The following is a 51,371-nucleotide window of genomic DNA, read 5'->3' on the forward strand; positions in this document are numbered from 1 at the left end:
GACGAGTTTACTAATGAACTTTTTGGAGAAAACTTTGGTCAAAAGCTAAGAGTGATCCAGAAACTTTCATTAAAAGACCTGGATCTCGCACTTCCTGCTCTAAAGAAATTTTTAATAGAGGAAAAGCAACACCCTTATTTAAAAACTTCTATTTTGTATAAAATGGTAGAAAATCAAATAGAAGAAGAGATAGAAGTAGAGAAGTTTGGAAATACGATAAAAGTGATACCAGCATTTACAGGTCATAATGAGGAGCAATCCGATAAAATCATACATAAATTATCAAGCCAATTAGAACAAAATTATCCGGATATATTTAGTGCGATGGTCACTTACTGGAAAGAATTACAAATTAGCATTTTCCCATTCCCTCTATTAATGGATAAAGTAGAAATTTGGGCTGCCGTCTTAGAGAGAATTGGAAGAAAGCGTTTCGGATTGGCTATTGATGAAGAAGAACTTATGACAGCATACAATATCGAGTTAGAGGAATTTCATATCGCCTATCAATGGTTACTACGCATTGAAAGAGAAGGATATTTGCCCGTATAATTATGAAAAAGAATCGTTCAGTTATTGAAACGAGCATATTCTATGTTATAATGTAAGGGTTGCAAAAGGCAGAAATCTGCCTGTTTGTAAGAGAAGAGGAGTATAATTCTCTTACTTAATATGTTTCATATTAGTCTCGAACAAAATATACCGTAGTTGTCTTTTAGACAATTAGTAGATTGGAACATTATATCTGAAAGCTTTTGCTAGAGGGTTATTTGTACATTTGTTATTTCAAAAAAGAGATAATGAATATTTTAATCTATAGAGGTATGTGCATACATTATTATAGTTGGAGGGAAAGAATAAATGTCTACAAAATGGGAAAAATTAGAAGGTAACGTTGGCGTTTTAACAATCGAAGTTGATGCTAAAGAAGTAAACAACTCTATCGACGCTGCGTTCAAAAAAGTAGTAAAAACAATTAACGTACCAGGTTTCCGTAAAGGGAAAATGCCTCGTCCGTTATTCGAACAACGCTTTGGTATCGAATCTTTATACCAAGATGCTTTAGATATCATCTTACCAAAAGCATACGGTGAAGCAATCGATGAAGCTGGTATCTTCCCAGTTGCTCATCCTGAAATCGACATCGAGAAGTTCGAAAAAAATGCTAACCTTATCTTCACTGCAAAAGTTACAGTGAAACCTGAAGTTAAATTAGGTGAGTACAAAGGTTTAGCAGTAGAAAAAGTTGAAACAACTGTAACTGACGAAGATGTAGAGAACGAAGTAAAAGCTTTACAAGAGCGTCAAGCTGAACTAGTTGTTAAAGAAGAAGGAACTATTGAAAATGGTGATACAGCTGTAATCGACTTCGAAGGTTTCGTTGATGGCGAAGCATTTGAAGGCGGAAAAGGCGAAAACTATTCTCTTGCAATCGGTTCTGGCACTTTCATCCCAGGTTTCGAAGAGCAAGTAATTGGTCTTAAATCTGGTGATTCTAAAGACGTTGAAGTTTCATTCCCAGAAGAGTACCATGCTGCTGAATTAGCTGGCAAACCAGCAACATTCAAAGTAACAATTCACGAAATCAAAACAAAAGAACTTCCTGAGTTAAACGACGAGTTCGCTAAAGATGCTGACGAAGAAGTTGCAACTCTTGATGAATTAAAAACAAAACTTCGTACAAACTTAGAAGAAGGCAAAAAGCACGAAGCTGAGCACAAAGTACGTGACGAAGTAGTAGAATTAGCTGCTGCTAACGCTGAAATCGACATTCCAGAAGCTATGATCGACACTGAGTTAGATCGTATGGTTCGTGAATTCGAGCAACGTTTAAGCCAACAAGGTATGAACCTTGAGCTTTACTACCAATTCACAGGTACTGATGCTGACAAGTTAAAAGAGCAAATGAAAGAAGACGCTCAAAAACGCGTAAGAATCAACCTTGTTCTTGAAGCTATCATTGAAGCTGAAAACATTGAAGTTACTGAAGAAGAAGTAACTGCAGAAGTTGAAAAAATGGCTGAAATGTACGGTATGCCAGTAGACGCTATCAAGCAAGCTCTTGGAAGCGTAGACGCTTTATCTGAAGACCTTAAAGTGCGTAAAGCTGTAGACTTCTTAGTAGACAACGCTGCATAATAAAATAACAAGGCGCGATTTTAATCGTGCCTTGTTTTATAAATATAGAAATATATTTATAAAACTTTTCGATGAAGAAGGAAAAGTTTCTTCATAAGTCGAATATACATATTTCAAAAGTTTTAAAATTTTTTATTTGTACATAACTAGTCATATTATTTGTATTTCTCGCCACGTAGTGACATAATATGTATTTACATACGATACATTTATCGTGTACATACGAAGGCAAGAGGTTAGCACTTTGTAAGGGGTGTGAAAATATGGTTAAATTTAATGATGAAAAAGGTCAATTAAAATGTTCTTTCTGTGGTAAAACACAAACGCAAGTTCGAAAGTTAGTTGCAGGTCCAGGTGTTTACATTTGTGACGAGTGTATCGAGCTTTGTACTGAAATTGTACAAGAGGAGCTTGCGAAGGACGAAGAAGTAGAATTCAAAGATGTACCGAAACCGGTAGAAATTCGTGAAATCTTAGATGAGTATGTCATCGGACAAGATAACGCGAAAAAAGCACTAGCGGTAGCGGTATATAACCATTACAAACGCATTAATTCTAACAGCAAAATTGATGATGTAGAATTAGCGAAGAGTAATATTTCACTTATTGGGCCAACAGGTAGTGGTAAAACATTATTGGCACAAACATTAGCGCGTATTTTAAATGTTCCATTTGCAATCGCGGACGCAACATCTTTAACTGAAGCTGGATACGTTGGGGAAGATGTAGAAAACATCTTACTAAAATTAATCCAAGCGGCTGATTACGATGTAGAAAAAGCGGAAAAAGGAATTATTTATATTGATGAGATTGATAAAGTGGCACGTAAGTCCGAAAATCCATCAATTACACGTGATGTATCTGGTGAAGGTGTACAGCAGGCACTTCTGAAAATTTTAGAAGGTACTGTAGCAAGCGTTCCACCTCAAGGTGGTCGTAAGCATCCGCATCAAGAGTTTATTCAAATTGATACAACGAACATCTTATTCATTTGTGGTGGAGCGTTTGATGGCATCGAGCCAATTATTAAACGTCGCCTTGGTGAAAAAGTAATTGGATTTGGTGCTGAGAAGAAAAATGCTGATGTAAATGAGAAGCATGTTTTATCTCACGTTTTACCAGAGGACCTTTTAAGATTCGGTTTAATTCCGGAGTTTATCGGTCGTCTTCCAGTTATTGCGAACCTAGAGCCGCTTGATGAAGATGCTCTTGTAGATATTTTAACTAAACCGAAAAATGCACTTGTTAAGCAATTCCAAAAATTATTGGAGCTTGACGATGTTGAGTTAGAGTTTGAAGAAGGTGCACTAGTTGAGATTGCGAAAAAAGCAATTGAACGTAAAACAGGTGCTCGTGGACTTCGTTCTATTATTGAAGGCTTAATGCTTGATGTAATGTTCGAACTTCCATCTCGCAAAGATATCGAGAAGTGTATTCTTACAAAAGAAACAGTAGCTGATAATGCACCGCCAAAATTGGTGTTACAAGACGGTACTGTACTTGATACAAAAACATCTGCATAATTCGAAGAAGAAACAGCAATTTTTATAATTGCTGTTTTTCTTTATGTTTAGCACTATTCCTCCCAGGAAATACTAAAAGATAAAACATAGCGGGAGGAAATGAATTATGAGCTGGACAAATATATTTTTACTTGTTCAACTTGTTTTTGGTGTAATTGTCGGGTTGTACTTTTGGCATTTACTTCGAAATCAGCGAACACAAAAAGTTTCAATTGATCGAGAATCGAAAAAAGAATTAGAGCAGCTTCGTAAAATGCGTGAGGTTTCTTTAACAGAGCCACTTGCGGAAAAGGTGCGTCCTACATCCTTTTTAGACATTGTGGGGCAAGAAGACGGGATTAAGTCGTTAAAAGCGGCTCTTTGTGGTCCTAACCCGCAACATGTAATTATATATGGTCCGCCAGGTGTCGGAAAGACAGCGGCAGCACGCCTTGTATTAGAAGAAGCGAAACGAAATCCAAAATCTCCATTCCGTACGAATGCAACATTTATCGAACTTGATGCGACGACAGCTAGGTTTGATGAACGTGGTATTGCAGATCCTTTAATTGGTTCAGTCCATGATCCAATTTATCAAGGAGCGGGTGCAATGGGGCAAGCGGGTATCCCGCAGCCGAAAAAAGGGGCTGTAACAGATGCACATGGAGGCATTTTGTTTATTGATGAGATTGGTGAATTACATCCGATTCAAATGAACAAAATGTTAAAGGTGTTAGAAGATCGGAAAGTATTTTTGGAAAGTGCGTACTATAGTGAAGAAAATTCGATGATTCCAACGTATATACACGATATCTTTCAAAAAGGTTTACCAGCCGATTTTCGCTTAGTTGGTGCAACGACGCGTTCGCCAGAGGAAATTCCTCCTGCAATTCGGTCGCGGTGTTTAGAAGTGTTCTTCCGGGAGTTAGAAACAGAAGAGATTCAAAAAGTAGCGAAGAATGCAGCTGACAAAGTGGAAATGCAAATAGGTAAGAACGGTATTGAAATGATTGGAATGTATGCAAGAAATGGACGGGAAGCGATTAATCTCGTACAAATTTCTGCTGGTATGGCGATAAATGAAGAACGTCCTTTCATTAAAGATGAAGATATTGAGTGGGTTGTTCATTCGAGCCAACTTACACCAAGGTACGAAAAGCACATTTATCCAATTCCAAGGATTGGTCTTGTGAACGGGCTTGCTGTATATGGACCGAATACAGGCGCTTTATTAGAAATTGAGGTAACAGCTATTCCTGCGAAAGATAAAGGATCAGTAAATGTAACTGGTATTGTCGAAGAGGAAAGTATTGGGAGTCAAACGAAATCAATCCGCCGTAAAAGTATGGCGAAAGGTTCTGTTGATAACGTATTAACAGTACTCCGTTCTCTAGATGTACTTCCAGAAGGCTATGATATACATATTAACTTTCCGGGCGGTATCCCGATTGATGGTCCTTCGGCGGGGATTGCTATGGCAACGGGTGTTTATTCAGCGGTGCATCGTACATATGTGAATAATGAAGTAGCGATGACAGGTGAAATAAGTATCCACGGAGAAGTGAAGCCTATTGGTGGTGTGTACGCAAAAATAAAAGCTGCGAAAAAAGCAGGGGCTAAGAAAGTCATTATTCCGGCTGAAAACATGCAACCATTTTTGTATACAATAAAGGGAATTGAAATCATTCCTGTCCGCAAATTAAAAGAAGTATTTGAATTAACATTTATGCAGGAAAATATGCATCGTGAGATTGATGTACAGACTGCTTTGGACGAAACAGATGCACAATCAATGTAAGAATAAACGATAATAAAATTTGCCAGACTTCGTTTAAGTTTGTATGCTTAAGCGGAGTCTTTTTTCTTTTCATAAGGGAGAAAAAACAAGATATTAACAATTGCGGATAATCTCTGCAATTGCATCTAGATGTATTGTAATATAAAATAGTTGAACAGGAGTTTAATTTATTATGGAGGTGCTATGTCTAGTATGAATACGAACGAAAGAATTGTGCCCCTCCTACCATTAAGAGGCGTTCTCGTATATCCAACGATGGTTCTGCATCTTGATGTAGGACGTGATAAATCGATACAAGCACTAGAGCAGGCGGCAATGGATGAAAATATCATCTTTTTAGCAATGCAAAAAGAAATGAATATCGATGATCCGAAAGAAGATGACATATATAGTGTAGGTACAGTGGCGAAAGTGAAGCAGATGCTTAAATTGCCGAACGGTACGCTTCGTGTCCTTGTGGAAGGTTTACATAGAGCAGAAGTAGTAGAGTTTATCGAAGAAGAAAATGTAGTGCAAGTTTCTATTAAAACGGTAACTGATGAAGTAGAAGATGATTTAGAAGAGAAAGCTCTTATGCGTACGTTACTGGAGCATTTCGAACAATATATTAAAGTTTCGAAAAAAGTTTCAAATGAAACATTTGCAACGGTAGCTGATGTAGAAGAACCGGGAAGACTAGCTGATTTAATTGCTTCTCACTTGCCGATTAAAACGAAGCAGAAACAAGAGATTTTAGAGATTGTGTCTGTAAAAGAACGACTACATACACTTATTTCAATTATTCAAGATGAACAAGAGTTGCTTAGCCTAGAAAAGAAAATTGGACAAAAAGTGAAACGTTCAATGGAGCGCACACAAAAAGAATATTTCTTACGTGAGCAAATGAAGGCGATTCAAACAGAACTTGGTGATAAAGAAGGTAAGGGCGGGGAAGTTGAAGAACTTCGTGAGAAAATTGAACAGTCAGGAATGCCTGAAGAAACAATGAAGGCTGCGCTGAAAGAATTAGATCGTTATGAAAAGTTACCAGCAAGTTCTGCGGAGAGCGGTGTTATTCGCAATTATATTGACTGGTTATTAGCCCTTCCGTGGACAGAAGCGACAGAGGATATGATTGATCTTGTTCATTCTGAAGAGATTTTAAATAAAGATCATTACGGCCTTGAAAAAGTAAAAGAGCGAGTGCTTGAATATTTAGCTGTACAAAAATTGACTAACTCATTAAAAGGCCCTATTCTTTGTTTAGTAGGACCTCCTGGGGTCGGAAAAACTTCGTTAGCTCGTTCTATCGCAACATCATTGAATCGTAACTTTGTCCGTGTATCCCTTGGCGGTGTACGTGATGAGTCTGAAATTCGTGGTCACCGCCGTACGTATGTTGGAGCAATGCCAGGACGCATTATTCAAGGTATGAAAAAGGCGAAAACAGTTAATCCAGTCTTCTTATTAGATGAGATTGATAAAATGTCTAACGATTTCCGTGGAGATCCATCAGCAGCATTACTTGAAGTGTTAGATCCAGAACAAAACCATAACTTTAGTGATCATTACATTGAAGAGCCATATGATCTATCGAAAGTTATGTTTGTAGCAACTGCTAATACACTTTCAAGTATTCCAGGTCCGTTGCTTGACCGTATGGAAATTATTTCGATTGCTGGCTATACAGAACTTGAAAAGGTGCACATTGCTCGTGAACATTTACTGCCGAAACAATTAAAAGAGCATGGCTTACGAAAAGGTAATTTACAAGTACGTGATGAAGCGCTTCTTGAAATTATTCGTTATTATACACGTGAGGCTGGTGTTCGTACACTAGAGCGTCAAATTGCAAAAGTTTGTCGTAAAGCAGCAAAAATCATTGTTACAGCAGAACGCAAGCGCATTGTTGTAACGGAGAAAAATGTTGTTGATTTACTTGGTAAGCACATATTCCGTTACGGACAAGCTGAGAAGACAGACCAAGTTGGTATGGCGACTGGTTTAGCTTACACAGCAGCTGGTGGTGATACACTTGCTATTGAAGTGTCTGTAGCGCCAGGTAAAGGGAAATTAATTTTAACAGGGAAACTTGGGGATGTTATGAAAGAATCAGCACAAGCAGCGTTTAGCTATATTCGTTCTCGTGCAGAAGAGCTGCAGATCGATCCGAATTTCCATGAGAAAAATGATATTCATATTCATGTTCCAGAAGGAGCAGTTCCAAAAGATGGACCGTCAGCAGGTATTACGATGGCAACGGCACTTATTTCGGCACTAACAGGTATTCCTGTAAGTAAAGAAGTAGGTATGACAGGTGAAATTACACTTCGTGGTCGTGTATTACCAATTGGTGGTTTAAAAGAAAAAACATTAAGTGCTCACCGCGCAGGCTTAACAAAAATTATTTTGCCAGCAGAAAACGAGAAAGATTTAGATGATATTCCAGAGAGCGTAAAAGAAAACCTTACGTTTGTGCTTGCATCTCATTTAGACGAAGTATTGGAGCACGCATTAGTAGGAGTGAAACAATGAAAGTAACAAAAGCAGATATTGTAATTAGTGCGGTTAAACCAGAACAATATCCAGACAGTGATTTACCAGAAATTGCATTAGCAGGTCGTTCAAATGTCGGGAAGTCTTCCTTCATTAATAAAATTTTAAATCGTAAAAAGTTAGTACGTATTTCTTCTAAACCAGGAAAAACGCAAACGCTGAACTTTTTCTTAATCAATGAAATGATGCATTTTGTTGACGTTCCAGGTTATGGATATGCGAAAGTATCTAAAACGGAGCGCGCGGCATGGGGCAAGATGATTGAAACGTACTTTACAACACGTGAGCAATTAGACGCAGCTGTATTAGTAGTTGATTTACGTCACCAACCAACAAAAGATGACGTGATGATGTATGATTTCTTAAAGCATTATGAAATCCCAACAATTATTATTGCAACGAAAGCTGATAAAATTCCGAAAGGGAAATGGCAAAAGCATTTAAAAGTTGTAAAAGAAACGCTTGCTGTTGAAATTGGCGATGAAATCGTTCTATTCTCTTCTGAAACAGGACTTGGAAAAGAAGAGGCATGGAAAGCGATTCATAAAATGACAAAAACAAAAAACGCGTGACGAATGTCGCGCGTTTTTTTTTATTTACTAAATTTTTAGCGTACGTTTAATGTTACTTCAATATTCCCTCGTGTTGCTTTAGAGTACGGACACACCCCGTGAGCAGCTTCTACAAGTTCTTGTGCTTCTGCATGAGAAACGCCAGCGACATGTACATCAAGTACAGCAGATAGACCGAAACCACCATCTGTATCTTTTCCGATAGAAACGTGAGCAGTTACGTCTGTACTTTCCACCTTCACACGTTTTGTACGAATGACAAGTTGTAATGCACTATCAAAGCAAGCTGCATAACCAGCAGCAAATAGTTGTTCTGGATTTGTTGCCTCTCCGCCTGCGCCACCTAGTGCTTTCGGCATTTTTACATCAAGATTTAATATGCCATCATTTGAAACTACCTTACCGTTTCTTCCACCTGTTGCTGTTACTGAAGCAGTATATAATTTATCCATGTTTATTCCCCTTTTCTATCATTTAGTGTTTTCATTGTTTCAATTAATTTATTTAATTGGATTAATAAAGAACGATATTCTTGCTCTGTAATTCCTAAATTTGTAGCCATCGTTGTCGGTAATGAACAAGCCTTTTCTTTTAAATCTTTACCTTGTTCTGTTAATTCAATACAAACTTTTCGCTCGTCTTCTTTTGAGCGAACACGTTTTACAAGTTTTAATGATTCCATTCGTTTTAACATAGGTGTTAACGTACCGGAATCTAAAAATAGACGTTCTCCAATTTCTTTCACTGTTAGTCCATCTTGCTCCCATAGTACGAGTAAAGTAATGTACTGGGGATACGTAATACCCATCTCTTCTAAATATGGTCGATAAAAGCGGGTAACTTCTTTAGAACAGGCGTAAATAGAAAAACAAAGTTGGTTATCTAGATGTAAAGAATTTTCTGTCATACATAACTCCCTTCTAATTAAGTTGTGCGCAATTTAATTTTGTAAAATCAATATAACCAAAAAGAAATACAATGTCAAATGCATTGCATTGAGAAAGTGAGAACTATATTTTGGAACAATCATACATATTTTCCTTCATGATGAAAGAAGATAGAAAAGATGATGTTATAATTAATATGGAATAGTTTCCATCACTTGATTATGAGGACTTTTTTTGGTAACGTACAAATAGAGTTGTTATTTTATAATCATTATAAAGTAGAGAGTTCTTTATTAATTTTACTGAAGCTCCTTTATTACATATGGAGAATAAATAAAAAATAATCAGTTGTTCACACGATTGTCAGATTCATAAGAGGAAAGTTGTATTATGATAGTAGATAAAGTGATAAAACGGGTGAAGGGGGACATGCTGCGTGCATATTCTTGTTGTTAGTGTAAATTATCGAACAGCCCCTGTAGAATTTCGTGAGAAACTCACATTTCAGGCAGCAGAGCTAGAGCAAGCAATGACTACATTACAAAACCAAAAGAGCGTGTTAGAAAATGTCATTGTATCAACTTGTAATCGCACTGAAATTTACGCTGTTGTCGATCAATTACACACGGGACGGTATTACATTAAGAAGTTTTTAGCTGATTGGTTTCAGCTTGAAATAGAAGAAGTCGCACCATACTTGTCTATTTTTGAACAAGATGGCGCAATAGATCATTTATTCCGCGTAACGTGCGGTTTAGATTCTATGGTTGTTGGAGAGACGCAAATTTTAGGTCAAATAAAAGATAGCTTTTTAGAAGCACAACAAGTAAAAGCGACAGGTACAATTTTTAATGAGTTGTTTAAGCAAGTGGTTACGTTAGCAAAACGTGCGCACTCAGAAACAACGATTGGTGGAAGTGCGATGTCTGTTAGTTATGCTGCTGTTGAGCTCGGAAAGAAAATATTTGGCGATTTAACAGATTGCCATGTACTTATTCTTGGTGCTGGTAAGATGGGTGAACTTGCACTGCAAAACTTATACGGAAGCGGTGCTCGTAAAGTAACAGTTATGAATAGGACGCTTACGAAAGCGGAAGTAATGGCTGAGAAATATATGGGACATGCAAAGCCTTTAAGTGAATTGCAATGTGCATTATTAGAAGCAGATATTTTAATTAGTTCAACGGGTGCATCAGAATATGTCATTACGAAAGAAATGATGACGAAAGTAGAGAGAATGCGCTCTGGTCGTCCGTTATTTATGGTTGATATTGCAGTGCCACGTGATATTGATCCTGCGATTGACGAATTAGAAGGCTCTTTCTTATATGATATCGACGATCTGCAAGGTGTAGTTGAAGCAAACCGTGCTGAACGTTTAAAAGAAGCAGAGAAAATTCAATTTATGATTGAAGAGGAAATGGTTTTATTTAAAACGTGGTTAAGTACGCTTGGTGTTGTGCCGTTAATATCGGCTCTTCGTGATAAAGCGCTAGCAATTCAAAGTGATACGATGGAAAGCCTTGAGCGAAAAATACCAAACCTAAGTGATCGTGAGAAAAAGGTAATTAGTAAGCATACGAAAAGTATTATTAACCAATTATTAAAAGACCCAATTTTAGTAGCAAAAGAAATAGCTGCAGAAGAGGGAGCGCCGGAAAAACTAGCTTTATTTGCGAAGATTTTTGATTTAGAAGTGGAAGAAGTAGAGAGTCGTGCGGAAGAAGTAGAACATAAAAGAGTGTGGACACCATCCGTTCCATCTTTATAATTTGGAAGGATGATCGGATGAGTTTTTTAAATAACAGTATTATTTATCATATTGCAATTATTTTATATGCTTGTAGCATTAGTTTATATTTTATAGATTATTTCCAAAGTAACCGAAAGGCGAACCGATTTGCTTTTTGGTTACTTTCGATTGTATGGGTATTGCAGTCTATTTTTATGTTGCTTAGGGCGACAGATTCAGAAACGAATCCCATTTTAACTTTATTATCAGGGATTTATTTTTATGTTTGGTTATTGATTACGATGTCGTTAGTAATAAATCGATTTATGCGCGTTGACTTTTTAGTCTTTTTTACAAATGTTGTTGCATTTGGCGTAAGCGCTTTTTCGATTTTTACACCGCTCGGAAAGATGTCGCCAGTACTTGCAGAGCAATTGGTTTCAGAACTTGTATACGTGCATGTCGGAATGGCGATTATTTCTTATGCAACGTTTACTGTATCGTTTATTTTTTCTATTATGTATTTACTGCAATATCGCCTATTAAAAAAGAAAAAGTGGAATGCGAGATTAAGAAGGTTAGGGAATTTGCCGAAGCTTGAATCTACGTCTTTCGGATTAAATTTATTTTCTGTTCCATTCTTCTTACTAGCAATTTTATTAGGATGTATATGGGGATATACAAAATTGGACAATTTCCATTGGTATGATACGAAAGTAATTGGTTCGTTTGTTGTTCTATTTGTATATTGTGCGGGCTTGTATTTACGAGCGGCAGATGTGCTGCAAGGGAAGAAAATTGTACTGTGGAATGTAGGGGCATTTCTCGTAATGCTAGTTAACATTTTTCTATTAAGTAGTTTATCTAATTTCCACTTTTGGTATTTATAATGAGGAGAGAGAATTATGCGCAAAATTATTGTAGGTTCACGAAAGAGTAAACTAGCATTAACACAAACAAACTGGTTTATTGATCAGTTAAAAGCACTTGGTTTACCATATGAATTTGAAGTGAAAGAAATTGTCACTAAAGGTGATGTGATTTTAGATGTTACTCTTTCAAAAGTAGGCGGAAAAGGTTTGTTCGTTAAAGAAATTGAACATGCGTTACTTACGAAAGAAATCGATATGGCTGTACATAGTATGAAAGATATGCCAGCCGTACTTCCAGAAGGATTAATGATTGGTTGTACACCAAAGCGTGTTGACCCTCGTGATGCTTTTATTTCTAAAAGCGGAGAATCGTTTAAAGATTTAGCGGAAGGTGCGATTTTAGGAACGAGTAGTTTAAGACGTAGTGCACAATTATTAGCTGCGAGACCAGATTTACAAGTGAAATGGATTCGCGGAAATATTGATACACGCTTACGTAAGTTAAAAGATGAAGATTACGATGCAATTATTTTAGCGACGGCTGGATTACAAAGAATGGGCTGGGACGATGAAGTTATTACAGAACATTTAGATGAAACGTTATGTGTACCAGCTGTAGGACAAGGTGCATTAGCGATTGAATGTCGTGAGGACGATAAGGATTTACTTCAGTTGTTAGCACATATGAATGATGCAGTAACAGAAAGAACAGTGGCTGCTGAACGAGTATTTCTTCATAAACTTGAAGGTGGATGCCAAGTTCCAATCGCTGGATATGCAACTCTTAAAGAAGACGATGCAATCGAATTAACAGCGCTTGTCGGTTCTATGGACGGTTCTGTTTTGTTGAAAGAGACAGTAGTAGGCACTGATCCGAAGCAAGTTGGATTAGAGGCTGCGGACCGTTTAATTAAACAAGGAGCAAAAGAGCTCATCCTTGCTGCAAATAAGGAGCAACAATAAATATGAACGCTCTCGCTGGCAAAACAGTATTGATTACACGTGCCCAGCACCAAGCGAAACAAATGAGTGTAGCAGTGAAAGAAAGGAGCGGAATTCCATTGGAAATTCCGCTTTTGCGTATGGAAGGTATGTCTCATCGGCAAATTCAACATATAGCAGGGCAGCTACATTCGTATGACTGGGTTATTTTTACGAGTAAAAATGGGGTAGCTTTTTTTCTAGATAGTTTGAGAAAGAAGCTCCCCGGAACGATTAAAATTGCTGCAGTAGGCGTGAAAACAAAGTTAGAGCTAGAAAAGCGAGGCTATCAAGTAGATTTTGTTCCCACTGCATTTGTTGCAGAAGTATTTGCAGAAGAGTTTGTAAAAAAACTAAGTGGAAACGAATGTATTTTATTTCCGAAAGGGAATTTAGCAAGAGATGTAATTCCAGTTACACTTCGGGAAAGAGGTGTTTCTCTAGAGGAGCTAATCGTATACGGTACGAAAGTAAATGTAGAGAAAAAGCAAGAGCTTATAGCAGCGTTGAAGTTAGGGAAAGTAGACATTATTACATTTACGAGCCCTTCAACTGTCACTAGTTTTGTTCGTTTACTTGAGGGTACAAACTGGAGAGAATGGACAAAAAAATGTACAATTGCCTGTATAGGGCCTATTACGGAAAAAGAGGCGAGCCTTTATTTTTCGCATGTTATTGTGCCAAAAGAGTACACCGTAGAAGCATTGCTGCAATGCATTTGTGAATCTATAAAGTGAAACTTTAATTAGTGGGGTCTTACTGCCCGCAAATAGCGGGATAAAATAAAAGAATGGGGATAGAAATCTATGAATTCTTTACAATTTAATCGTCATCGTCGCTTAAGACAAAGCGGGGGCATGCGTGCGCTTGTGCGTGAAACGTTTTTACATACGGAAGATTTTATTTACCCTATTTTTGTATTAGAAGGTGAAAATGTTCGTAATGAAGTTCCTTCTATGCCAGGCGTATATCAAATGTCTTTAGATTTATTGCAAGCTGAAATGCAAGAGGTTGTTGACTTGGGTATTCGTTCTGTTATTGTATTTGGTTTACCTGCTGAAAAGGATGAAGTTGGGTCATCAGCATATTGTGATCATGGAATTGTACAACGTGCAATTAAGCAAATTAAAGGTGATTTCCCTGAGCTAGTAGTAGTTGCGGATACATGTTTATGTCAATTCACAAGCCATGGTCATTGCGGTGTGATTGAAGATGGTATTATTTTAAATGACGAGTCTCTTGCAGTTCTTGCGAAAACAGCTGTAAGCCAAGCGAAAGCAGGGGCGGACATTATTGCACCATCAAACATGATGGACGGATTCGTAACAGCAATTCGCCATGCATTAGATGAAAATGGTTTTGGTCATGTGCCAGTTATGTCGTACGCTGTGAAATATTCATCAGCATTTTACGGACCATTCCGTGATGCGGCTCACGGTGCACCACAATTTGGTGATCGCAAAACATATCAGATGGATCCAGCGAACCGTATGGAAGCGTTCCGTGAAGCAGAATCAGATGTAATGGAAGGGGCAGATTTCTTAATTGTAAAGCCAGCTCTTTCTTACTTAGATATCATTCGTGATGTGAAAAATAACTTTAATTTACCAATCGTTGCTTACAACGTAAGTGGTGAATATTCAATGATTAAAGCGGCAGCGCAAAATGGTTGGATTAATGAAAAAGAAGTTGTGCTTGAAAAATTAATTAGCATGAAACGTGCAGGAGCAGATTTAATTATTACGTATCATGCAAAAGATGCAGCAAGATGGTTACAAGAAGGAGGCGCTAAATAATGAAAAAGTTTGATAAGTCGATTGCGGCGTTTGAAGAGGCACAAGACTTAATGCCTGGTGGCGTAAATAGCCCTGTTCGTGCCTTTAAATCTGTCGGTATGAATCCGTTGTTTATGGAGCGTGGAAAAGGTTCTAAAGTATATGATATCGATGGAAATGAATACATCGATTACGTATTATCGTGGGGTCCTTTAATTCATGGTCATGCAAATGATCGTGTTGTGGAAGCTCTAAAAGCTGTTGCTGAAAGAGGTACAAGCTTCGGTGCACCAACAGAAATTGAAAATAAATTAGCAAAACTTGTTATTGAGCGCGTACCATCAATTGAGATTGTACGTATGGTTAACTCTGGAACAGAAGCGACAATGAGTGCACTACGTTTAGCTCGTGGTTATACAGGCCGTAACAAAATTTTGAAATTCATTGGTTGTTACCATGGTCATGGCGATTCGTTATTAATTAAAGCAGGCTCTGGTGTGGCGACGCTAGGTTTACCAGATAGCCCTGGTGTACCAGAAGGTGTAGCGAAAAATACGATTACAGTAGCTTATAACGATTTAGAAAGTGTGAAATACGCTTTTGAACAATTCGGTGATGATATTGCTTGTGTAATTGTAGAGCCAGTAGCGGGCAATATGGGTGTTGTTCCTCCGCAACCTGGATTTTTAGAAGGCCTTCGTGAAGTAACAGAGCAAAACGGTTCATTGCTTATTTTTGATGAAGTAATGACAGGATTCCGAGTTGCTTATAATTGTGGACAAGGTTATTACGGCGTAACACCTGATTTAACTTGTTTAGGTAAAGTAATCGGTGGTGGCTTACCAGTAGGAGCATACGGTGGTAAAGCAGAAATTATGCGCCAAGTTGCGCCAAGCGGACCGATTTACCAAGCTGGTACTTTATCAGGTAACCCGCTTGCGATGGCAGCAGGTTATGAAACGTTAGTACAATTAACGCCAGAATCATATGTAGAATTTGAGCGTAAAGCTGAAATGTTAGAAGCTGGCTTACGTAAAGCGGCTGAAAAACATGGCATTCCGCATTGTATTAACCGTGCTGGTTCTATGATTGGTATTTTCTTCACAGATGAGCAGGTTATTAATTACGATGCAGCAAAATCTTCAAACTTAGAATTCTTTGCGGCTTACTATCGTGAAATGGTAGAACAAGGTGTATTCTTACCACCATCTCAATTCGAAGGTTTATTCTTATCGACAGCACATAGTGATGCAGATATTGAAGCGACAATTGCAGCGGCTGAAATTGCAATGTCGAAATTAAAAGCTTAATTTATGAAAGAAAATCGCTCTCCATAAGGGGAGCGATTTTTTTTATTCATAAAGTAGGCTTTCCATACATAAATCTGTAATGACATATAGTTTGGGAGGGGGAAAAGAAGTGGCAACAGATCATTCATTACGATTTTCATTAAAAGAATCTGTTTGGTTCCAAAAAGGACAGGAAGTCGAAGAACTTTTGTCAATTTCGTTAGATCCAGACGTTGAGATAGAAGAGCTTGATCATGAAGTTATCGTGAGAGGGCAGTTAGATTTAACGGGAGAGTATGTTGCAAGGCAAGATGATTCAGCTTATTCATTAAGAGAGCTATCACCAGCAAAGGCAATTGATTATGTAGAAACAAGGGCAGACGGGGTTAATGAGCTTGTCCATTCCTTTCCGCTTGAAATATCAATTCCAAGAAATCGAGTGAAAGTCATTGAAGAATTATATGTATCAATTGAGGAATTTGATTATGAATTAAAGGAAAATGGTTGCTTACAATTGTTAGCGGATATATCTATTACCGGTTTATGTGACGAGGAAAGAATTGAGGAAGAGGAAGAAGAGGACGACACGACATATGCTGAGTTAGAAGATGATTCAGAACAAGAGGATGAAAATAGACCCGTACCATATGTAGAAGAACCATCTTATAAGGAATCAGATGAGTGGGAAGATTACGCATTTGAACCGTTTCAACTAGAGGAAAGAAAAGAGCAGGAAGTAGAGGAAGAGGAAATAGAAGAACATGAATTTGTGGAGCGTGAAGAGGAGAAAGAAACAACGCCACAATTTGAATTGTTCGGACGAAAAGATTTCAAGAAAGAAAAAGCAAAAAAACAAGAAGAGCAAGAAGAAGAAGCGTACTCACAGCGAGATGAAAATGCGCTTTATTTAACGAAATTATTTACGAAAGAACCGGAAGAAGAATTTACAAAGTTAAGAATGTATTTCGTGCAAGAAGGGGATACAATTGAATCTGTTGCAGATCGTTATGAAACGTCTGTACAAAACTTATACCGTGTAAATCAATCAGAAGATATATATTTGACTACAGGGCAAATTATATATATTCCTGTTTCAAAAGCAAAGGCAAAATAAGTGAGTGAGTTTTTTCACTCACCTCTTTTCTTTTCCTAGAAGCTATGTTTTGAACAAGAAAGGGTCATTCGTATGGATATGGAATTACGAAATCGCTATGAACCCATTGTCAGGCAATATAGATTGGATACGCAGCATATGGAAGAGCACGGAAGTGTAATGAAAATTTATACGAATCAAGGTCCGTATGCGTTAAAGAAAATACAAGATAGAAAATTAGAGCGGAATAATTTTTTGCATCACATTCAATACTTGAAAGAGAAAGGTTTTTCGAATTATGTACCTATTTATCATGCGACGGACGGAAATTATGTCTTAAGTGATGGGACATATAGTTATTATTTAATGCCTTGGTTAGAGCGTGCGGAAGGAAATGGTGAGGATAACGATCAATATCACAAAATGTTTCAGACGCTCGGAACGTTACATCAAAAAACGGTGAAAGAGGAGACGTATACAGAAGAAGAGTTAGAGAAACATTATACAAATATATCTGACCGTTGGGAAAATGATGGTGAGATGTTAGAAGAGTTTCTTGTAGAATCTGAAGCGAAGTGGTATATGTCTCCGTTTGAATTACAATATTGTACGTATTATCACCATGTTATGAGAGCTCGCGAGTTCGCAACAAAGCAATTAAATGAATGGCATGATGCGATGAAAGAAAAGGAAACAACACGTACTACTTTCGTTCATGGGAATGTATCGCTTAATCATTTTTTATTTGATTATGAGCGAAACGGCTATTTTATTAGTTTAGAAAAATCGCAGTTTGCAACGCCTGTGCAAGATATAGTAGGTTTTTATTCTCGGTCTTTAAACACATATCCAATTGCACGGAGTGACCGCTTTGAATGGTATCAAATGTATCAAAAAAATTTCCCGTTTACGAAAGAGGAGCAGCTTCTTATGTTTGCATATATGACGTATCCGTCGCATTTTATTCGGCAAATTCAGTCGTATACGAAAAGAAGAGAGAGTCGTAATGAAGAAAATGAGCTCCACGGGGTGAAAAGTTTGCAGCAATCGCATTGGCTCGTTAGCAATACGGAATATTTCCTTTCGCAATTACAAGTTGCCCAGCAAGGGAACGGATGAAGAAGATAAGTAGGGAGAACCCTGCTTATCTTTTTTTTATTAGTTTCATAAAGAGATAAAAGCCGTAGTTTCAAATTTATCTTGACGAATAAGGTTTCGTTTTTTACACTATTGTATATAATAATTAACAATCATATAAATGCATTGAAGGGGAAGAGTATGACATGAAACGTCTTCAGAGAGGAGAATCATTAGCTGGGAGATTCTCTAGATAGTTATGTTAGAAGGTAGCCCTGGAGCATCTTTTCTGAACGGAATAGTTCTCATTAGGAAAAGACGGATTTGTCCGTTATCAAATTAAGAGTATAAGCAAATTCTGAATTTGTTTGTAAATAAAGGTGGTACCGCGATGTCCCTCGTCCTTTTTTGGATGAGGGGCATTTTTTATTTTAAGGAGGGAAAATAATGTCAAACACGGAAAAGAATTTACCAACTAAATATGATCATATGTCCGTTGAAGAAGGCCTTTACCAATGGTGGCTTGAAGGCAAATATTTCGAAGCAACAGGAGACGAGAAGAAACAACCGTATACAATTGTAATTCCACCTCCGAACGTAACTGGTAAGTTACACTTAGGTCATGCTTGGGATACAACTCTTCAAGATATTTTAACTCGTACGAAGCGTATGCAAGGTTACGATGTACTGTGGCTTCCAGGAATGGACCATGCTGGTATCGCAACACAAGCGAAAGTAGAAGGGAAACTTCGTGAAGAAGGTATTTCACGTTACGATCTTGGCCGTGAGAAATTCCTTGAAAAAGCTTGGGAATGGAAAGAAGAGTACGCTTCTCACATTCGTCAACAATGGGGGAAAGTTGGTTTAGGACTAGACTATTCTCGTGAACGTTTCACATTAGATGAAGGTTTATCTGATGCGGTTAATAAAGTATTCGTTCAATTATACGAAAAAGGCTTAATTTACCGCGGTGAATATATTATCAACTGGGATCCAGCAACACGCACGGCTCTTTCTGATATTGAAGTAATTCATAAAGAAGTTCAAGGTGCATTCTACCATATGAACTATCCGTTAACAGACGGTTCAGGGCATATTCGTCTTGCAACTACTCGTCCAGAAACGATGCTTGGTGATACAGCAGTAGCAGTTCATCCAGAAGATGATCGTTACAAACACTTAATCGGTAAAACAGTTACACTTCCAATCGTAGGCCGTGAGATTCCGATTATCGCTGATGAGTACGTAGAAAAAGATTTCGGAACAGGCGTTGTAAAAATTACACCAGCTCATGACCCGAATGACTTTGAAGTAGGTAACCGTCATGACTTACCACGTATCTTAGTAATGAACGAAGATGGATCGATGAACGAAAAAGCTGGTAAGTATAACGGCATGGATCGTTTCGAATGCCGTAAAGCATTAGTGAAAGACTTACAAGAAGCTGGCGTATTAGTAGAAATCGAGCCTCATATGCACTCAGTAGGTCATAGTGAGCGTAGTGGTGCAGTTGTTGAGCCTTACTTATCAACACAATGGTTCGTAAAAATGGCTCCACTTGCTGAAAAAGCAGTAGAGCTTCAACAGAAAGAAGAAGAAAAAGTAACGTTCGTACCAGAACGTTTTGAAAACACATACTTACGCTGGATGGAAAACATTCACGACTGGTGTATTTCTCGTCAATTATGGTGGGGACACCGTATTCCAGCTTGGTATCATAAAGAAACTGGTGAAGTATACGTAGGTACAGATGCACCAGCAGATATTGAAAACTGGAATCAAGATAACGATGTACTTGATACATGGTTCAGTTCAGCGTTATGGCCGTTCTCAACACTTGGCTGGCCGGATGAAGATTCAGCAGACTTTAAACGTTACTATTCAACAGATGCACTAGTAACTGGTTACGATATTATCTTCTTCTGGGTATCTCGTATGATTTTCCAAGGTTTAGAGTTTACAGGAGAGCGTCCATTTAAAGATGTATTAATTCACGGTTTAGTTCGTGATGAGCAAGGACGTAAAATGAGTAAATCTCTTGGCAACGGTATTGATCCTATGGATGTTATCGAGAAGTACGGTGCAGATGCAATGCGTTATTTCTTATCAACAGGAAGTGCACCAGGTCAAGATTTACGCTTCAGCATGGAGAAAGTAGAATCTACTTGGAACTTCATTAATAAAATTTGGAACGCATCACGTTTCGTATTAATGAACATGGATGATATGAAGTATGAAGAAATCGATTTAACTGGTGAAAAATCAGTTGCGGATAAGTGGATTTTAACTCGCTTAAACGAAACAATCGAAAGCGTAACGCGTAACATGGATAAATATGAGTTTGGTGAAGCTGGTCGTTCATTATACAACTTCATTTGGGACGATTTCTGTGACTGGTACATTGAAATGGCGAAACTTCCACTATATGGTGAAGATGAAGCAGCTAAGAAAACAACTCGTTCTATTTTAGCTTACGTATTAGACCAAACAATGCGTCTATTACACCCATTCATGCCATTCGTAACAGAGAAGATTTGGCAACATTTACCGCATGAAGGCGAATCTATTACAGTAGCAGCATGGCCAACAGTTCGCGAAGATTTACAAGATACAGAAGCTGCGGCAGAAATGCACCTTCTAGTTGATATCATTCGCTCTGTTCGTAACATCCGTGCAGAAGTTAATACGCCAATGAGCAAAAAAGTTCAAATGCAAATTAAAGCAAAAGATGAGGCTGTACTTGCTCAACTTACAAAAAACAGCTCTTACATTGAGCGTTTCTGTAACCCAAGCGAATTAATAATTCAAACGGATTTACAAGCGCCAGAAAAAGCAATGACTGCAATCGTATCAGGTGCAGAGTTATTCTTACCGTTAGCTGATCTTATCAATCTTGATGAAGAGAGAGCGCGTCTTGAGAAAGAATTTGAGAAGTTCGACAAAGAAGTAGAACGTGTACAGAAGAAACTTTCAAACCAAGGTTTCGTAGCGAAAGCTCCTGCAGCAGTTATTGACGGAGAGCGTGCGAAAGAGCAAGATTACCTAGAAAAACGTGAAGCAGTTCGTCAACGTCTAGCAGATCTTGAGAAATAAAATATTTTTTCAGAGACTCACTATATTGGTGAGTCTCTTTTCTTTGCGTATAATAGAAGTATGAAGGTTGTCTTTTGAAAGGGGAATAACATACGTGATACATACATATGAAGAAGCGATAGGATGGATTCATAGCCGATTGAAATTCGGGATAAAGCCAGGACTAGAAAGAATGCAATGGATGTTAGAAGAGCTCGGAAATCCAGAGCGCCATATAAAATGTGTTCATCTTGCTGGTACAAATGGAAAAGGTTCAACTTTAACATATATGCGCAACATGTTAGAAGGCGCGAAATATAAAGTAGGAACGTTTACTTCTCCGTATATTGAAACATTTAATGAACGTATTAGTGTGAATGGAACACCAATTGCAGATGAAGAGATTATTGAACTTGTAAAGATGGTAAAGCCAGTCGTTGAAAAACTAGACGAGACGGATTTAGGAGAAGCGACTGAGTTTGAAATTATTACTGTTATGGCAATTTGTTATTTCGGTAAAGTTAATTTCTGTGATGTTGTTTTATTTGAAACAGGGCTTGGGGGAAGGTTTGATTCTACAAATGTTATTCATCCTGTTCTCACGATTATTACGAATATCGGTCACGATCATATGCATATTTTAGGGAATACACTAGGAGAAATTGCATATGAAAAGGCAGGGATTATTAAATCAGGTGTTCCAGTAATTACTGGTGTACAAGATGAGGAAGCATTGCAAGTCATTCAAAAGGTTGCGAAGGAAAATCATGCAAACGTATATGAACTTGGTAAACAGTTTACATCACTACATAAACATTCTAATGAAGATGGGGAACATTTTGATTTTGCTTGTCCATTCGCCTCATTTGAAGATGTTCGGATTTCGATGAAAGGTATTCATCAAGTAGGCAATGCTACAGTAGCGCTTATGGCTGTAATGTATTTAAAAACATATTTATCATTTTTAATTAATGAAGAGGAAATGAAAGTTGGATTACAAGAAGCATACTGGATTGGTCGATTTGAAAAGTTACAAAGTAATCCAGATATTATAATAGACGGCGCTCATAATCCAGAGGGTATTGAAAGTCTTGTGAAAACAGTAGAGGCACATTACAAAGATAAAAATGTAGTAGTTTTATTTACTGCTCTTGGTGACAAACAGTTACATAACATGGTAGGGCAATTAGAAGCCATTGCCGATGAAATTATTTTTACAACATTCGCCTTTGATCGTGCTATTTCTGCTGACAAACTTGCATCGTATTCACAAAAAGAATCAAAATTAATTTTTGAAGATTGGAAAGAGGCAATTGATACGAAGATTGAAATGATAGGAGAAAATGATGTTTTCATCATAACAGGTTCTCTATATTTCATTTCCGAAGTTCGAAAATATATTTGCGAAAAAAACTAGATAGTATTTGCTATCTAGTTTTTTGTTCTACAAATGCAGTCAAATGCATACATATAAGATAATTATATAGGATAATTTGGCGAATTCCTCTGACAAATATCTCGTTTTTTTGTGAAATGAATATGATATGATGCGGACAACGATAAGAGGTGAGGTGTGAGTGTATGGACAAGCAATCACGAACGATCTCGGTGAAAGTAAATGGAACAGAAGCGAAGTATGAAGAAAAGAAGAAAGATGAGTTTGAATGGATGGTAGTCGAAAGTGAAAGACCGCAAAACGTTGTACCTTTTAAAAAAGAAAAGACATCGTCTATGGCACAATACCGAAAGAAATGGAGTACTACAATAATCGCAATCGTTGCAACTGCAATTATTATCGGTACTGTATTTGGGATGGGGATAATTCATTTATTAACTGGACAAGGGACAACAGGGGAAGGTACGGTAACGGCTTCGAAGCAGACAGGCAATGAGGAACAAAAGGTGAACGGAACGGTAGAACAAACAGTACCACCAAAGGAGGAAAAACAAAAAGCACAGGTAGGAGCTGCATTAGAACCGATGAAACTATTTTTCGTTCAAGGAGGGCTATATTCCTCTGAAGAAAAGGGACAGGCAGCTATTGAAGAGTGGAAAAGTAATGGGGGCGTCGCTGCTTTGAAACCGAGTGGTGATAAGTATGCGTTAGTTGTTGGTGTTGCAAGTGATGAACAAGCTGTGAATCAATTAATAGGCCAGTATAAGCAAGATGGTGTTTCAGTTTTGAAAAAAAATTGGGATATTACAGATAAGGCATTACTCAAAAATGATAAAGAAGTGGGTGGGTTTTTAGCGAAGGTACAGCCATTGTATACTCATTTTGAAAAATACGTTTTCGGTGTGCAAACTAGTGGAAAGAGTAACCCAAAAGATATAGAAGCAATCACAAAAGAGTGGAAAGCGCTTGAAAAAGAAGGGCAAAGTATGAAGCGTGAAGATGCGAAGAAGCTTTATACGTACACGTCAGTAGCTGTGCAAACAATTAAGGAAGGGAAGAGTGATAAGGAATCTGTAGCTAAATTAAATCAAGTTATTATTGACGGTTTACTTTCATATGAAAAAATAGTTTCACAAAAAGTGAAATGATAATAAGATGAAGGAGAAAGAAGTATTTATACTTCTTTCTTTTCTTTTGAATCTAGAGCAAAGTGCTTTCTTTGTGGGCGGAGTATAATCGTATTAAAAAAATGTTGTTTTGTTTAGAGAAAATGATATTTCTCTAATTTGTGGGGAAACTATTCTTTTGATACGATTGATAGGAATTGTTCTGCTTCATATGAGAAAGGAAGGAGAAAACATGAAAAAAATTATTTTAGCTTCAGGATCACCTCGGAGGAAGGAACTGCTTGAATTAGCTGATGTGCCATTTGAAGTTGTTGTTAGTGAAGTAGATGAGACGATTGGTGCATATTCATCACCTTCTGATATTGTTATGTCGCTTGCTTTACAAAAAGCATCTGCCGTAGCAGAAAATTATAGTGATGATATTGTGTTAGGTGCAGATACAATTGTTACATATGAGTCACGTATTCTTGGAAAGCCGTCTAATGAGGCTGAGGCGAAAGAAATGTTACAATTATTATCAGGGAAAACACATGAAGTATATACTGGTGTTGCGATTATATCAAAAGAGAAAACGGTAACTTTTTATGAGCGTACAGAAGTGACGTTTTGGGAATTAACAGAAGATGAAATTGACGCATACGTTGCATCGAAGGAACCACTTGATAAAGCAGGAAGTTATGGGATCCAAGGGAAAGGATCTATTTTTGTTCAGCACATTCAAGGGGATTATTATAGTGTAGTAGGCTTGCCAATTGCACGTCTTGTTCGTGAATTAAAACAGTTTGGTAGCGATGTAACCCATGCGTAAAAATTGCATGGGGTTTTCTTTGAGAGAGCTAATAAAAAAGAGGTGAAGAAATGAACGGGATTCGTGATGTTGTGAAAGAGGAACAGCCACGGGAGCGTTTATTGTTGGAGGGAACTGGAAGTTTATCGAATCGAGAGCTTCTTGCAGTGTTACTCAGAACAGGTTCTAAAGAAGATACAGTTTTAACGTTATCAGATAAAATTTTACACCATTTTGATGGTTTACGAATGTTGAAAGACGCAACATTAGAAGAGCTGATAAGCATTCATGGTGTTGGGATTGCAAAAGCATCGCAACTTATGGCTGCTTTTGAATTAGGGAGAAGAATGGTTCGTTTAGAATATCGAAATAGATATAGCATTCGAAGCCCGGAAGATTGTGCGAGTTATATGATGGAAGAGATGCGTTTTTTACAGCAGGAGCATTTTGTGTGTTTATATTTGAATACGAAAAATCAAGTTATACATAGACAAACAATTTTTATTGGAAGTTTAAATACGTCGATTGTGCATCCGAGGGAAGTTTTTAAAGAAGCATTTCGTCGTGCAGCAGCCTCTATAATATGTCTTCATAACCATCCCTCAGGAGATCCGGCGCCGAGCCGAGAAGATATTGAAGTAACAAAACGTTTAGTAGAATGCGGCCAGATTATCGGAATTGAAGTGCTCGATCATATTATAATAGGCGACCATAAATTCGTGAGTTTAAAGGAAAAAGGTCATATTTAAGACTATGCTTTTTACTTATTTTGTTTTATAATGTGATTTATGAGTTTTTTGTAGAAATTTATCTACAAAAAGGATACAGATATAAAAAAACGTACTGTTTTTATCATATAAAGTAAGAAAAAATGAGTCCGTGAAAACAAGAAAGGAAGATAAATAATATGTTTGGATTTGGTGGCTTTACTCGCGATCTTGGAATAGATTTAGGAACTGCGAACACGCTTGTATATGTAAAAGGAAAAGGTGTAGTTTTACGTGAACCTTCAGTAGTAGCGTTACAAACTGATACGAAACAAATCGTTGCTGTAGGTAGCGATGCAAAACAAATGATTGGTCGTACACCAGGAAACGTTGTGGCACTTCGCCCGATGAAAGACGGTGTAATTGCTGATTACGAAACGACAGCAACAATGATGAAATATTACATTCAACAAGCTCAAAAATCAAATGGATTCTTCTCACGTAAGCCTTACGTAATGGTATGTGTACCGTCTGGTATTACAGCTGTAGAAAGACGTGCAGTAATCGATGCGACTCGTCAAGCGGGTGCTCGTGACGCTTATCCAATTGAAGAACCATTTGCAGCAGCAATTGGTGCGAACTTACCTGTTTGGGAACCAACTGGTAGTATGGTTGTTGATATTGGTGGCGGTACAACAGAAGTTGCAATCATTTCTTTAGGTGGTATTGTAACAAGTCAATCAGTTCGTGTTGCTGGTGATGATATGGACGATTCAATCATTCAGTACATTAAGAAAAGCTATAACTTAATGATTGGTGAAAGAACAGCTGAAGCATTAAAATTAGAAATCGGTTCTGCAGGCGAGCCAGAAGGTATCGAGCCTATGGAAATTCGCGGTCGTGATTTAGTAAGTGGTTTACCAAAAACAGTACTAATTCAACCAGAAGAAATTGCAGATGCATTAAAAGATACAGTAGATGCAATTGTAGAATCTGTTAAAAATACGTTAGAGAAAACTCCACCTGAATTAGCGGCAGACATCATGGACCGTGGTATCGTATTAACAGGTGGCGGGGCATTACTACGTAACTTAGATAAAGTTATTAGTGAAGAAACAAATATGCCAGTTCTTGTTGCAGAAGACCCATTAGATTGCGTAGCAATTGGAACGGGTAAAGCATTAGACAATATCGATCTTTTCAAAACCGCTGCTCGATAATATTGCAAAATAAAAATCAGTAAAATTAAGAGGGTGTGAACGTGCCACAGTTTTTCTTAAACAAAAGATTAATTGTTTTGTTAGTTAGTATTATTCTTCTCGTGGCATTGATTGGAATCTCATTGAAAGAACGGAATAGTTTGACATGGCCAGAGCAGTTTGTTAAAGATACTGTCGGTGTTGTAGAGCGTGTATTCCAAAAGCCAGCGAAATACGTAGCTGGATTCTTTGAAAATGTGGAAGATGTAAAGCGCACGTATGAAGAGAATAAAGAATTAAAAGCAAAATTAGATAATTATGCAGAACTATCAGGAAAAGTAAAACAATTAGAAGATGATAAAAAGAAACTACAAGAGTTAACTGGTAAAGCAGCGTTAAATAGCGGTTATACTGAAATTCCAGCTACTGTTGTTTCTCGTAATCCCGACAAATGGTACGATCTAGTTGGAATTGATAAAGGGGCACAGCAAGGAATTAAAAAAGATATGGCTGTAATAACTTCACAAGGTTTAGTTGGACGAGTGAAAAGTGTATCTCAGTTTACATCATCAGTAGAGTTACTAAGCTCTATGAGCCGAACAAATCGTGTTTCTGCTATCGTACAAGGTGATGAGAAAATCTTTGGATTGATTGAAGGTTACGACAAAGAAAAGCACTTACTTCTTTTCACAAAGATTGGCTCTGATGCGCCAGTAGCAAAAGATCAATTAGTTGTAACATCTGGACTTGGTGATATTTTCCCGAAAGGTCTTGTAATCGGAAAAATCGTTGATGTTCAGCCTGATCCATACGGTTTAACAAAAACAGCTTATGTAAAACCTGCTGCTGATTTAAATGACGTAGAGCATATTACGGTTGTCAAACGTGACACGCCTTCGGCGCCGTTAGAATAGGAGGGGAAGAAGAGATGATGAAGGTTTTAAAAAGAGCAGCTCTTCCTCTTTTGCTCCTTTTTGTTTTTTTATTTGAAAATATGTTCTCTACTGTTGTTCCAACAGACGTCTTTTGGAAAGACAGTATAGCAGCACCGCATTTCTTTATAATTGTGTTATGTTTTATTACAGTGTACTATGGTCTGGTTCAAGGAATTTACTACGGACTATTATTTGGTTTCTTATTTGATACCGTATACACAGAACTTGTTGGTATATATATATTTGCTTATCCAATTTTGACATATTTAGTTTATAGTGCGATGAAGGTATTGCAATTGAATTTATTTATTGTTGTTTCTATCGTATTAGCTAGCATTGCAGCATTAGAGTATTATGTGTATGGATTTTTAACTTTGTTAGGGCGTACTCACATGTCGGCGTATGTCTTTTTCACCGATCGTCTCCTTGCTACTTTATTGCTAAATGGAATTTTCTTATTGATAGTTTGTTTCCCACTGAGACGATATTTAGTGCGTCTTTCAAAAGCGATGGAAGAAAAAGAAAAAAGGATTTTCTAATTTTATGTCGAATTGAATCGGTGGGGTGAACTTTAGTGGAAGAAAAAAAGCAACAAAATGTAACGATAAAAGGGACAAAAGATGGAATAACACTTCATTTAGATGATTGCTGTTCATTCTCTGAACTATTAAAAGAATTGGATGAAAAGCTTTCTACGCATTACTATGATGGTGACGGACGTTCTTTGATTGAAGTGCGTGTTAAAGTAGGAAATCGTTATTTAACAGAAGTACAACAAGAAGAGATTCGTACGTTAATTCGCAATAAGAAGAACCTTGTTGTGGAATCAATTGATAGTGATGTTATAACAAAAGCAGAAGCAATAGCTTGGAAAGAAGAAACAGAAATTGTCCCTATTTCCAAAATTGTTCGCTCTGGACAAGTGTTACATGTAAAAGGAAATTTATTATTAATTGGAGATGTTAATCCAGGCGGAACGGTTATCGCTGGGGGGAATATTTTTGTCGTGGGATCATTAAGAGGGATTGCACATGCGGGGTATGATGGAGATTCAGAAGCTGTGATTGCTGCATCTATTATGAACCCTATGCAACTCCGAATTAGTGATGTGACAATGCGGGCTCCGGAAGAGAAAGAGGACGGAGCGGAGGCGGCCGAATGTGCGTATATTAATGAGAACAATCACATTGTTGTCGATCGCCTGCAACTTCTCACTCATCTTAGACCTAATTTAACAAAGTTAGAAAGGGGAATTGTATAGCTGTGGGAGAGGCAATAGTAATTACATCTGGAAAAGGCGGCGTAGGTAAAACTACAACGTCTGCGAACATTGGTACAGCCCTTGCGTTATCTGGAAAGAAAGTGTGCTTAATTGATACAGATATCGGTTTACGCAATTTAGACGTTGTAATGGGGCTGGAAAATCGTATTGTATTTGATCTTGTTGATGTCGTTGAAGGGCGTTGTCGTTTACCTCAGGCTCTTATTAAAGATAAGCGTTTTGATGATCTTTATTTATTACCTGCAGCACAAACGAGCGATAAATCAGCGGTAACACCTGAACAAATGGATGAATTAATACAAGTATTACGTCAAGATTATGATTACATATTAATTGATTGTCCTGCGGGGATTGAGCAGGGATTTAAAAATGCTGTAGCAGGTGCGGATAAAGCAATCGTTGTAACAACACCAGAGGTATCCTCAATGCGTGATGCAGATCGTATTATCGGGCTTTTAGAGAAAGAGGATATTGAACCACCGAAACTTGTCATTAACCGTGTGCGTAGTCATATGCTTCATGAACAGGATATGTTAGATGTTGATGAAATCGTACGTACATTGTCAATCGAGCTTCTCGGTGTTGTCGAAGATGATGATGAAGTTATTCGTGCTACGAATACAGGCGAACCTGTAGCGTTGCAACCGAGCGGAAAAGCAGCAATAGCTTATCGCAACATTGCAAGACGTTTGTTAGGTGAGAATGTGCCATTACAAGCATTTGAACAAGAAAAAGTATCGGTATTTACAAAGATGAAAAATTTCTTTGGAATTCGTTAAAAGCACTTCGCATAAATGCGGAGTGCTTTCTTTTTTCTTCGCATGAATATCTTTCTTCTATAACTCATACATATGTACAAACTGTATATAACTGTTTCTATTTGAATAAGGCTCACTAAAGAAAGGAGACAGTATGAAGAATAGACGTGTGGAAGAAATTAAAAAGCGGATTGCGAAAAGGAAAGAAGAGCAAGAAAGGATGGAGGAAGATCAGTATTTTGCTGGAGGGGACTTTGATAGTGACACGGTATTTATTGAAGAAGGAGAGAAGGAAATTCACCCTCTATTTCGAAAAGAAGTTTTTCTCTTCAAAGTTTTGTTATCAGTAATATTAGTTCTCTCAGTTGCTATTTTATTTAAGAATGCACCTTCTTCTTTTGATGGTACTAGAGCTGTCACAGAAAAAGTTATGCAAGAAGAATTTCAATTTGCTACTATATCAAAATGGTATGAAAAGCAGTTTGGAAAACCTCTCGTTTTCTTTTCTCCAAATGAGAAAAAAGAAAAGGCTATTCAGCAAAAGGATTATGCGATTCCTGCCTCTGGAAAAGTGATGCAAGGGTTTCAAAAAAATGGCCAAGGTGTATTTGTACAAACGGCTACAAATGCAACGGTTGAGTCAGTAAATGAAGGTGTAGTTGTTTTTGCGGGCAAGAAAGAGGAACTTGGAAATACAGTTCAAATTCAACACGCTGATGGCACGGAGTCTTGGTATGGAAATTTAAACGATATGTCAGTGAAGTTGTATGATTACGTTTCGAAAGAACAAAAAATCGGAACGGTGAATAGTGACGAAAATAATAAAAACGGTAAATTTTATTTCGCAATGAAAAAGAATGAAAAATTTATTGATCCTATTCAGGTGATTTCATTTGATTAAATATAGAGATGTTTTAACGAAAATTACAGTGCATCCATTGTTTTGGGTTATTATCGTTATTGGTATTTTTACAGCACGTTTTAAAGAGTTACTATTACTATTTTGTATCGTTTTAGTTCATGAACTGGGGCATGCTTTTGCAGCTGCATATTATAATTGGCGTATTAAACAAATTCAGCTTTTGCCGTTTGGTGGCGTAGCTGAGATGGAGGAACATGGGAATAAATCATTAAAAGAAGAATTGATTGTCGTTATGGCGGGACCGATTCAGCATATATGGATGATTGCGGTCGCCTATATTTTGCATCAAGCGGGCTGGGTAACTGATGATTTGTACCATTTCTTTGTATGGAATAATGTCATTATCTTAGGATTTAATTTATTGCCTATTTGGCCACTTGATGGCGGAAAAGTATTATTTAATGTATTATCATATCGTTTTCCATATTTACAAGCACATGAAAAGATGATGAAATTGTCATGTGTTTTTTTTAGTGTAATATTAGGATGGCAGTTACTTTGGAATAGTAATAACATTATGATGTGGGTATTACTCGTTTTTCTAGCGATTTCTTTGTATCAAGAATGGAAACAAAGAAGGTACGCATTTATGCGTTTTTTATTAGAACGTTATTATGGGAATAAAAGAGATATTGAAAAGATCGCACCTATTGAGGTGCAAACAGAAGATCGCTTGTATACGATTTTCACAAAATTTCGTAGAGGATATAAACACTCTATTATCGTCCATGGAAAATATAAAGAGCATTACACATTGGACGAAAATGAATTGCTCTATGCGTATTTTGCTGAAAAACGAACAACCTCATCTGTTGAAGAATTAATTGGTTAGTGTTGACGACGACACTAACCTTTTACCCCGTAAACGCCCGATTGGTTCAACTAATAATCAGTGGGGGATGAACAAAACCCCTACTGATTAAAGTTTCACTTTATATTGTAAGGAAAAGAAATGAAAAGTGAGGAAAGAATTTTGAAGACGTTATATATAAACTACACTGGTTCGGAAAAGCGTGTTGCGATAGAAGAGAAACAAAAAATTGTCGAGCTTTTATGGAAAAGGAATGAAGAGCAAGAGATTGTCGGGCATATTTATGTTGGGCGTATCGTAAGAACAATTGCTGGAATGAACGCAGCCTTTGTAAATATCGGATTAGAAAAACATGCATATCTTTCATACGATGATGTACCATCTTCATATCGCATACATGAAGGACAGGCGATACTTGTACAAGTTGTGAAAGAAGCAATTGATACGAAAGGGCCAAAATTAACGGCGAATATAGAATTTACCGGAAAATATGTTGTTTACATGCCGTATGATGAAATGCGCGCTGTTTCTCGGAAAATAAAAAATAACAAAAGAAGACAACAGTTACTCGAAATTGCAGTGAAAGGTACGGGTGGATACATTTTCCGTTCTGCTTCTGAAAAAGGAACAATTGATGAGATACAAGCTGAAATGCAAGGGTTGCAGCAGTTATATGAAGAATTAAAAAGAAAAGAAGAGCAAGGAAAGGCGCCGTTACTACTTCATCGACCAGCGACGTTTTTAGATCGTGTATTTCAGGAGAACCCAATTGAAACGATTGAAAAAGTAGTTGTAGATACGAGAAGTGTAGTAAAAGAATTAGAAGAAAAAGTAGGGGAAGAAAGAGTATCCTTTTACAATGAAAAATCTTCGATGTTTAACCATTTTGGAATAGAGCGTGAAATCGAGAAAGCACTTCAAAAAATTGTGTGGCTACCAAATGGTGCGTATCTAATTGTAGAACAAATGGAGACGATGACTGTAATTGATGTGAATACAGGTAAATTTACTGGAAAACAAAATTTACAAGATACTGTACTTCGCACAAATGAAGCGGCTGCTGAAGAGATTGCTCGTCAATTAAGACTGCGTGATATTGGCGGTATGATATTAATTGATTTTATTAATATGAAAAGACGAGAAGATAAAGAGAAGGTAAGAGAGAGTTTAATGTTAGCTTTACAAGATGATCGTACATATACGAGAGTACTCGGATTTACGGAATTAGGAATTTTAGAGATGACGCGTAAACGTAAGAAACATTCTTTACGTGACGTAGTATTAGAAGAATGTGTACCTTGTAAAGCGACGGGATATGTCATGTCTTATGAAACAATTGCGTATGAGTTAGAGAGAGAACTAATTACATATGGCAATATAGAAGATGAAGCAGTATTGATCGCTGCACCGAAAATTTTGCAAAAGCATTTCCTACAAAAAGAATTACAAAAAAATCTTCCATTTGAAATTTATTTCAAAGATGATATTATCGAAAAGTACGCTATTATCCGATTTGGAAGTAAGAAAGAAATTGTAGAACGGAAAAAATAGTTAGTAGAACTTTCATTGACAATAGTCAATGAATTATGGTAACATCTTTATGTTATAGTTTATAGCACCTAAACGGCTATATGCTACAACCGCACAAAACAGGTTCCCTAAAGACATGTATGTCTACCTCGTTTTTGGCGAGTCTTAGTAATTAAGAGGAGGTGCAAGTATGTACGCAATTATCGAAACAGGTGGAAAACAAATTAAAGTTGAAGCTGGTCAAGCAATCTACATTGAAAAATTAGATGTTGAAGCTGGTGAAACTGTTACTTTTGACAAAGTTCTTTTCGTTGGTGGCGAAAACGTTAAAGTTGGTAGCCCAGTTGTAGAAGGCGCAACAGTGACTGCTAAAGTTGAAAAACAAGGTCGCGCTAAGAAAATCATCGTTTTCAAATACAAAGCGAAAAAGAACAATCGTAAGAAACAAGGTCATCGTCAACCTTACACTAAGCTAGTTGTTGAAGCTATCAACGCTTAATTCAGGTTAACATGATTAAAATTACGATAAGTCGCACGAAATTAGGAAGTATCCAATCATTTAAAATGACTGGACATGCCGATTATGCGCCACATGGACAAGACCTTGTCTGTGCTGGAACTACAGCGGTTGTGTTTGGTTCTATAAATGCAGTGGAAGAGCTTTGTAATGTGCAAGCAACTATTGAACTCGGAAGTGATGGCGGATTCTTAACGTATGAATTGCCTAATGATTTAGACGTTCATGCAGCAGAAAAAGCACAAACGCTTTTAGAAGGATTGGTTGTTTCGCTTAAGACGATCGAACTTGATTACGGAAAGTATATCCGTTTAATAGAAAAAGTGCAGGAGGTGTAACGTATGTTAAGATTAGATCTTCAGTTTTTCGCATCTAAGAAAGGTGTAGGTAGTACAAAGAACGGTCGTGACTCTCAGTCAAAACGTCTTGGTGCTAAACGCGCAGATGGTCAAACGGTTTCAGGTGGTTCAATTCTTTACCGTCAACGCGGTACAAAAATTTATCCAGGTGTTAACGTTGGTCGTGGTGGCGATGACACTTTATACGCGAAAGTTGACGGCGTAGTACGCTTTGAGCGTCTTGGCCGTGACCGCAAACAAGTGAGCGTATATCCTGTTGCTCAAGAAGCATAAGAACTCACGGAAAACTCTAACCTGAGTGCAGGTTAGAGTTTTTCTATATTAAGGGGTATCTAAATGAATGAAAAATGGACAATTATAGATGCGTTGCGTCATTCAAGACATGATTGGCTCAATCGTATGCAGATGGTGAAAGGAAACCTTTCCCTTGGAAAAGTGGAAGAGATTCATAGTCTCATCGATCGTTTTGTCCAAGAAGCGAGACAAGAATCCAATCTGATAGGGCTATCAATGCCTTTATTTTCAGAGTGGATTTTAACATATAATTGGAAACAGCAGCCGTGCTTATTGGAGTACGAAGTATTAGGGAAATTACATAACTTATCTCACTTAGATGAGATTGTATGTACATGGACGAATCAATTTTTCTCAATGCTTCAGCATAGTTTAGACGTATATGTTGAAAATTATGTTTGTATCACAATTGAATGTGACGCGGAGAATGCTCGTTTCTTTTTTGATTTTCGTGGTAAGCTAACGAGTGTAGAAGAACTACAGAATTGGCTTGCGAACCAAAACAATAAATGGTATTCCATTTCTTATACAGTACGAGACGAAGAAGTCTCAGTTATATTACAACCAATCGAAAAAAGTGTGGTGAAATAATGTTTGTAGATCAGGTCAAGATATATGTAAAAGGCGGCGACGGTGGTAACGGAATGGTTGCGTATCGTCGTGAGAAGTATGTACCTAAAGGTGGCCCAGCAGGTGGCGACGGTGGTAAAGGTGCAGATGTTGTTTTTGTTGTTGAGGAAGGCTTACGTACATTAATGGACTTCCGCTACCAACGTCATTTCAAAGCTGATCGTGGTCAGCACGGAATGAGTAAAGGTCAGCACGGTCGTAAATCTGAAGATTTAATCGTAAAGGTTCCACCGGGAACAATAGTAAAAGATGAAAAAACAGGTGAAATTCTTGCCGATTTAGTAACGCATGAACAAACAGCTGTAATCGCAAAAGGTGGCCGCGGTGGCCGTGGTAACTCACGTTTCGCAACACCGACGAACCCAGCGCCAGAAATCGCTGAGAACGGGGAACCAGGTCAAGAACGTGATGTCACGCTAGAACTTAAAGTACTAGCAGATGTTGGACTTGTTGGATTCCCGAGTGTAGGTAAATCTACATTATTATCTGTTGTATCATCAGCGCGTCCGAAAATTGCAGAGTATCACTTTACAACAATCGTTCCAAATCTTGGTGTTGTTGAAACTGGTGATAACCGCAGCTTCGTTATGGCTGACCTTCCTGGACTAATTGAAGGCGCACATGCCGGCGTCGGACTTGGACACCAATTCTTACGTCATATTGAGCGTACACGTGTAATCGTGCACGTTATCGATATGTCTGGTTTAGAAGGCCGTGAGCCATATGAAGATTATGTAACAATCAATAGTGAACTAAAAGAATACAATATGCGTTTAACTGAGCGTCCACAAGTTGTTGTTGCAAACAAAATGGATATGCCAGGTGCAGAAGAAAACTTACAAGCATTTAAAGAAAAATTGGGAGACGAAGTGAAAATTTTCCCAGTCTCAGCTGTAACGAAACAAGGTGTTCGTGACTTACTATTTGAAGTAGCGAACTTATTAGAAACAACACCAGAATTCCCAATGTACGATGATGTAGAAGAATCTGAAGCAAGTGTAATGTACAAATTTGAATCTGAATCTAATTTTGAAATTACACGCGAAAGTGATGGCACATTTGTTATTTCTGGTTATGATATTGAGAAAACATTCAAAATGACAGACTTCTCACGTGATGAATCTGTACGCCGATTTGCTCGTCAAATGCGTGGAATGGGTATTGATGAAGCCCTTCGTGCACGTGGTGCAGTAGACGGAGATATTGTAAAAATTCTTGAATATCAATTTGAATTTATCGATTAAGACTGCCGAAATATGGCGGTCTTTTTTTTATCCCGCTATTTGTGGGCAGTAAAACTCCCATTTCAAAATTCAGCTGGAGCAAAGAAGTTAGGTGGGAGCCTTACTGCCCGTAAACGCCAGATTGGAGAGGGCTGGTTAAAGTTTCACTTTATATCGTAAATGTCTGATTCATATAGGAAAAAATACCCACTAATTAAATTTTCAATTTATAATAGAACAAGGAGTGGTTTTGGAAGAATTTTTTATGGGGAGAAAATGAACATGTATAAAATATTAATTGTAGAAGACGATGAAAAAATCGCGGGAATACTAGAGGAGCATTTAGAAAGGTATGGCTATCAATCATTTAGAGCAAGTGATTTACGTCATATAAAAGATGAGTTCGTGAAAGTAAATCCTCATCTCGTATTACTGGATATTAATTTGCCATATTTTGATGGTTTTTATTGGTGTCGTCAAATCCGCAGTGTATCGAATGCACCAATTATTTTTGTTTCTGCAAGAACAGGGGAAATGGATCAAGTAATGGCGATCGAGAATGGCGGGGATGATTACATTACGAAGCCGTTCCATTTAGATATCGTAATGGCAAAGGTGAAAAGTGCACTTCGCCGTGGCTATGGTGAGTATGCCTCTGTTGCTGAGAGTGATTGTTTAGGTGTAAATGGACTGTTGTTATTTCCGTCCCAACACATTGTTGAGTGGCAGGGGCAACAAACGGAGCTGACAAAAAATGAATTTTACTTATTAGAGTGTTTAATGAAACAAGCAAATCAATATGTCACGCGCGAAGAACTGTTAGAAGCCCTGTGGGATGAGGTAGCTTTTGTTGATGATAATACATTAACCGTAAATGTAAAACGCGTAAGGAAGAAACTAGAGGAGCTAGGCATTAAAAATGCAATTGTAACGAAACGCGGATATGGTTATGCGCTTCTTACAGAGTGGGGAGAAGGGCATGAAGGTTAAAAATTACCTCATGGACCGCTTTTCTTTAATTCTTTCTTATATTGTTAGTCTTTGTTTATTTGGGCTCGTTTTGCAGTTGCAAAATCTTTTGGACAAAAAATCAATTGACTGGAGTACGTGGTTATATGGACTCTTATTAGGGACAGTTGTATTTACTGTATACCTCATTTACGATTACCGAAAACGGAGTGTGTTTTTAAAGAGGATCGAAAAGTATGTTACTGGCGGAAATACATTACATGACTCACTACTTATTGATACTTCTTATACGTCAGAGCAAGAGATGATTGTTGAATCGTTTACTCTATTGAGACAGCAATATATGAATGAAGTTCATAAACAACATGCGAAAGAACAACAGCAAATGATATTTATGAACCAATGGATTCATCAAATGAAAACACCAGTATCGGTTATAGAATTGCTATTACAGAAGTTTGGTAAGGAGCATCGTGAAGCAAGAGCAACAGTTGAAAGTATTCGCGAAGAAAATAATCGTATACTAAATGGTTTAGATTTAGCGTTACATATGGCAAGGTTAGAGCAATTTGCGAAAGATTATAAAGTAGAAGTAGTAAATGTAGTAGATATCATTCGAGGTATTATTAATGAAAATCGAAAATCCTTCATTCAATCGTCTGTATTTCCGAAAGTAATGTTTGATGAAGATACTTGTATGGTTGCATCTGATAGAAAATGGCTGAGTATTGCTATAGGACAAATTGTCGTAAATGCAATTAAGTATACGAAAATTTCAGAAGCAGAGAAAAAAGAAATTCAATTTCAAATTGAAGAGAAAGACCAAAAAGTGTTATTACATATTAAGGACAATGGAATTGGTATTCCAGAGCAAGATGTAAAGCGTATATTTGATCCATTCTTTACGGGAATAAATGGCCGTAAAACGAGAGAAGCAACTGGGATGGGTTTATATATTACGAAAGAAATTTGCGATAATTTACATCACGGTATTTATGTGCAATCGGCTGAAGGGGAAGGAACGACATTCACGTTCCAATTTGCAAAAGATGAAGAATATCATACATTAATGAGAAAAATGACAAAACTGTAAGATAACAAAACGTTTTGTAAGGGAAATCACTCGTTTCTTTTTCTTATTTTTCTTATAGTAAATGTAAGAAGAAAACACATAGGGGGATTAGAAATGAGTGTTCTTGAAGTAAAGGGATTAACAAAGGTGTACCAATCAAAAGGCTCAGTAGCGACGACTGCTTTACATGATATAAATTTTAAAATTGAAGAAGGCGAATTTGTAGGAATTATGGGTCCTTCAGGAAGCGGAAAAACAACGCTTTTAAATTTATTAGCAACAATTGATAAGCAAACTTCAGGTCATGTGCTTGTAAATGGTGAAGAAATTAATCAAATGCGTGCTGCAAAATTAGCGGAGTTTCGTCGTACACATTTAGGATTCATCTTCCAGGATTTTAACTTACTTGATACGTTATCGATTAAAGAAAATATCATTTTACCGCTTGTAATGGCGAAGAAGTCTGTAAAAGAAATTGATGCGAAAGTACTTGAAATTGCGAAGTTTTTAAACATCGAAGAAATTTTAAATAAAAAAGTATATGAAGTGTCAGGCGGACAACAACAACGTGCAGCAGCAGCGAGAGCAATCATTCATGAACCTACGCTAATTTTAGCAGATGAGCCGACTGGTAATTTAGATTCGAAGTCAGCAAAATCATTAATGGGTGCGTTGCAAGACTTACATGAGCAAAAGAAAGTGACAATTGCAATGGTAACGCATGATCCAGTAGCGGCTAGTTATTGCGAACGTATTCTTTTCATTCGCGATGGAGAAATTTTCTCAGAAATACATAAAGGAAGAACGAAACAAGCCTTTTTCCAAGAAATTCTGGACGTACTTGCGATGCTAGGAGGAGAATATCATGAACTTTCGCCAGCTCGCGCTTAATAACGTAAAAGGAAATTGGCGTAATTATAAAGCTTTCCTTATTAGTAGCTGTTTATCGATTGTCGTATTTTTCATGTATGCTTCCTTCATTTATCATCCAGATGTCGTAAGCGGTAATATTAGTATGAGGGATATGATCTCAAAAGGGCTAGAATCGATGAATTATATTGTAGTCATCTTCTCAGCACTCTTTATTTTATATGCAAATTCAACATTTTTACGAGCAAGAAAAAAAGAATTCGGTTTATTAACATTAATAGGCGGAACGAAATCTCAGCTCGGCCGAATGATTATATTAGAACAACTTATGTTAGGTAGTATTGCAATTGTAGTAGGTATCGGGATTGGAATGCTTTGCTCAAAACTATTTTTCCAAGCACTCAGTGTCTTACTAAAAGTTGATAAAACATTGCCGCTTGTGTGGAATGGAAAAGTAGTTCTTATTACAGCTGGTGTATACTTTATCCTGTTTTTAATTCTATCGTTGTTTAGTGTTTGGACAGTAGGGCGCTTGCAAATTATTGATTTATTAAGAGAAGCAAGAAAACAAAAAGTAGAGCCGTTTGCATTTACATGGTTAGGTGTAGTTGGTATAGGCTGCATTATTGCGGCGTATATACTTTGTTTCCAAGTAACAATTATGAATTTTATTATGTATTTCTTACCAATTGTAGGACTGACGATTGGCGGAACGTATTTACTATTTACGCAAGGTAGTACAGTCGTATTAAAAGCATTGCAAAAAAGAAAACAATCTTTTTATACGTATCCAAATATGTTTGTACTTAGCAATCTTATTTATAAAATGAAAGATAATGCTCGTTTTCTATTTGTCATTTCTATCATTACAGCAGTTGTTTCTTCAGCAGTCGGTACACTTTATGTATATTTTGAAAATATGAGTGCGAAAACGATAGATCTTACGCCACATGCTATTTCATATGAGGAAAAGGGTATAAATACGCATATCATTATTGACGAGGAAAAAGTACAGGGATTATTAAAAAAGAACGGATTTGAAGATGCGCGAAAAATAACCTACGTAAAACTACCGGCAACACAGAAAATGACGTTTTTTAACAGTGAACATGAAGTGCCAACAGCGATTATTGCAGAGAAAGAATATAATGCGGAAGTACGTAAACAAAAAAGGGAAGAAGTTAGAGAAGTTCATAATGCACCAGGTAGTGCGACGATGATCATGAGTGATATGACAAATGATCTAGTGAAGATAGATCGTACGAAGCCATATGAAATTACAATTAATGGGCAAAAACAGTCTGTTCAGTTAAATGAACCAACTTCATATTCTGTTTTTAATGATGACGAATATCTTATTGTGAATGATCAAGATTTTGAGAAATATGCTAAGCTCGTACCAGATGAAGAAAAGACGAAATATTATGGGTATTATATTGAAGATTGGAAAAGTACCGAGAATCTTGTGCTAGATTTGAAAAAGGAAATTGCGCAGGAAAGGCAAGGAGAACTGAAAAATTCAGTGTTTGCTTATAAAGATATAAGAGAATCCGGAGCAATTACAATGTTCATCGGTTTCTTCGTAGCAGTACTGTTCTTCTTCTTCGCTTGTAGCATGACATACTTTAAATGGTTTAATGATAAAGAACAAGATCGTATTCAATTTAAATCATTAAAGAGAATCGGTATGACAGATAAAGAAATTCGTAAAATTGCAATTCGACAAATGGGTGTTATCTTTTTTATCCCAATTTTAATCGGTACAATTCATAGTGCATTTGCTCTTCATACGTTAGGGAAAATGCTTTATATCGATTTATGGAAATCAGGTGCAATTGTAATAGGGGCTTATATTTTAGCTTCTGCGATTTACTTTATGATTGCGCAAAGAGGATATTTAAAACACGTAAAAAGCTAGGGAAACCTCTAGCTTTTTGCCTATGTAGTAAGGTACAGGAGGACGATAGATGAACATTCGGCAACTGGCGCTGCAAAATATAAAGGGGAATTGGCGTAATTATAAAGTGTTTTTCTTAAGTAGTTGTTTTGCAATATTTGCGTCTTTTGCATATATGTCTGTCATTGTACATCCATACATGCAAGAGACGATGTGGTATCAAAATGTACGCTGGGGACTTATCATATGTAACATTATAATTATTTCTTTTTTCGTCGTATTTATTTTGTATTCTACTTCTATTTTCATAGAAGCACGTAAGAAAGAATTGGGATTATATATGTTAATGGGAGCGACGAAGTCCAACGTAATCGGAGTGATTATGACCGAGCAAATATTGATCGGGACTTTTGCTAATATTTTCGGTATTGGGCTTGGCATGATCTTTTTAAAGCTCTTCTTCATGGTGTTTAGTATGTTACTGGGGCTTCCGAAAGAACTCCCTGTCATATTTGACGTGAGAGCAATTGGGGTAACGTTTATTACATATATGGTCGTTTTTATTCTATTATCTTTTATCAGTGCTTTACGTATATGGAATATCAAAATCATCCGGTTATTAAAAGAGTTTCGAAGAGATAAACGAGAGAGGAAAACATCAAAGTGGCTTTGTTTATTTGGCTTTGCTTGTTTAGGAACGGGATATGCGTTAGCACTACAAGTGACGGTGGCAACGATAGGATTATACTTTTTCCCTGTGTCTATACTTGTCTTTTTCGGAACGTATTTTTCTTTTACACATGGTGTTAGCCAATTGTTAGAAATGATAAAACGAAATAAAAAGATTATGTATACATATCCTTATTTATTTATAGTAAACCAATTGTCACATCGAATGAAGGAAAATGGTCGCTTTTTCTTTCTGATGGCTATGGCAACGACGTTTGTAGTTACGGCAACAGGTACGGTATTTTTATATTTTTCTAGCATGCAAGATATGTGGCGTGGCGGAGGAGCACACTCTTTTTCGTACATAGAAAAGGGTACTTCTTCTCATGAAGTCTTTGAGGAAGGTACGGTTGAAAAATTACTGCATCAATATGGATATGATGATTTTCAAACTATGAGTTTTGTTGGAATGTATGCATCCTTTCAGTCCAATAAAGGAGAAACAACAATAGCGCCGCTTATAAAGGAAAGTGAATACAATCAAGAGGCGAGAAAACAAAAACAGAAAACGTATCATCCTAAAAAAGGAACAGTTACACTTGTTTATTATAATAAACGCAATTATCCGAATGTATATAATCAAAAAGAGATTCAATTGCACGTAATGAATCAAACGCATCAATTCGCATTTAACGGTCAAAAAGAAGGGGTACAATTTAACTATCACCCTTCATACATTAATGGTCTGTTTTTCGTCATGAATGATGAAGACTTTGATATTATATCAAATACAATTCCGGATTCTGAAAAAATGATATATAGAGGTTACACATTACCAAATATCGAAAATACGAAGGAATTAAACGCGGATTTACGGAAACATATGAAACAAGATACAAATGATGCATTTCGAAGTAATATGGAGTTATATGTGAATATGAAAGAGTTCGGTAATATTACTCTATTTGTAGGCTCATTCATTAGTATATTATTCTTTCTGACTTCATGTAGTATCGTATATTTTAAATGGTTTCATAATATTGCATCGGATCGTAAACAGTACGGGGCGCTCTCTAAACTTGGAATGACGAAGGAAGAAGTGTGGAAGATTTCTCGTTGGCAATTGTGTATGCTATTTTTTGCGCCAATTATAGTAGGAAGTATGCATAGTGCAGTTGCATTATATACGTTTCATAATACTGTCTTTATGGACGGTTCCTTAAGAAAAGTAGGTTTGTTTATTCTGTTTTATATCGCTGCATGCATTATGTATTTCTTCCTCGCTCAAAGAGAATATAGGAAACATTTAGACTAGCGAATGCTAGTCTTTTTTAAATATTCGAAATTTACATAGAAGAATATAAAAAAGTATGGTATAACAGTAAGAAAACGAAAAAGAGGGGAAAAGACGATGATTCGAGTAGGATATTTAGGACCAGAAGCAACTTTTACAAATATGGCGGTGAGTCGTTTTTTTCCGGAAGCAGAGCATGTACCGTATCGAACGATTCCAGATTGTATAGATGCAGCTGCAAATGAAAATGTGGACTTCGCAGTTGTACCGTTAGAAAATGCGATTGAGGGTTCAGTAAATATAACTGTCGATTACCTTGTACATGAGCAACCACTTTCTATTGTAGGAGAAATTACAGTACCGATTCAGCAACACTTACTTGTACATCCGCAGTATGCAGAAGTGTGGGAAGAAGTATATGCTGTACATTCTCATCCACATGCTATTGCACAGTGCCATAAATTTTTAAATGAGGAATTAAAAGGGGTAACCGTTCGCGATATGACATCAACAAGCGCTGCTGCGCAATATGTGAAAGAACATCCTGAAGAAAAAATCGCTGCCATTGCAAATGAAGCAGCTGCAGAAAAATACGGATTAACGATCGTAAGACGTAGCATTCATACGCATAAAAATAATCATACGCGCTTCCTAGTGCTCCATAAGAAAAAGAGAGCAGTACTCCCAAGCAACGGAGAAAATCGCGGGGAGAAAACGACGCTTATGATAACGTTACCTGCAGATTATGCAGGAGCGCTATATCAAGTGTTATCAGCTTTCGCATGGAGAAAATTAAACTTATCAAAAATCGAATCTCGCCCGATGAAAACGGGTCTTGGAAATTACTTTTTCTTAATCGATGTCGACAAAGCATACGATGACGTATTATTGCCAGGTGTAACGATGGAGCTTGAAGCACTCGGTTTTTCTGTTACTGTGCTAGGGAGTTATTCTTCTTATTGGTTGTAAGGGGAGTGTTTGTCGTATTTTGTAGTTAAGTCGATATAATTTCGGTCGCTAGTATACCGTGTGATAGAAATAAAGAATCCCACCTCTTATAGGTGGGATTCTTTATTTCAACTTCGCAAGACGATCCTCTAACTGACCACGCCAAATATCAGCTAGTTCTGGTACAGCAAGAATTTTTTCAATGCCATTTTTATCTTTTCTATTATGAAAATAAATTTCGTTAGAGAACAAAACAGATACATTGTTTGATGGACGTTCTAGTAATGTAATTTTAGAATCTTTACGTACAGTACCTTCTTGAAGGACACGGCATAAGTAGCCAGTAAATCCAGTTGCTACAATGCGCGGCAGTATGCCAGGGATGCCAAGACGTTTTGAAATTGTGCTACAAGGGACGCGAGCTTGTGTCACTTGAATGATTGCTTCACCTAATTGATATGTATCTCCGATGCAAACATCACGCTCTAACATATTTGTTACGGTAATGTTTTCGCCAAATGTGGAAGCTGGAAGCGTAGTTTGAAATTCCTCTTCCCATAGTGCGTAATGCTCGTGTGGGTACACACAAACTGCGCGATCAGGTCCACCGTGATGTTTTAAATCTGCTACATCATCACCACGGAATCCGTCTTTTGAGAGAAAGGCCTCTTCTGTAGGATCTTTACATATACCTGTTATCATTTCTTTATCTTCGCCATATTTCATTTGTTTCGGTTTACCGGTGCTAAAGTGAACGAGTTCAATTCCCATATTTGATCTCCTTTATAATTGTTTACAATATTATAACATCTACAAAATAAAAGCACAGAGTATGATAAAAAACTCTGTGCTTTACATTAATAAACGAGAAATCCTGCTTTATCTAGTGCCTCACAAGCGGCATCTAATTTCTCTTTAGAATCTGCTTCGATTGTATGTAAGTGAATACCATCTGTTAGTTGCGAAAGGTAGGAAGCGTTTGTGTTTTCGATTTTTTGTAAATATTGCTCTACATCAAAGCGATTACTTACCATGATGGATGCTGTTAAGTCGCCGTATACAGGATGCTCAACTTTTACGTCTTTAATTGTAACGCCGTGGTCAACTAACATGGTAAGTTCTTGACGTACTTCGGCTGGTTTATGTTGGCATACGATTACGCGTTCAAAAGTTTGTTGCTTCGCTTGTGGTTTTAAATATAAATATCCTTGTGCAGTCGCGATAATGGGTTCATTGCGTGCTTTGAGCAAGGAAATATCTTGTACGATAACTTGTCTACTTACATTCGTCTTTTTAGATAGTTCACTCCCTGATAACGGCTCATTTGCAGCGAGAAGCCACTGAAGGATGAGTTGTCGTCTTTCTTCACCTAAAATCTTTTTTTGATCATTTTGCTTCATTATGATTTAACACCTCTATAAAATTGATTTCCAATTGCGTGTAGTGCATGAATAGTAGTATCAATTTGTTCTTTCGTTGTTTGTTGTCCGAAAGAAAAACGGACATATTGTTTTGCCTCTTCATACGTTTTTCCAATTGCAAGCATTGTTTTCGAAGGTTCTTGTTTACCGACTTGGCAAGCACTTCCGGTGGAAATAGCAATACCATGGCGATTACATTCTAGCATTGTATATTGACCTTCTATTCCTTTTATTGTAACCCCAATAATATGTGGTAAACAAGAAGTAGAATGTCCTTTCACTTCAATTTCTAGAGGAAGTGTTTGTAATTGCTTTAAAAAATAAGATCGTAATTGTTTAAAACGAAAGCTCTCTTCCTTTTGATTCTTTAATATATGCTCTGCGGCTGTTAAAAAAGCAGCGATTCCAGGAACGTTTACTGTACCAGGGCGAAAGCCTTTTTCATGAGAAGTTCCAGGGAATATTTGTTCCCAGCGTGTTTGCGGATTTATATAGCAAGCACCGACACCTTTTGGCCCGTATATTTTATGGGCTGAAACTGAGAGACTATCAATCTTCATTGCTGTAACGTTTATTGGAAGTTTACCAAATGTTTGAACACAGTCCGAATGAAATAAAACATTATATTTTTTTAAAAGTGCCCCGATTTCTGCGATGTTTTGAACGGTTCCGATTTCAGAATTTCCATGCTGTATACTTGCTAGAACAGTATTCTCTGTAATAGCTGCTTCTAAATCCGCTACATGAATTAGCCCGTTTTTATCAACAGGAATTTCAGTAATTGTATAGCCTTGCGATTGTAAGGATTGAAAATAACTTCGAATCGATGCGTGTTCCATAGGTGTCGTAATAATATGTTTCTCATTTCTAGCATTTAGAAGTGATTGAATCGCAAGATAGTTAGACTCTGAACCACCGCTTGTGAAGAATACACCTTGTTCCTTCCCCCCGATCATTTCTGCAAATGTTTCTCTACAAACTTTTAATAAAGAAGATGCACTTCCGCCGATATCGTGTAAACTTTGTTCATTTCCGAAATATGTTTTTGTCGCTTGTATATATGTTTCTAAAGCTTCTTCGCTCATAGGTGTAGTTGCTGCGTAATCAAGATATATCATCATGTGAATTCCTCTCTTCAGTAAGAGTGATGTTTATTTTCGTTTTGAGAATGATAGTGAAAATACGAATTGTAAAAAAACTCTTGTCATTATTTTAAAACTATGTAAATATAGGTGTCAAGACAGTTGAAAAGTGTAAAGTAGGAGGCAACAATTATGCCAAGTGCAGATGTCTTGATTATTGGAAGTGGCGTTGCGGCACTTCGTGTTGCAAAAGAGATTTGTCACGAAAAGAATGTGATAATTATCACAAAAAAAACAGGACGTAATAACAATACGAATTTAGCCCAAGGGGGAATTGCAGCGGCTGTTGCTGCATATGACGATCCGAGTGGGCATTTTGAAGATACATTAGTGGCAGGTTGTCATTATAACAATGAAGAGGCAGTTCGGTATTTAGTTGAAGAGGGGCCGAAAGAAATAAATAAGCTTATTACAAATGGAATGAAGTTTGATGGGGATGAAAAAGAGCTCCATCTTGGTAAAGAAGGAGCTCATCGAAAACGTCGTATTTTACATGCGGGAGGAGATGCAACCGGTAAAAATTTATTAGAACATTTAATTCAAGAAGTAATTCCGTACGTTACTGTTGTAGAGCAAGAGATGGTGCTCGATTTTATGATAGAAAATAATAAATGCGTAGGGGCTTTAACACGAAATAGTGAAGGAGAGCTGAAGCGTTATTATGCTGATTATACGGTGTTAGCATCAGGCGGAATCGGTGGTTTGTATGCCTTTACGTCGAATGACGAGACAATTACGGGTGATGGACTTGCGATGATATATCGAGCTGGTGGTGAACTAGTTGATCTAGAATTTGTACAATTTCATCCGACGATGTTATACGTGGGCGGGCGATGTTGTGGTCTCGTTTCTGAAGCAGTTCGCGGGGAAGGAGCTGTCCTTATAAATGAAAAGGGACAGCGTTTTATGATGGATATACATCCCGGGAAAGATCTCGCACCGCGTGATGTAGTGGCAAGAGCTATTCATGAACAACTTCTTGCGGGTGAAAAAGTGTACTTAAACATCGAAACTATTCAAAACTTTGAACAGCGCTTTCCGACCGTTTCATCATTATGTAAAAAGAATGGCGTTGATTTAAAAGGGAACCTTATTCCGGTCGTACCGGGTGCACATTTTCATATGGGCGGCGTGAAGACAAATTGTGACGGAGAGACATCCATTTCAAACTTATATGCGGTCGGTGAAGTGGCGTGTAATGGAGTTCATGGTGCGAACAGATTGGCGAGTAATTCATTATTGGAAGGTCTTGTGTTCGGAAGGCGGATAGGAAAACACATTTTAGCTAGACCAGCACAAGAAAGAAAAAGTATATCAGAAGAGAGAGAAAAAAGTTTTATAGCTCTTAATGATTTACCGTTGAAAGAAGAAATACAAGAATACATGATGAAGTATGTTGGGATTGTGCGAACAGAGAAAAATTTATCATATGCTACGAGATGGTTTAGTAGGTACGGTGTGAGAAATATGATATTACAATATGATGCTCTTACAAATGAAGAGATTACGCTTATTAATATGTTAACAGTTTGTGAGCTTATAACAGTATCAGCATTGCAAAGAAAAGAAAGTATTGGTGGTCATTATCGCAGTGATTATCCAGAAAGAAATAGAGTAAGGAAAGAGATTATTCGAGTGAGAAGAAAACTACAACTTGTTTAATAAGGGGAAGAGGGGTTTTATGAACACATTAAAAATTAAGGAAGCACTAAATAGATTTTTTCTAGAAGATATAGGAGAAAGAGATGTAACATCGCAGCTTATCTTTCCCGATAATGCAATTGCAAAAGGAACTTTTCTTGTAAAGGATACAGGGGTCTTTGCGGGGAGTTTAGTAATAGAGGAGGGTTTTAAACTAATTGATGAAAAAATTGAAGTTACACTCCATAAAAAAGATGGGGACTTAGTAGGAAAAGGTGAAATTATAGCAACAGCTAAAGGGCCTATTGCATCTTTATTAACAGCGGAGCGCGTTATATTAAATATTATTCAGCGTATGAGCGGGATAGCAACGATGACTCGTAAAGCAGTACTTACGTTAGATAGCAATCATACGCGTATTTGTGATACGAGAAAAACGATGCCGGGACTACGTATGTTTGATAAATACGCGGTAGTGTGCGGAGGCGGATTTAATCACAGATTCGGTTTGTATGATGGTGTCATGATTAAAGATAATCATATTACGTTTGCTGGATCAATTACAAAAGCTGTTACATCGGTGAAAGAAAGATTGGGACATATGGTGAAAGTAGAAGTCGAAACAGAGACGGAGGCGCAAGTGAGAGAAGCGGTAGAGGCCGGCGCAGATGTTATTATGTTCGATAATCGCACGCCAGATGAGATTCGCGAGTTTTCAAAAATTGTACCGAGTGCCATCGTTACGGAGGCTTCAGGTGGTATTACAATTGAAGATTTATCGAAATACGGAAAAACAGGAGTGGATTATATTTCACTTGGGGCGTTAACACATTCAGTGAGAGCACTTGATATTAGTTTTAATATTGAGGCGTGATGAGAGTGGTTTAGAGGGGGAGAATCATAAATGGGTATTTTAGAGAAAGTTCAGCCAATCGAAGTAATGTTACCAGAGCGTTATCAAACGATGTCTACATTAGAAATGGAAGAGCGTGTTCGCGAAATTAAAGGAAAAATGGGTGAATTGCTATTTATTCCAGGGCATCATTATCAAAAAGATGAAGTGGTACAATTTTCAGATGCAGCAGGGGATTCGTTGCAACTTGCGCAAGTTGCAGCGAGTAATAAAGAGGCGAAATATATTGTGTTTTGTGGTGTACACTTTATGGCGGAAACAGCAGATATGTTAACGACAGAGGATCAAGTTGTCATCTTACCAGATATGCGTGCAGGGTGTTCAATGGCAGATATGGCAGATATTGAGCAAACAGAAAGAGCGTGGAAAGAGCTCGCAAAATTATTTGGGGATACGATGATTCCGCTAACGTATGTAAATTCAACAGCTGCAATTAAAGCATTTTGCGGTCGTAATGGAGGGGCAACAGTAACCTCTTCTAATGCAAAACAAATGGTGTCTTGGGCGTTTACACAAAAAGAACGTCTCGTCTTTTTACCAGACCAACATTTAGGAAGAAATACAGCGTATGACTTAGGCATCCCGTTAGATAAAATGGCAGTATGGAACCCGCATACAGATTCATTAGAGTACGATGGAGATATAGAAGAAATTCAAGTGATTTTATGGAAAGGTCATTGTTCTGTTCATCAAAATTTTACTGTGAAAAATATTGAAAGCGTGCGAAAAAATCATCCGGATATGAATATTATTGTTCACCCTGAATGTTGTTATGAAGTTGTTGCCGCTTCTGATTATGCAGGATCAACGAAATATATTATTGATATGATTGAAGCTGCTCCAGCGGGAAGCAAGTGGGCAATTGGTACAGAGATGAATTTAGTGAACCGAATCATTCAGCAACATCCAGATAAAGAAATTATGTCGCTAAATCCATTTATGTGTCCGTGCTTAACAATGAACCGAATTGATTTACCTCACTTACTATGGGCACTTGAGAATATAGAAAGAGGAGAAGAAATTAACGTTATTCGTGTAGAAAATCAAGTAACAGAAGAAGCGGTTCTTGCATTAAATCGTATGTTAGAACGCGTTTAAAGCAACGGGATTTCCGTTGCTTTTTTTCATACATATAATCATAACGAGAGCGAAATGGGCATACATTGTTTTGAAGAAATCATTGTGGTTTTTTATGCTTATTCCACTTCGAACTATATTGAAAATAGAAGAAGTGATAAAAGTGAAAAGAAGTTAATGTTATTTAGAAAGGGTTACTTCATGAGATTTGTTACTTATAGATAAGTTATACAGGAGGGGGAAAATTTGAAAATTCATATCGTGCAAAAAGGGGATACCCTTTGGAAAATTGCGAAAAAGTACGGAGTGGATTTTGACACGCTGAAAAAAACAAATACACAGCTTAGTAATCCAGATTTAATCATGCCAGGTATGAAAATTAAAGTACCATCAAACGGAGTTCATGTGAAACAACAGCCTGGAGCGGGTTCTACGCCGCCAAAACAATATGTAAAAGAGGTGCAACAAAAAGAGTTTGCATCAACACCAACTCCACTTGGAATAGAAGATGAAGAGGAAATTACGTATCAATCAGCACCGATTACACAAGAGCCAGCTATGCAACAAACGCAAAAAGAAATGCAGGTAAAGCCGCAAAAAGAAATGCAGGTAAAACCACAAAAAGAAATGCAGGTAAAACCGCAAAAAGAAATGCAAGTGAAACCACAAAAAGAAATACAGGTGAAGCCGCAAAAAGAAATACAGGTGAAGCCGCAAAAAGAAGTGCAACAAGAAAAGCCGATTCAAAAAGAAAAACCAGTTGAAAAGCCGTCTATTATTCAAAAACCACCTGTTATAGAGAAAGTAGAAAAGCAAAAGCCAACTACGAAGGAGAATACTAAATTTTCCATTAATGTATTACCGCAGCCACCGCAACCACCAATTAAAGCGAAAAAAGAATATAAAATTTCAGATGTAATAAAAAAGGGAAGCGAGTTAATTGCTCCTCAAATTAGTAAAATGAAACCTAACAACGTCATTTCTCCGCAAACGAAAAAAGACAATATAGGAAATGTATCACCACAAGTGAAAAAAGAAAACGTAGGAAACATAATTTCACCGCAAGTGAAAAAAGAAAATGTAGGGAACATAGTCTCACCGCAAATGAAGAAAGAAAATGTAGGGAATATAGTCTCACCGCAAGTGAAGAAAGAAAATGTAGGAAATATAGTCTCACCGCAAGTGAAAAAAGAAAATGTAGGGAATATAGTCTCACCGCAAGTGAAAAAAGAAAATATAGGGAATATAGTCTCACCGCAAGTGAAGAAAGAAAATGTAGGGAATATAGTCTCGCCAAACGTATCAAAAGAAAATGTTACTATCCCGCAAGTAATACCGCCAAATATACAAGTGCCGAACATAATGCCAATAATGGATAATAACCAACCACCAAACATAATGCCAATAATGGATAACAACCAACCACCAAACATAATGCCAATAATGGATAACAACCAACCACCAAACATAATGCCAATAATGGATAACAACCAACCACCAAATATGATGCCGATAATGGATAACAACCAAATGCCAAATATGATGCCGATAATGGATAACAACCAAATGCCAAATATGATGCCGATAATGGATAACAACCAAATGCCAAATATGATGCCGATAATGGATAACAACCAAATGCCGAATATGATGCCGA

At 37.2% G+C, this 51,371-nt stretch carries 47 protein-coding genes and 2 other annotated features (1 of these 49 cut by a window edge); of the genes, 42 read left to right on the forward strand and 5 right to left on the reverse strand.

The genetic code is table 11. From position 1 onward, the window contains the following. From Q3V31_RS14040 to ysxC, 6 genes are all read left to right on the forward strand, one after another. On the forward strand, nt 1-552 hold the 3' portion of the coding sequence (locus tag Q3V31_RS14040) for a hypothetical protein (RefSeq protein ID WP_000358260.1). 447 nt of this gene lie to the left of the window's left edge; 552 of the gene's 999 nt are visible here — the last part of the coding sequence; its start codon lies off the left edge, out of view; it ends in the stop codon at nt 550-552. A gap of 309 nt (nt 553-861) precedes the next feature. Continuing rightward, nucleotides 862-2,139, forward strand: a complete 1,278-nt coding sequence (gene tig / locus Q3V31_RS14045; protein ID WP_000105212.1) for a trigger factor — start codon at nt 862-864, stop codon at nt 2,137-2,139. Between the two features lie 263 nt (nt 2,140-2,402). After that, nucleotides 2,403-3,662, forward strand: a complete 1,260-nt coding sequence (clpX, locus tag Q3V31_RS14050; protein WP_329765458.1) for an ATP-dependent protease ATP-binding subunit ClpX — start codon at nt 2,403-2,405, stop codon at nt 3,660-3,662. 106 nt (nt 3,663-3,768) lie between these two features. Further along, a complete protein-coding gene (gene lonB / locus Q3V31_RS14055; RefSeq protein WP_139265910.1) occupies nt 3,769-5,439 on the forward strand; it encodes an ATP-dependent protease LonB in 1,671 nt (556 codons plus the stop codon). Between the two features lie 183 nt (nt 5,440-5,622). Then, on the forward strand, nt 5,623-7,953 hold the full coding sequence (gene lon, locus Q3V31_RS14060; RefSeq protein ID WP_000097300.1) for an endopeptidase La: 2,331 nt from the start codon (nt 5,623-5,625) through the stop codon (nt 7,951-7,953). Beyond that, on the forward strand, nt 7,950-8,546 hold the full coding sequence (gene ysxC / locus Q3V31_RS14065) for a ribosome biogenesis GTP-binding protein YsxC (protein ID WP_000869121.1): 597 nt from the start codon (nt 7,950-7,952) through the stop codon (nt 8,544-8,546). The genes lon and ysxC overlap by 4 nt, the downstream gene beginning before the upstream one ends. A 35-nt stretch (nt 8,547-8,581) precedes the next feature. Here ysxC and Q3V31_RS14070 read toward each other — a convergent pair whose 3' ends face one another. Beyond that, entirely contained in the window at nt 8,582-8,998 is a 417-nt protein-coding gene (locus Q3V31_RS14070; RefSeq protein ID WP_329765459.1) for an organic hydroperoxide resistance protein, read from the reverse strand. A 2-nt stretch (nt 8,999-9,000) separates the two neighbouring features. Then, nucleotides 9,001-9,453: a MarR family winged helix-turn-helix transcriptional regulator gene (locus Q3V31_RS14075; protein ID WP_000138542.1), complete on the reverse strand. Its 453-nt coding sequence runs from the start codon at nt 9,451-9,453 to the stop codon at nt 9,001-9,003. A gap of 416 nt (nt 9,454-9,869) precedes the next feature. On the opposite strand from Q3V31_RS14075, the gene hemA reads away from it, so the two are divergent. The 32 genes from hemA (at nt 9,870) to pheA (ending at nt 43,541) form a co-directional block, all read left to right on the forward strand. Next, nucleotides 9,870-11,204 carry a glutamyl-tRNA reductase gene (hemA, locus tag Q3V31_RS14080; protein ID WP_000547844.1) on the forward strand — a complete coding sequence of 445 codons (1,335 nt, stop codon included), beginning with the start codon at nt 9,870-9,872 and terminating at the stop codon, nt 11,202-11,204. Between the two features lie 17 nt (nt 11,205-11,221). Further along, a complete protein-coding gene (locus tag Q3V31_RS14085) occupies nt 11,222-12,055 on the forward strand; it encodes a cytochrome c biogenesis protein (RefSeq protein WP_000009001.1) in 834 nt (277 codons plus the stop codon). A 15-nt stretch (nt 12,056-12,070) separates the two neighbouring features. Then, a complete protein-coding gene (gene hemC / locus Q3V31_RS14090; RefSeq protein ID WP_001226432.1) occupies nt 12,071-13,000 on the forward strand; it encodes a hydroxymethylbilane synthase in 930 nt (309 codons plus the stop codon). 2 nt (nt 13,001-13,002) lie between these two features. Then, complete coding sequence (gene hemD, locus Q3V31_RS14095; protein WP_000992360.1) at nt 13,003-13,755, forward strand: uroporphyrinogen-III synthase; 753 nt, start codon at nt 13,003-13,005, stop codon at nt 13,753-13,755. 69 nt (nt 13,756-13,824) lie between these two features. Further along, the gene (hemB, locus tag Q3V31_RS14100; protein ID WP_001087063.1) at nt 13,825-14,814 is read left to right on the forward strand and encodes a porphobilinogen synthase; all 990 of its coding nucleotides are present in this window, start codon (nt 13,825-13,827) and stop codon (nt 14,812-14,814) included. Next, nucleotides 14,814-16,103 (forward strand): glutamate-1-semialdehyde 2,1-aminomutase, encoded by a 1,290-nt coding sequence (gene hemL / locus Q3V31_RS14105; protein WP_000712930.1) that lies wholly within the window; start codon nt 14,814-14,816, stop codon nt 16,101-16,103. Before hemB ends, hemL begins: the two co-directional genes overlap by 1 nt. Nucleotides 16,104-16,182: 79 nt before the next feature. Further along, on the forward strand, nt 16,183-17,196 hold the full coding sequence (gene spoVID / locus Q3V31_RS14110; protein ID WP_002077386.1) for a stage VI sporulation protein D: 1,014 nt from the start codon (nt 16,183-16,185) through the stop codon (nt 17,194-17,196). Between the two features lie 72 nt (nt 17,197-17,268). Further along, the gene (gene ysxE, locus Q3V31_RS14115; RefSeq protein ID WP_000366994.1) at nt 17,269-18,294 is read left to right on the forward strand and encodes a spore coat protein YsxE; all 1,026 of its coding nucleotides are present in this window, start codon (nt 17,269-17,271) and stop codon (nt 18,292-18,294) included. Nucleotides 18,295-18,429: 135 nt separating this feature from the next. After that, nucleotides 18,430-18,661: a binding site (T-box leader), on the forward strand. A 38-nt stretch (nt 18,662-18,699) separates the two neighbouring features. Beyond that, the gene (locus Q3V31_RS14120; protein WP_000072220.1) at nt 18,700-21,345 is read left to right on the forward strand and encodes a valine--tRNA ligase; all 2,646 of its coding nucleotides are present in this window, start codon (nt 18,700-18,702) and stop codon (nt 21,343-21,345) included. A 94-nt stretch (nt 21,346-21,439) separates the two neighbouring features. Next, nucleotides 21,440-22,741 (forward strand): bifunctional folylpolyglutamate synthase/dihydrofolate synthase, encoded by a 1,302-nt coding sequence (locus tag Q3V31_RS14125; RefSeq protein WP_000582042.1) that lies wholly within the window; start codon nt 21,440-21,442, stop codon nt 22,739-22,741. Between the two features lie 164 nt (nt 22,742-22,905). Then, nucleotides 22,906-23,868: a hypothetical protein gene (locus Q3V31_RS14130; RefSeq protein ID WP_000361025.1), complete on the forward strand. Its 963-nt coding sequence runs from the start codon at nt 22,906-22,908 to the stop codon at nt 23,866-23,868. Between the two features lie 211 nt (nt 23,869-24,079). After that, nucleotides 24,080-24,655, forward strand: a complete 576-nt coding sequence (locus tag Q3V31_RS14135; RefSeq protein ID WP_000720484.1) for a Maf family protein — start codon at nt 24,080-24,082, stop codon at nt 24,653-24,655. Nucleotides 24,656-24,705: 50 nt separating this feature from the next. Further along, the gene (gene radC, locus Q3V31_RS14140) at nt 24,706-25,383 is read left to right on the forward strand and encodes a DNA repair protein RadC (RefSeq protein WP_001013387.1); all 678 of its coding nucleotides are present in this window, start codon (nt 24,706-24,708) and stop codon (nt 25,381-25,383) included. 158 nt (nt 25,384-25,541) lie between these two features. Further along, on the forward strand, nt 25,542-26,561 hold the full coding sequence (mreB, locus tag Q3V31_RS14145; protein ID WP_000466737.1) for a cell shape-determining protein MreB: 1,020 nt from the start codon (nt 25,542-25,544) through the stop codon (nt 26,559-26,561). 41 nt (nt 26,562-26,602) lie between these two features. Continuing rightward, on the forward strand, nt 26,603-27,454 hold the full coding sequence (gene mreC / locus Q3V31_RS14150; RefSeq protein WP_001135478.1) for a rod shape-determining protein MreC: 852 nt from the start codon (nt 26,603-26,605) through the stop codon (nt 27,452-27,454). Between the two features lie 14 nt (nt 27,455-27,468). Next, nucleotides 27,469-28,014, forward strand: coding sequence for a rod shape-determining protein MreD (gene mreD, locus Q3V31_RS14155; protein ID WP_000978711.1), 546 nt, complete (start codon nt 27,469-27,471; stop codon nt 28,012-28,014). A 35-nt stretch (nt 28,015-28,049) separates the two neighbouring features. Next, nucleotides 28,050-28,736 (forward strand): septum site-determining protein MinC, encoded by a 687-nt coding sequence (gene minC / locus Q3V31_RS14160; RefSeq protein ID WP_000391519.1) that lies wholly within the window; start codon nt 28,050-28,052, stop codon nt 28,734-28,736. A 2-nt stretch (nt 28,737-28,738) separates the two neighbouring features. After that, on the forward strand, nt 28,739-29,536 hold the full coding sequence (minD, locus tag Q3V31_RS14165) for a septum site-determining protein MinD (RefSeq protein WP_000503308.1): 798 nt from the start codon (nt 28,739-28,741) through the stop codon (nt 29,534-29,536). A 133-nt stretch (nt 29,537-29,669) separates the two neighbouring features. Continuing rightward, on the forward strand, nt 29,670-30,416 hold the full coding sequence (locus Q3V31_RS14170) for a M23 family metallopeptidase (protein ID WP_000797479.1): 747 nt from the start codon (nt 29,670-29,672) through the stop codon (nt 30,414-30,416). Then, on the forward strand, nt 30,409-31,269 hold the full coding sequence (locus Q3V31_RS14175) for a M50 family metallopeptidase (protein WP_000599065.1): 861 nt from the start codon (nt 30,409-30,411) through the stop codon (nt 31,267-31,269). The genes Q3V31_RS14170 and Q3V31_RS14175 overlap by 8 nt, the downstream gene beginning before the upstream one ends. A gap of 120 nt (nt 31,270-31,389) precedes the next feature. Beyond that, nucleotides 31,390-32,799 (forward strand): Rne/Rng family ribonuclease, encoded by a 1,410-nt coding sequence (locus Q3V31_RS14180; protein WP_329765470.1) that lies wholly within the window; start codon nt 31,390-31,392, stop codon nt 32,797-32,799. Between the two features lie 77 nt (nt 32,800-32,876). Continuing rightward, nucleotides 32,877-32,954, forward strand: a sequence feature (ribosomal protein L21 leader region). Nucleotides 32,955-32,968: 14 nt separating this feature from the next. Continuing rightward, nucleotides 32,969-33,277 carry a 50S ribosomal protein L21 gene (gene rplU / locus Q3V31_RS14185; RefSeq protein WP_000270907.1) on the forward strand — a complete coding sequence of 103 codons (309 nt, stop codon included), beginning with the start codon at nt 32,969-32,971 and terminating at the stop codon, nt 33,275-33,277. 11 nt (nt 33,278-33,288) lie between these two features. Beyond that, a complete protein-coding gene (locus Q3V31_RS14190; protein WP_001973720.1) occupies nt 33,289-33,633 on the forward strand; it encodes a ribosomal-processing cysteine protease Prp in 345 nt (114 codons plus the stop codon). Nucleotides 33,634-33,636: 3 nt separating this feature from the next. Further along, nucleotides 33,637-33,927 (forward strand): 50S ribosomal protein L27, encoded by a 291-nt coding sequence (gene rpmA / locus Q3V31_RS14195; RefSeq protein WP_000944957.1) that lies wholly within the window; start codon nt 33,637-33,639, stop codon nt 33,925-33,927. Nucleotides 33,928-33,990: 63 nt separating this feature from the next. Continuing rightward, a complete protein-coding gene (locus Q3V31_RS14200; RefSeq protein WP_001003577.1) occupies nt 33,991-34,539 on the forward strand; it encodes a sporulation initiation phosphotransferase B in 549 nt (182 codons plus the stop codon). Beyond that, the gene (gene obgE, locus Q3V31_RS14205) at nt 34,539-35,822 is read left to right on the forward strand and encodes a GTPase ObgE (RefSeq protein ID WP_000497118.1); all 1,284 of its coding nucleotides are present in this window, start codon (nt 34,539-34,541) and stop codon (nt 35,820-35,822) included. Before Q3V31_RS14200 ends, obgE begins: the two co-directional genes overlap by 1 nt. A 261-nt stretch (nt 35,823-36,083) precedes the next feature. Further along, nucleotides 36,084-36,791, forward strand: a complete 708-nt coding sequence (locus tag Q3V31_RS14210; RefSeq protein ID WP_000276713.1) for a response regulator transcription factor — start codon at nt 36,084-36,086, stop codon at nt 36,789-36,791. Further along, nucleotides 36,781-37,863, forward strand: coding sequence for a HAMP domain-containing histidine kinase (locus Q3V31_RS14215; protein ID WP_000865397.1), 1,083 nt, complete (start codon nt 36,781-36,783; stop codon nt 37,861-37,863). The genes Q3V31_RS14210 and Q3V31_RS14215 overlap by 11 nt, the downstream gene beginning before the upstream one ends. Nucleotides 37,864-37,956: 93 nt before the next feature. Further along, nucleotides 37,957-38,733 carry an ABC transporter ATP-binding protein gene (locus tag Q3V31_RS14220; RefSeq protein ID WP_000114521.1) on the forward strand — a complete coding sequence of 259 codons (777 nt, stop codon included), beginning with the start codon at nt 37,957-37,959 and terminating at the stop codon, nt 38,731-38,733. Then, nucleotides 38,708-40,630, forward strand: a complete 1,923-nt coding sequence (locus tag Q3V31_RS14225) for an ABC transporter permease (protein WP_001011394.1) — start codon at nt 38,708-38,710, stop codon at nt 40,628-40,630. Before Q3V31_RS14220 ends, Q3V31_RS14225 begins: the two co-directional genes overlap by 26 nt. 49 nt (nt 40,631-40,679) lie before the next feature. Then, the gene (locus Q3V31_RS14230) at nt 40,680-42,593 is read left to right on the forward strand and encodes an ABC transporter permease (protein WP_329765496.1); all 1,914 of its coding nucleotides are present in this window, start codon (nt 40,680-40,682) and stop codon (nt 42,591-42,593) included. 96 nt (nt 42,594-42,689) lie between these two features. Then, a complete protein-coding gene (pheA, locus tag Q3V31_RS14235) occupies nt 42,690-43,541 on the forward strand; it encodes a prephenate dehydratase (protein ID WP_000621706.1) in 852 nt (283 codons plus the stop codon). 102 nt (nt 43,542-43,643) lie between these two features. Here pheA and Q3V31_RS14240 read toward each other — a convergent pair whose 3' ends face one another. From Q3V31_RS14240 to Q3V31_RS14250, 3 genes are all read right to left on the reverse strand, one after another. Further along, nucleotides 43,644-44,291 carry an MOSC domain-containing protein gene (locus Q3V31_RS14240; RefSeq protein ID WP_329765497.1) on the reverse strand — a complete coding sequence of 216 codons (648 nt, stop codon included), beginning with the start codon at nt 44,289-44,291 and terminating at the stop codon, nt 43,644-43,646. 86 nt (nt 44,292-44,377) lie between these two features. Beyond that, a complete protein-coding gene (locus Q3V31_RS14245; RefSeq protein ID WP_000812242.1) occupies nt 44,378-44,920 on the reverse strand; it encodes a transcription repressor NadR in 543 nt (180 codons plus the stop codon). Continuing rightward, on the reverse strand, nt 44,920-46,062 hold the full coding sequence (locus Q3V31_RS14250) for an IscS subfamily cysteine desulfurase (RefSeq protein ID WP_000973749.1): 1,143 nt from the start codon (nt 46,060-46,062) through the stop codon (nt 44,920-44,922). Before Q3V31_RS14250 ends, Q3V31_RS14245 begins: the two co-directional genes overlap by 1 nt. Before the next feature lie 153 nt (nt 46,063-46,215). Between Q3V31_RS14250 and nadB the strand changes: the two genes are divergently transcribed. The 4 genes from nadB to exsA form a co-directional block, all read left to right on the forward strand. Beyond that, the gene (gene nadB, locus Q3V31_RS14255) at nt 46,216-47,745 is read left to right on the forward strand and encodes an L-aspartate oxidase (protein ID WP_329765499.1); all 1,530 of its coding nucleotides are present in this window, start codon (nt 46,216-46,218) and stop codon (nt 47,743-47,745) included. Nucleotides 47,746-47,764: 19 nt separating this feature from the next. Then, complete coding sequence (gene nadC, locus Q3V31_RS14260; RefSeq protein ID WP_001094124.1) at nt 47,765-48,598, forward strand: carboxylating nicotinate-nucleotide diphosphorylase; 834 nt, start codon at nt 47,765-47,767, stop codon at nt 48,596-48,598. 30 nt (nt 48,599-48,628) lie between these two features. After that, a complete protein-coding gene (gene nadA, locus Q3V31_RS14265) occupies nt 48,629-49,735 on the forward strand; it encodes a quinolinate synthase NadA (RefSeq protein ID WP_016130284.1) in 1,107 nt (368 codons plus the stop codon). A gap of 225 nt (nt 49,736-49,960) precedes the next feature. Next, a partial coding sequence (gene exsA / locus Q3V31_RS14270; protein ID WP_329765502.1) for a spore coat assembly protein ExsA occupies nt 49,961-51,371 on the forward strand: 1,411 nt, incomplete at its 3' end.

The organism is Bacillus nitratireducens (assembly GCF_036320425.1).
GTDB lineage: Bacteria > Bacillota > Bacilli > Bacillales > Bacillaceae_G > Bacillus_A > Bacillus_A nitratireducens.

Bases quoted from the DNA above. Each gene is read 5' to 3' on its own strand.
- Q3V31_RS14210 (WP_000276713.1), top strand. From the start codon at position 36,084: ATGTATAAAATATTAATTGTAGAAGACGATGAAAAAATCGCGGGAATA.
- rplU (WP_000270907.1), top strand. From the start codon at position 32,969: ATGTACGCAATTATCGAAACAGGTGGAAAACAAATTAAAGTTGAAGCT.
- nadB (WP_329765499.1), top strand. From the start codon at position 46,216: ATGCCAAGTGCAGATGTCTTGATTATTGGAAGTGGCGTTGCGGCACTT.
- Q3V31_RS14200 (WP_001003577.1), top strand. From the start codon at position 33,991: ATGAATGAAAAATGGACAATTATAGATGCGTTGCGTCATTCAAGACAT.
- nadC (WP_001094124.1), top strand. From the start codon at position 47,765: ATGAACACATTAAAAATTAAGGAAGCACTAAATAGATTTTTTCTAGAA.
- mreB (WP_000466737.1), top strand. From the start codon at position 25,542: ATGTTTGGATTTGGTGGCTTTACTCGCGATCTTGGAATAGATTTAGGA.
- Q3V31_RS14085 (WP_000009001.1), top strand. From the start codon at position 11,222: ATGAGTTTTTTAAATAACAGTATTATTTATCATATTGCAATTATTTTA.
- obgE (WP_000497118.1), top strand. From the start codon at position 34,539: ATGTTTGTAGATCAGGTCAAGATATATGTAAAAGGCGGCGACGGTGGT.
- spoVID (WP_002077386.1), top strand. From the start codon at position 16,183: ATGACATATAGTTTGGGAGGGGGAAAAGAAGTGGCAACAGATCATTCA.
- ysxC (WP_000869121.1), top strand. From the start codon at position 7,950: ATGAAAGTAACAAAAGCAGATATTGTAATTAGTGCGGTTAAACCAGAA.
- nadA (WP_016130284.1), top strand. From the start codon at position 48,629: ATGGGTATTTTAGAGAAAGTTCAGCCAATCGAAGTAATGTTACCAGAG.
- mreD (WP_000978711.1), top strand. From the start codon at position 27,469: ATGATGAAGGTTTTAAAAAGAGCAGCTCTTCCTCTTTTGCTCCTTTTT.
- Q3V31_RS14220 (WP_000114521.1), top strand. From the start codon at position 37,957: ATGAGTGTTCTTGAAGTAAAGGGATTAACAAAGGTGTACCAATCAAAA.
- Q3V31_RS14170 (WP_000797479.1), top strand. From the start codon at position 29,670: ATGAAGAATAGACGTGTGGAAGAAATTAAAAAGCGGATTGCGAAAAGG.
- Q3V31_RS14225 (WP_001011394.1), top strand. From the start codon at position 38,708: ATGAACTTTCGCCAGCTCGCGCTTAATAACGTAAAAGGAAATTGGCGT.
- Q3V31_RS14180 (WP_329765470.1), top strand. From the start codon at position 31,390: ATGAAAAGTGAGGAAAGAATTTTGAAGACGTTATATATAAACTACACT.
- Q3V31_RS14120 (WP_000072220.1), top strand. From the start codon at position 18,700: ATGTCAAACACGGAAAAGAATTTACCAACTAAATATGATCATATGTCC.
- ysxE (WP_000366994.1), top strand. From the start codon at position 17,269: ATGGATATGGAATTACGAAATCGCTATGAACCCATTGTCAGGCAATAT.
- clpX (WP_329765458.1), top strand. From the start codon at position 2,403: ATGGTTAAATTTAATGATGAAAAAGGTCAATTAAAATGTTCTTTCTGT.
- tig (WP_000105212.1), top strand. From the start codon at position 862: ATGTCTACAAAATGGGAAAAATTAGAAGGTAACGTTGGCGTTTTAACA.
- hemL (WP_000712930.1), top strand. From the start codon at position 14,814: ATGAAAAAGTTTGATAAGTCGATTGCGGCGTTTGAAGAGGCACAAGAC.
- Q3V31_RS14075 (WP_000138542.1), bottom strand. From the start codon at position 9,453: ATGACAGAAAATTCTTTACATCTAGATAACCAACTTTGTTTTTCTATT.
- Q3V31_RS14190 (WP_001973720.1), top strand. From the start codon at position 33,289: ATGATTAAAATTACGATAAGTCGCACGAAATTAGGAAGTATCCAATCA.
- hemD (WP_000992360.1), top strand. From the start codon at position 13,003: ATGAACGCTCTCGCTGGCAAAACAGTATTGATTACACGTGCCCAGCAC.
- Q3V31_RS14250 (WP_000973749.1), bottom strand. From the start codon at position 46,062: ATGATGATATATCTTGATTACGCAGCAACTACACCTATGAGCGAAGAA.
- Q3V31_RS14240 (WP_329765497.1), bottom strand. From the start codon at position 44,291: ATGGGAATTGAACTCGTTCACTTTAGCACCGGTAAACCGAAACAAATG.
- Q3V31_RS14070 (WP_329765459.1), bottom strand. From the start codon at position 8,998: ATGGATAAATTATATACTGCTTCAGTAACAGCAACAGGTGGAAGAAAC.
- lonB (WP_139265910.1), top strand. From the start codon at position 3,769: ATGAGCTGGACAAATATATTTTTACTTGTTCAACTTGTTTTTGGTGTA.
- hemB (WP_001087063.1), top strand. From the start codon at position 13,825: ATGAATTCTTTACAATTTAATCGTCATCGTCGCTTAAGACAAAGCGGG.
- Q3V31_RS14230 (WP_329765496.1), top strand. From the start codon at position 40,680: ATGAACATTCGGCAACTGGCGCTGCAAAATATAAAGGGGAATTGGCGT.
- hemC (WP_001226432.1), top strand. From the start codon at position 12,071: ATGCGCAAAATTATTGTAGGTTCACGAAAGAGTAAACTAGCATTAACA.
- Q3V31_RS14130 (WP_000361025.1), top strand. From the start codon at position 22,906: ATGGACAAGCAATCACGAACGATCTCGGTGAAAGTAAATGGAACAGAA.
- Q3V31_RS14215 (WP_000865397.1), top strand. From the start codon at position 36,781: ATGAAGGTTAAAAATTACCTCATGGACCGCTTTTCTTTAATTCTTTCT.
- lon (WP_000097300.1), top strand. From the start codon at position 5,623: ATGTCTAGTATGAATACGAACGAAAGAATTGTGCCCCTCCTACCATTA.
- pheA (WP_000621706.1), top strand. From the start codon at position 42,690: ATGATTCGAGTAGGATATTTAGGACCAGAAGCAACTTTTACAAATATG.
- rpmA (WP_000944957.1), top strand. From the start codon at position 33,637: ATGTTAAGATTAGATCTTCAGTTTTTCGCATCTAAGAAAGGTGTAGGT.
- Q3V31_RS14245 (WP_000812242.1), bottom strand. From the start codon at position 44,920: ATGAAGCAAAATGATCAAAAAAAGATTTTAGGTGAAGAAAGACGACAA.
- radC (WP_001013387.1), top strand. From the start codon at position 24,706: ATGAACGGGATTCGTGATGTTGTGAAAGAGGAACAGCCACGGGAGCGT.
- Q3V31_RS14135 (WP_000720484.1), top strand. From the start codon at position 24,080: ATGAAAAAAATTATTTTAGCTTCAGGATCACCTCGGAGGAAGGAACTG.